Raw genomic sequence first — 57671 nt, 5'->3', positions numbered from 1 at the left:
GCCCGGCGGACCGGCGCGCGGGGCGCCGGGACCGTCAGATGTCGATGACCCGGTAGGCGATGGTGTAGACGCCGCCGGACCCCTCCAACGAGCGGTACTGGGTCTCGGCGCCCGCCTCGCTGCCGGTGACGAGCGTCGAGCCCAGCTTGTCGTCGCTGCTCGTCGTGTCGTCGTCCCACAGCGTCATGGTGCGGGCCTGCTGCTTGCCGAGGACGAGGGCGGCGTTGCCGTTCCCGTCGGTCATCGACCGCACGTAACCCGGGCCCATCGTCTGGTACTTGAGGCTCCCGGGCCACACCTTGACGGCGTTGCCGTTGGCGTCGGTGACCTTCAGGTAGGCCTCGTCGTGATCGCCCTCGCTCTGCTGGTGGCAGGTCAGCTGCAGCAGCTCGATGCGGACGTAGTCGACCGGCTCGGCCTGTGCGGTCCCGGCGAAGCCGGCGACGCCGGCGAGCGAGACGAGGGCGGCCGCGGCCACTCGAACGATTCCACGCATGGTTGGTTCCCCCTCCGGTGTGGTGGCCCCGCGTCGTCCCGCGGGGCCCGTGCCTTCCCCCGGCACGCCTCCACCCTGCCCGCCGCCACCGCCCCGGCTCCACGCGCGTTCCACTCAGCGGAACGCGGCCGGACGCGCCCTCACGGCCGCACCTCGATCCCCGACCGGACCAGCGCGCGGGTGACGGCGGCGGACGCCTCGGCGACCCGGCCCGCCACCACCTCCAGCCGCTGCCCCGCCTCGACCATCGCGGCCACCGCCCCCACCACGGTCCCCGACGGGGACCGCACCGGCAGGGCGGCGCAGCAGACCCCCGCCACCACCTCCTCCCGGTCCAGGACGGCGCCGCCACGCACCGGGCCGCGCAACGCCTTGCCCAGCGCCGTGTCCAGCGCGAACGCCCCGCCGTCACGGACCGGCACCAGCGGCTCCACCCGGCCCGGGACCGAGCACACCGTCAGGGCCCGGTCCTCACGCAGCACCGACAGCAGCACGCTCCCTCCCGTGGCGGCCCGCAACCGGTGCAGCGGCAGGCGCCCCGCCGCCCGCAGCCCCGGGTGCGGCTGCCACGCCTGGCCGAGCCGGTACAGCTGGGCGCCCAGCCGGTAGCGCAGACCGCGGCGCTCGACGGCCTGAAGGGCCACCAACTGCTCCAGCAACCGGTGCGCCGTGCTCTTCGGCAGGCCGCACGCGACCGCCAGCTCGGTCACCCCCGCCTCGTCGCCGTGCTGCCGCAGGGCCTCCAGCAGGGCGAACGCCCCCTCCAGCACCCCGCGTCCCCCGCCCGTCGTCCCCGCGCGTACGGCTGTCTCCATGGCATCCCCCCGGATGGCGTGACCCGGCCGCGTCCCCCGAACAGCCGCGCGGCCCCGGCCCTGGTGTCCGCGGACATGTTCCCCGGACCGGCGCGCCGAGTGAAGCGGTTCCGACGTGTCGCCCCGCACCACCTGCGCGGCGACGGTGCCGCGACACCCCCGTGCGGCGCCTCCCACCGGGCGCCGACCACCACCTGAGGCGTCCGGCGCCCCTCCCGCCCCGCCCGGCAGGAGGGGGCGCCGTGACCGTCACCGTCATACCGGCTCCGGGTCCGTCACGGCCCGCGCACTGTTCCCGGCCGCCGCGGCCGACGGCACCGCCACCTCATGCGCCCCTCGCCTCCGAGGGGTTCGCCGCGGGTCTGACCGCCCGCGGCTACGCGGTGGAGCGGACCCCCGGCGCCTGGCACGTCACCGGCGGCCCGACATGCCCCGCCGCCTCGGCCGACGTCCACCGCCGCGACCGCGCCACCCGGGCCCGGTTCCCGCCCACGCACGCCGCCGCCGGCCACGGGGACTTCGACCGTCCGGCCGACCCGGCTACCGCGCCACCAAGGCGTTCGCCCGGTTCCGCGACGCCGGGGAGGGCCCCCGCGACGCCGGGGAGGGCACCGCCCCCGACGCCACCCGCGACGGGGCGCGGGACGGAGCGGAGGACGGAGCGGAGTGGGACCCTCCGGGGGATGCCGCCGGGGGACCCGGTCAAACGCCGGGGCGGATGCGGCAAGAATGGGGGGCATGAGCGACAGTCCAGCACCCCTCGCCGACCCGCACATCGCCTTCGATCCGGCCGAAGGCCGCCGGGACGTCGTCGTCCTCGGCTCCACGGGGTCCATCGGTACCCAGGCCATCGACCTGGCCCTGCGCAACCCCGACCGGTTCCGCGTGACCGCGCTGTCCGCCGCGGGCGGCAGGGTCGGCCTCCTCGCCGAGCAGGCGCACCGGCTGCGGGTCCGCACGGTGGCCGTGGCCCGCGAGGACGCGGTCCCCGCGCTGCGGGAGGCGCTGCGGGCGCTGTACGGCTCCGAGCCGCTGCCGGAGATCGTCGCGGGGCCGGACGCCGCCACCCAGCTCGCGGCCTCCGACTGCCACACCGTGCTCAACGGCGTCACCGGCTCCATCGGCCTGGCGCCGACGCTCGCCGCGCTCCGGGCGGGCCGCACCCTGGCCCTCGCCAACAAGGAGTCCCTCATCGTCGGCGGCCCGCTGGTGAAGGCCCTCGCGAAGCCGGGCCAGATCATCCCGGTCGACTCCGAGCACGCCGCGCTCTTCCAGGCGCTGGCCGCCGGTACCCGCGCGGACGTCCGCAAGCTCGTCGTCACCGCCTCCGGGGGCCCCTTCCGCGGCCGCACCCGCGCCGAGCTGGCCGGCGTCACCCGCGACGACGCGCTGGCCCACCCCACCTGGGCGATGGGCCCGGTGATCACCGTCAACAGCGCCACGCTCGTCAACAAGGGCCTGGAGGTCATCGAGGCCCACCTGCTCTACGACATCCCCTTCGACCGCATCGAGGTCGTCGTCCACCCCCAGTCGTACGTGCACTCGATGGTGGAGTTCACCGACGGCTCCACCCTCGCCCAGGCCACGCCGCCCGACATGCGCGGCCCCATCGCGATCGGCCTCGGCTGGCCCCAGCGCGTCCCCGACGCGGCCCCCGCCTTCGACTGGTCCACGGCGTCCACCTGGGAGTTCTTCCCGCTCGACACCGAGGCGTTCCCGTCCGTCGGCCTCGCCCGGCACGTCGGGGAGCTCGGCGGCACCGCCCCGGCCGTCTTCAACGCCGCCAACGAGGAGTGCGTCGACGCCTTCCTCGCCGGCCGGCTCCCCTTCACCGGCATCATGGACACGGTCACCGAGGTCGTCGCCGAGCACGGCGCGCCCGCCACGGGAACCCCGCTGACGGTCACGGACGTCCTGGAAGCGGAGACGTGGGCCCGTGCGAGGGCCCGGGAACTGGCGGCGAAGGCCGCCGGGACGACGGTGGAGGTCGGCGCATGACGGTTCTTCTCACGGTCCTCGGCATCGTGCTGTTCGCCGTGGGGCTGCTGTTCTCCATCGCCTGGCACGAGCTCGGCCACCTCTCCACGGCCAAGCTGTTCGGCATCCGCGTGCCCCAGTACATGGTCGGCTTCGGCCCCACCCTGTGGTCGCGGAACAAGGGCGAGACGGAGTACGGCATCAAGGCCATCCCGATGGGCGGCTACATCCGCATGATCGGGATGTTCCCGCCCGGCGCGGACGGCCGTGTCGAGGCCCGCTCGACCTCCCCCTGGCGCGGCATGATCGAGGACGCCCGCTCCGCGGCGTACGAGGAGCTGCGCCCCGGCGACGAGGACCGGCTCTTCTACACGCGCAAGCCGTGGAAGCGCGTCATCGTCATGTTCGCCGGCCCGTTCATGAACCTCGTCCTCGCCGTCGCGATCTTCCTCGGCGTCGCCATGTCCTTCGGCTTCGCGACCCAGACCACCGAGGTCGCCGGCGTGCAGAAGTGCGTCATCGCCCAGAGCGAGGAGCGCGACACCTGCGCCTCCGGCGACCGGCCCTCCCCGGCCCACGCCGCCGGGCTGCGCCAGGGCGACCGCATCGTGGCCTTCGACGGCGAGCCCGTCGCCGACTGGGCCGAGCTGTCCGCCCGCATCCGCGACACCATCGGCCCCGCCACCGTCACCGTGGAGCGCGACGGGCAGCGGCTCGACCTGCACCCCACGCTCGAGAAGAACCTCGTGGTGCGCAAGGACGCCGACGGCGAGGCCGTCCCCGGCCAGTACGTCGCCGCCGGCTACCTCGGCTTCGCCGCCAAGACGGAGATCGTCCCGCTCGGCTTCGGCGAGTCGGTGGACCGCATGGGCGACATGATCGAGGACGGCGTCCACGCCGTGATCGCGCTCCCCGGCAAGATCCCCGACCTGTGGAACGCGACGTTCGGCGACGGCGAGCGCAAGGCCGACTCCCCGGTCGGGATCGTGGGCGCCGCCCGCATCAGCGGTGAGGTGATGAACCTCGACGTGCCGACGCAGAACATCGTCGCGTCCTTCCTGCTGGTGCTGGCGACCTTCAACCTCTCGCTGTTCCTCTTCAACATGCTGCCCCTGCTCCCCCTGGACGGCGGCCACATCGCCGGCGCCCTGTGGGAGTCCGTGCGCCGTCACGTCGCGCGGCTCTTCCGGCGCCCCGACCCGGGCCCGTTCGACGTCGCGAAGCTCATGCCGGTCGCGTACGTCGTCGCCGGCGTCTTCATCTGCTTCACGGTGCTCGTGCTGCTCGCCGACATCGTGAACCCGGTGAAGATCTCCTAGGGAGTGCCTCGTCCGGTCGGACCGGACCGGGGTGCCCGCCGGGCGCCCCGGGTCCGACCGGCTCGGCAGGGCACTGCCTTGGCACCCCGCCGGGTGTCCGGCCGTCGACGGACGGGCGGACGGCGGGTGCACGGCCGGGCGCGGGGGGCGCGCCCGGCCGCCCGCCACCCGGAGGCGCGCCCCGCCGCGATGTGCTGGCGGCAGTACGCCACCTGTAATCTCGAAGCCCTGGAGCCCGCCGATACGGGACCTCGATCCACACCTTGGGGTTGCACAGCAGATGACCGCGATTTCTCTCGGCATGCCGTCCGTTCCGACCAAGCTGGCCGACCGCCGGGTCAGCCGCAAGATCCAGGTCGGCTCGGTGGCCGTCGGCGGCGACGCACCCGTGTCGGTGCAGTCCATGACCACCACCCGGACCTCCGACATCGGCGCCACGCTCCAGCAGATCGCCGAGCTGACCGCCTCCGGCTGCCAGATCGTCCGCGTGGCCTGCCCCACGCAGGACGACGCCGACGCCCTCGCCACCATCGCGAAGAAGTCGCAGATCCCGGTCATCGCGGACATCCACTTCCAGCCCAAGTACGTCTTCGCCGCCATCGACGCCGGCTGCGCGGCCGTCCGGGTCAACCCCGGCAACATCAAGCAGTTCGACGACCAGGTCAAGGAGATCGCCAAGGCGGCCCGCGAGACCGGCACCCCGATCCGCATCGGCGTCAACGCCGGCTCCCTCGACCGCCGGCTCCTCCAGAAGTACGGCAAGGCCACCCCCGAGGCGCTCGTCGAGTCCGCCCTGTGGGAGGCGTCCCTCTTCGAGGAGCACGACTTCCGCGACATCAAGATCTCGGTCAAGCACAACGACCCGGTCGTGATGGTCAACGCCTACCGTCAGCTCGCCGCCCAGTGCGACTACCCGCTGCACCTCGGCGTCACCGAGGCCGGTCCCGCCTTCCAGGGCACCATCAAGTCCGCGGTCGCCTTCGGCGCACTGCTGTCCGAGGGCATCGGCGACACCATCCGCGTCTCCCTCTCCGCGCCCCCGGCGGAGGAGGTCAAGGTCGGCATCCAGATCCTGGAGTCCCTCAACCTCCGCCAGCGCCGCCTGGAGATCGTCTCCTGCCCGTCCTGCGGCCGCGCCCAGGTCGACGTGTACAAGCTCGCCGACGAGGTCACCGCCGGTCTGGAGGGCATGGAGGTGCCGCTGCGCGTCGCCGTCATGGGCTGCGTCGTCAACGGCCCGGGCGAGGCCCGCGAGGCGGACCTCGGCGTCGCCTCCGGCAACGGCAAAGGCCAGATCTTCGTCAAGGGCGAGGTCATCAAGACCGTCCCCGAGTCGAAGATCGTGGAGACGCTCATCGAGGAGGCGATGAAGATCGCCGAGCAGATGGAGAAGGACGGCGTGCCGTCCGGCGAGCCCGAGGTCTCCATCAGCTGACCCCCGCCGCCCCGGGCCCGGGCCGTTGCGGTGCGGGCCGTCATCGGCCCGGCCCGTCCGCGGACCGAGCCGCCGTCCACGGCCCCGGGGCGCCGTCCCGGGACCGTGGACGGCGCCCGGCAACCGGCACACCGGCCCGGCCCGGCGCGGGGCAACGGGCCCAGGGGCCCGCCCGGAACCGCCGGCACGCGCGCCCGCGCGAGGGCAGCCGGGGCGCGGGGTCCGCGCGCGGCGTCACCGGCCCGCCGACGTCCCCCGGAGGGCCGCCGGCATTCCCCCGCCCGCGGGCCCGTTACGGCGCCGGAGCGCCGGGTACAGTGCGGTGACCGACAGACCCACTGGTGAGGCCCCCTCGTGTTGACGCACACCACCACCCGGGTCCTCGAGCCCGGGGACCTCGGCGCCGCGCTCGCCGTCCTGGAGAGCGACCCGGTCGCCAACGCGTTCGTCACCGCCCGCGTCCAGGCCGCCGGCCTCGACCCGTGGCGCCTCGGCGGCGAGATGTGGGGCTGGTACTCCGAGGGGCGGTTGCGCTCCCTGTGCTACGCCGGCGCCAACCTCGTCCCCATCTGCGCCACCCCCGAGGCCGTCCGCGCCTTCGCCGACCGCGCCCGCCGCTCCGGGCGGCGCTGCTCCTCGATCGTCGGGCCCGCGGAGGCCACCGCCGAGCTGTGGCGGCTGCTCGAACCCAGCTGGGGCCCGGCGCGCGACGTGCGCCCGCGCCAGCCGCTCATGGTCACCGAGCGGCCCGCCCCGGACGTCGAACCCGACCCGCTGGTCCGCCGCGTCCGCAGGGACGAGATGGACCTGATCATGCCGGCCTGCGTGGCGATGTTCACCGAGGAGGTCGGCGTCTCGCCCATGGCCGGGGACGGCGGACTGCTCTACCAGGCGCGCGTCGCCGAACTGGTCACCGCCGGCCGCTCCTTCGCCCGCTTCGAGGACGACCGCGTCGTCTTCAAGGCCGAGATCGGCGCGGCCACGCCCCGCGCCTGCCAGATCCAGGGCGTGTGGGTCGACCCCGAGTACCGCGGCCGCGGCCTGTCCGAGATCGGCATGGCGGCCGTCCTGCGCCACGCCCTCGCCGACGTCGCCCCCGTCGTCAGCCTGTACGTCAACGACTACAACGCCCCCGCCCGCGCCGCCTACCGCCGGGTCGGCTTCCGCGAGGTGGGCGCGTTCATGAGCGTGCTCTTCTGACCGGACCGTCCCTCCCCACCGCGCCCTTCCGGTTGCGCTGTCCGGACGGCGGCCCGGCGACGTAGGGTTCGACCATGGATGACGCCGTGGTGGTCGGACCGCTCGACCTCGTCGCACGGGTGGACGACGCGCTGGCCGTGCAGGCCGTCGCCTTCGGCCTGAGCGCGGGCGAGGTCGCCGTGCGCCGCCACATCGTGGTCCGGCACATGGCCTGCCGCGGCGCCCGCGCGTACGGCGCGACCACCCCGTCCGGCCGTCTCGTCGGCTTCGTGTACGGGATGCCCAACGACCGCGTCCACTGGTGGTCGACGGTCGTCCAGCCCTACCTGGTCCGCGAGGGCGGCGAGTTCTGGCTCGACGACGCCTTCGTCATCACCGAACTGCACGTCCACCCCGACTTCCAGGGCCGGGGCATCGGCACGGAGCTGATCACCACCATCACCGGTACGGCCGACGAGCCCCGCTCCATCCTCTCCGCCATCGACGTCGAGAGCCCCGCCCGCCGGCTCTACCGCTCCCTGGGCTACACGGACCTCGCCCGCCAGGTCCACTTCCCCAGCGCGGCACGGCCGTACGCGGTGATGGGCGCCCGGCTGCCGCTGCGCCTGCGCTGAGCGCGGGGCTGGTCGCGCCGGTGCGGCGGGGGAGCGGCCCGGCCCGGCCGGGACCCGTGCGGACACGGCGCACCGGACCAACTGATTTCCGCCCGCCGGGGCCGCCCGGCTAACCTCCTGCCCATCACACTTTTGACCGCAGGAGAGAGTTCCCCATGGCCCAGGTCCAGCGCATGTCCCGGTTGATGGTCAAGACACTGCGCGACGACCCGGCGGACGCCGAGACGCTCAGCCACAAGCTGCTCGTCCGCGCCGGCTACGTCCGCCGCAACGCCGCGGGCATCTGGTCCTGGCTGCCGCTGGGCAAGAAGGTCCTGGAGAACGTCGCCCGCGTCGTGCGCGAGGAGATGGACGCCATCGGCGCCCAGGAGGTCCTGCTGCCCGCGCTGCTGCCGAAGGAGCCGTACGAGGCGACCGGCCGCTGGGACGAGTACGGCGCGGAGCTGTTCCGCCTCCAGGACCGCAAGGGCGCCGACTACCTCCTCGGCCCCACGCACGAGGAGATCTTCACCCAGCTGGTCAAGGACCAGTGCACGTCCTACAAGGACCTGCCGGTGATCCTCTACCAGATCCAGACGAAGTACCGCGACGAGGCCCGTCCGCGCTCGGGCATCCTGCGCGGCCGCGAGTTCCAGATGAAGGACTCGTACTCCTTCGACACCACCGACGAGGGTCTGGCCGAGTCCTACCGCCTCCACCGCGAGGCGTACGTGCGGATCTTCGAGCGCCTCGGCCTGAGGCACAAGATCGTCTCCGCGGTGTCCGGCGCCATGGGCGGCTCGGCGTCGGAGGAGTTCCTGGCCCCCGCCGCGGCGGGCGAGGACACCTTCGTCCACTGCCCGTCCTGTGACTACGCCGCCAACACCGAGGCCGTGACCTTCGCGGGCGGCGAGCCGGCCGACGGCTCGGCGCACGGCCCCGTCGAGGAGCTCGACACCCCGGACACGCCGACCATCGAGACCCTCGCCGAGCACCTGGGCGTGCCGGCGTCGGCGACGCTGAAGAACCTGCTGGTGAAGGTGGACGGCGAGATCGTGGCCGTGGGCGTGCCCGGCGACCGCGAGGTCGACCTCGGCAAGCTGGAGGACCACCTCGCCCCGGCCGTCGTCGAGATGGTCACCGCCGAGGACTTCACGGGCCGCCCCGACCTGGTCCGCGGCTACGTCGGCCCGCAGGGGCTGGACAAGGTCCGGTACCTCGCCGACCCGCGCGTCGCCCCCGGCACGGCCTGGGTCACCGGTGCCAACAAGCCCGACACGCACGCGAGGAACGTCGTCGTCGGGCGGGACTTCGAGGTCGACCAGTACCTGGACGTCGTCGTGGTCGAGGACGGCGACCCCTGCCCGCAGTGCGGCGCCGGCCTGAAGCTGGACCGTGCCATCGAGATCGGCCACATCTTCCAGCTCGGCCGCAAGTACACCGACGCCTTCCAGCTGGACGTCCTCGGCCAGAACGGCAAGCCGGTCCGCGTCACCATGGGCTCGTACGGCGTCGGCGTCTCCCGCGCGGTGGCGGCCCTCGCCGAGCAGACCGCCGACGACAAGGGCCTGTGCTGGCCCCGGGAGATCGCCCCGGCCGACGTCCACGTCGTCGCCGCCGGCAAGGCCCTCCAGACCGAGCTGGCCCTGGAGGTCTCCGAGAAGCTCGGCGAGGCCGGGCTGCGCGTCCTCGTCGACGACCGCGCCGGGGTGTCGCCGGGCGTGAAGTTCACCGACGCCGAGCTGCTGGGCGTGCCGCAGATCCTCGTCGCCGGCCGCCGCTCGGGCGAGGGCGTCGTCGAGCTCAAGGACCGCCGCACCGGTGAGCGCGAGGAGCTGACGGTCGAGGAGGCCCTGGCCCGCCTCACGGCCTGACCTCCCGCCCTCCCGGGCGGGTGATGCGCCCGCCGTCGCGGGAGCGCACGACGACCGCCGCTGCGCCGCCCCCCGGGGGCGGCGCAGCGGCGTCGTGGGGTCCGGGCCCGGCCGGCAGGGGGCAACCCGCCGCGCGGCCTCGCTGTGCCTCCGTCGGGGCGCCCACCGGCGAGGCGGGTCAGGGGTGCCCCGCCGACCCCGCGCTGCCGCCTTCAGAGGCGCCCGCCGACCGACTTCCGCGGTGCGAGCCTCCGGCCTCGCCCCGCCGGTCCCGGGGTGACGCCCTCGGAGAGGCCGGCGGGCCCCACGCTGCCGCCGTCCGAGGCACCCCGCCGGCCCCGCCGTGCCGCCTCCACAGACGCCCGTCGGCCCCGCGCAGCGCCCCCCGGCGTGGTCCCGCCCACCCCCGCGCTGCCCGCCGTCCGAGGCACCCAGCCGGCCCCGTCCTGACGGGTGTCAGAGGCACCCGGCCGTGCCGGCGTCCTCGTCCCGGATCCGCAGGGGCGGCACCGGGTGGGCGGGGTGCGCCACGTGCGTCGCGGGGACCTCGCGGTGGCCGTGGTCCGGCCGCCGCCCCAAGGGGTGCGCGGCGGACTCCCACCCGGCCGGGTCCAGCCCGGACGGTTCGCGCCCCGCCGGTCCCAGGGTCGACGGGCCGCGCTCGCCGCCACCCGCCTCGACGCCGTCCCGCGCCTGCGCGCCCTCGCCCCGCGCGGCACCGACCTGCCCGGGGCCGCCGTCCCCGTCGCCCCGGTCCCGGCCCCCGTGGTCCCGGTCCCGTCCGTGCCCCCCGGTCTCGTACTCCGCCCGCTCGGCGGACCGCTCCAGGAACCGCAGCAGCTCCACCGGGATCGGCAGCACGAGGGTCGAGTTCTTCTCGGCCGCGACCGCCATGACCGTCTGCAGCAGCCTCAGCTGGAGCGCGGACGGCGTGTCGGCCATCTCGCGGGCCGCCTCCGACAGCTTCTTCGACGCCTGGAACTCGGCGTCCGCGTTGATCAACCGGGCCCGGCGCTCACGGTCGGCCTCCGCCTGCCGGGCCATGGAGCGCTTCATCGTCTCCGGCAGGGACACGTCCTTGATCTCCACCCGGTCGATGGTCACGCCCCACTCGACCGCCGGACTGTCGATCATCAGCTCCAGTCCCTCGTTCAGCTTCTCGCGGTTGGAGAGCAGGTCGTCCAGCTCGCTCTTGCCGATGATCGAACGCAGCGACGTCTGCGCGATCTGCGAGACCGCGAACCGGTAGTCCTCGACGCGGATGACGGCGTCGACCGGATCGACGACCTTGAAGTAGATCACCGCGTCGACCCGCACGGTGACGTTGTCCCGGGTGATGCCGTCCTGGGCGGGGACCGGCATCGTCACGATCTGCATGCTCACCTTCCGCATGCGGTCGATGAAGGGGACGATCATCGTCAGCCCCGGGCCCCGCACCCGGCTGCGCAACCGCCCGAGCCGCAGGACGACGCCCTGCTCGTACTGTTTGACGACCCTGGCGGCGGCCGCGAGGTACGCCCCGCCGGCCGCGCCCGCCAGGATGACGGCGGTCAGTGCTTCCTCGACCATGACGACCCCCTGTCGTCGGGTGCGACCCGGATGGGCACGAGCAGATACGCCCATACTGCACCCAAACGGACCATAACGGTCGAGGTCGGGCGGTGTGGGGGCCGGCTCAGAGCCAGCTCGCGAACTCCAGCAGGTTCTCCGCCTCGCGCCCCCGGCCCGCGGCCATCGCCCGGGCCGCGGACTCCACGGCGCGGAACAGGGTCCAGCCGCGCAGGCGGTCGCGATCGACCTCCAGGGCGTCGGCCAGCTTGTTCACGCGCCGGCGTCCCGTCGCCGCGCCGGACGCCTCCGCCACCAGGTCCTCGACGCGGTCCCTGACGAGCCGGGCCAGGTCGTACGCCCGCTCCCCGACGACCGGCTCGGGACCGACCGCCAGCCAGGGCGCCCTCTCACCGGCCAGCACCTTGCCCTGCCGGAAGCAGCCGTGCAGCAGCAGACCCTCCGCTCCCGACGCCACCAGCTCCCCGCGCGCCTCCAGCGCGGCGGACACCAGGGGCCCCGCCGTCGGGTCCGCGTGGTACGCGGTCATGGCCGCCGCCTGGCGCTCCGTCCGGTCCGCCACGGACTCGAAGGCGTGGCCCGGCGGCGGCTCGATCCACAGCCGCCGCACCGTGCCCGCCGCCTCCAGCAGCGCCTTGGCGTCCGGCAGGGACCGCAGCGACACGTCCGGCCGCAGCCGCTCCAACAGCAACCCCGCAGAGCCCTCCGCGCCGCCGCGCCCGCCCGGCCCGCCCGCGTCCCCGGGCCCGCGCCCGTGCGCGCCGTCCCGCACGTCCGCGCCGTCGGCCGGGTCCAGCAGCCGTACGGCGCCCCAGCCGTCCCAGTGGGCGAGCGCCGCCCGCTCCGGCTCCGGCCCGGCCGCGGGCGGTGCCAGCTTCAGCGCGGCCGGCTCGCCGTCGGCCCGGCGCACGAGCAGCACGACGCTGCTGCGGCCGCCCGGCTCCACCACCCGCTCCGCCACCGCGCCGTGCCGCGCCAACTCCCCGTGCGCGGCCGCGGGCAGCCCGGCGAGCCACCCGGCCGTTCCTCCGCCCTCGCCGTACGTCTCGCCGAGCGCCCGCACGAGGCGGCGCGGCGGAGCGAAGGCGGGGGCGTCACCGGCGTGGGCCATGCGTGCGGGGTTCCCTTCCCTGCGCTGCTGAGTCGTCCGAGCGGCTCACGGTCGCTCGGCGAGCCCAGGAAAGGCTACGCCGCCCCCACCGCGCCAGCGCACGGCCCGTACCGCCGCCTCGCGCAGCGCGGCGGCCGCCTCCCGGCGCAGCGGCCCCCGGGCGGCCCGCACGAGGTCGGCGTACACGCCCGCCACCCGGTCCTCCAGCTCGGCGGCGAGCCGCACCGCCGCCGGGCCGTCCGCCACCGCGAACGGCAGCCCGTACGCCGGCGCCGCCGGGGCGGGCACGCCCCCCAGCTCCCGTACCGTCCGGGCCAGCGCGTCCCGCCGGGCCCGGTGCGCGGCGTGGGCCTCCGCGGCCTCCGCGCGGCGTCCGTCACCGACCCGCGCGCCGACCACGCCGTACCCGTACACCGCGGCGTGCTCCGCCGCGAGCGCCGCCTGCGCGGCCGCCAGCGCGCTCACGGGCGCGTCCCCGGGGTCAGGAGGTACGCGTGCGCGGCGCCCGCCGCGGCGACCGAGGCCAGCAGCCGTGCCAGCTCCGGCGGTGCGGCGTCGAGCGCGGCGGTGTGCGCCGCGGCGGTGCGGGACGCCAACGCCGCCAGCGCGGCGAGCGCGGCCCGCGGATCGGCGGGCACGGCGCCACCCGGGGACACACCGGGGCCGGGGGACGAGGCGGGCGCCCCGGGTGCCGGTACGGCCACCCCCGACGGGCCCGCCGGACCGCCCGTCGCCGCGGCACTCGCGCTCGGCGCGCCGGTGCTCGACGGGCCCGCGCCCCTGGCCCCCGGGGCGCCCGAGCCGCGGAGGCCGTCATCCGGGGCCGCCACGCCGGCCGGGGCCAGCGCGGTCACGTGCCGCGCCGCCGCCTCCCGCAGCGGCGCGAGGCGCGCGCCGAGCGACGGGTGCGCGGCCAGGACCGCGTCGTACCCGGCCAGGAGGCCACCGCTCGCCGCGGCGGACCGGCGGCGCAGCGCCGCCTCCGCGCGCCGGGCGCGGTCGGCCGCCGTCGTGCGCGCCGCGCCCCCGCCGCCGTCCGGCCCCGCACCCGTGCAGCCCGCCGGTACCGCCCCGGCCGCGGCCACCGCGAGCGCACGCCTGCGCGTCAGCCCCGTGCGCTCCACGTCACTCCTTCGGGTACATCCGGCAAGATCACCGCTGGCGAGCGTACCCGCGGCCCGGCACGGGGTGGACGGCAACACCTCCGCGACCGGATACCCTTTGTCTGACACGCGACGAACCCACAACAGCACACGCGGCCGAGGAGTCACCCGGATGAGCACCACCCAGAGCGAGAGGCTGCGCGGGCTGCTGGAACCGCTGGTCGCCGCCAGGCAGCTGGACCTCGAGGAGATCGACGTGTCCCGGGCGGGCCGGCGCAGGGTGCTGCGGGTCATCGTCGACTCGGACGACGGCGTGGAGCTCGACGCCTGCGCCGAGCTGAGCCGCGCCCTCTCCGAGAAGCTCGACGAGACGGACGCGATGGGCGAGGGCGAGTACGTCCTCGAAGTGAGTTCCCCGGGAGCCGACCGCCCCCTCACCGAGCACCGCCACTACGTGCGCGCCACCGGCCGTCTGGTGCGGCTGCGGCTGCACGAGGGCGCCGAGCTGGTCGCCCGCGTCCTCGGCGTGGACGATGAGGGCCTGGACCTGGAGGTGCCGGGAGTGAAGGGCCGCAAGCCCACCGCCCGGCGCGTGGAGTTCCCCGAGATCGCCAAGGCGCGCGTGGAGATCGAGTTCAACCGCAAGGACAAGAAGGAAGAGGAGGAGGCGTAGCCGTGGACATCGATGTGAAGCTTCTCAAGGGCTTGGCACATGAGAAGGAGATCCCCTTCGAGCTGCTGGTCGAGGCGATCGAGTCGGCCCTCCTCATCGCCTACCACCGCACCGAGGGAGCCCGCCGCCACGCCCGTGTCGTGCTGGACCGGCAGACCGGCCACGTGACGGTGTGGGCGAAGGAGGACCCGGCCGACCTGGAGGAGGGGCAGGAGCCCAAGGAGTTCGACGACACCCCGTCGGACTTCGGCCGCATCGCGGCGACCACCGCCCGCCAGGTCATCCAGCAGCGGCTGCGCGACGCCGAGAACGACGTGACGTTCGGCGAGTACGCGCGCCGCGAGGGCGACATCGTCGCCGGCATGGTGCAGCAGGGCAAGGACCCGCGGAACGTCCTGGTCCGGCTGGACGACAAGCTGGAGGCCATCCTCCCGGTGCAGGAGCAGGTGCCGGGCGAGGAGTACACGCACGGCCTGCGGCTGCGCACGTACGTGGTCCGCGTCGCCAAGGGCGTGCGCGGCCCCTCCGTCACCCTCTCGCGCACCCACCCCAACCTGGTGAAGAAGCTCTTCGCGCTGGAGGTCCCGGAGATCGCCGACGGTTCCGTCGAGATCGCCGCGATCGCCCGCGAGGCCGGTCACCGCACCAAGATCGCCGTCCGGGCCACCCGGTCCGGGCTGAACGCCAAGGGCGCCTGCATCGGCCCCATGGGCAGTCGTGTGCGCAATGTCATGGCCGAACTGCTCGGCGAGAAGATCGACATCGTCGACTGGTCGGACGACCCGGCCGACATGGTGGCGAACGCCCTCTCCCCGGCCCGGGTCTCCAAGGTCGAGATCGTCGACCTCGCCGCCCGGTCCGCCCGGGTGACCGTGCCCGACTACCAGCTGTCGCTGGCGATCGGCAAGGAGGGCCAGAACGCCCGCCTTGCCGCCCGTCTGACCGGCTGGCGCATCGACATCCGCCCGGACACCGAGCAGCCGGCCCCGGACGCCTCCTGATCCAGGCCCCGCCCCCACCGGCCGCCGGCGGAAATCCGCGCGACCGGAGCGGGGCGGGTGGGGCAGACTGAACGACCCGTCCCGGCCGGTCCGCCGGCCGACGGTACCGCGCGGCCGGCACCGTCCGGCCGCGAGCGGTGCCGGCCGGACGGGAATAGGATCGACCGCGGTCACGTTGGGCAACCACGAGACCACGACGGGATCACGACAACATCCGTTCGATTCTTGCCCCAAAGGGGTGAGGTCGGTGCGGGGAGGTAGACTTAAGCGTGTCTGGCCGGACGCATGCCCGCGCATGCCCTGAGCGAACCTGTGTGGGATGCCGGGAGCGGGCGGCCAAGACCGATCTGCTGCGCATCGTGGCGGTCGGGGACGCATGTGCCCCCGATCCTCGCGGTACGCTGCCCGGTCGGGGTGTCTACGTGCATCCCGTCCGGTCCTGTCTCGATCTGGCGGTCCGCCGCCGGGCGTTCCCCCGGTCCCTCCGGGTCCAGGGTCCGCTCGACACCGCGGACGTCCGCCGATACGTCGAGCAGGCGACACCGTAAGAAAGAAGCACGGCACGGGGTCAACCCGTGCGTCAGGTACCTCGCGAGATGGAAGTAGGTCGAGATTGCGATGAGCACTCGATGAGTACGCGATGAGTACGCCCATGAAGTAGCGACGGTCCGGCGGTTAACCGGACCTCAAAGGAGCGATGTGGCTAAGGTCCGGGTATACGAACTCGCCAAGGAGTTCGGTGTGGAGAGCAAGGTCGTCATGGCCAAGCTCCAGGAACTCGGTGAATTCGTGCGTTCGGCGTCATCGACGATCGAGGCGCCGGTTGTCCGCAAGTTGACCGACGCTTTGCAGGGACCCGGCTCCGCCGGCAAGTCCGCTGCGAAGCCCGGGGCGCCCCGCAAGGCCGCCCCCGCCGCCCCCGCCAAGCGCGAGGGCACCCCCACGCCTGCCAAGCCCGCCGCGCCCTCCCCGGCGCAGGCGGCACGTCCGGCCGCCCCGAAGCCCGGCGCCCCCGCGCCGAAGCCCGCGGCCGCAGAGAAGCCCGCGACGCCGGCCGCCGGCCAGCGTCCCACCCCGGGTCCGAAGCCCGCCCCGGCCCCGGCTGCCAAGCCGGCCCCGGCGGCCCCGGCCCCGGCCAAGCCCGAGTTCACCGCGCCGCCGTCGGCTCCCGCCGCCGGTACCCGGCCCGGTGCCACCCCGGGCCCCCGCCCCGCCGCGCGCCCCCAGGGCTCCGGTCAGGGTCAGGGTCAGGGCGCTGCCCGTCCGGGCGCCCCGCGCCCCGGCCAGCAGGCCCCCCGACCGGGTGGCCGTCCGGCCGGTCCGCGTCCGGGCAACAACCCCTTCACCTCCGGCGGTTCCACCGGCATGGCGCGCCCCCAGGCGCCCCGTCCCGGCGGCGCCCCGCGTCCCGGCGGCGCCGCGGGTGCCCCCGGCGGCCCGCGTCCGCAGACCCCCGGCCAGCCCGGCGGTCCGCGTCCCCAGGCCGGTCCCGGCGGTCCGCGTCCCACCCCCGGCTCCATGCCGCGTCCCCAGGCCCCGCGCCCGGGTGGCGGCCCCGCCGGCAACCGCCCGAACCCGGGCATGATGCCGCAGCGTCCCGCTGCCGGCCCGCGTCCCGGCCCCGGCGGCCGCGGCCCCGCGACCGGCGGTCGTCCCGGCGGTCCCGGTCGTCCCGGCGGCGGCGGCGGCTTCGCCGGCCGTCCCGGCGGCGGCGGTGGCGGCGGCGGCTTCGCCGGCCGTCCCGGTGGTGGCGGTGGCGGCGGTGGCCGTCCCGGTGCCCCGGGTGGCGGCGGCGGCTTCGGCGGCGGTCGTCCCGGCTTCGGCGGTCGCCCCGGCGGCCCCGGCGGCCGTGGTGGCACGCAGGGCGCGTTCGGCCGTCCGGGCGGTCCCGCCCGTCGCGGTCGCAAGTCGAAGCGTCAGAGGCGCCAGGAGTACGAGGCCATGCAGGCCCCGTCCGTGGGCGGCGTGATGCTCCCCCGCGGCAACGGCGAAGCCGTTCGCCTGTCGCGCGGTGCGTCCCTCACCGACTTCGCGGAGAAGATCAACGCCAACCCGGCGTCGCTCGTCGCGGTCATGATGAACCTCGGCGAGATGGTCACGGCCACGCAGTCCGTCTCCGACGAGACGCTGCAGCTCCTCGGCGACGAGATGAACTACACCGTTCAGATCGTCTCCCCGGAGGAGGAGGACCGCGAGCTGCTCGGGTCCTTCGACCTCGAGTGGGGCGAGGACGAGGGCGGCGAGGAGTACCTCGCGCCGCGTCCGCCGGTCGTCACCGTCATGGGTCACGTCGACCACGGAAAGACCCGACTGCTCGACGCGATCCGCAAGACGAACGTCATCGCGGGCGAGGCCGGCGGCATCACCCAGCACATCGGTGCCTACCAGGTCGCGACCCAGGTCAACGACGAAGACCGCAAGATCACCTTCATCGACACCCCGGGTCACGAGGCGTTCACCGCCATGCGTGCCCGCGGTGCCAAGTCCACCGACATCGCGATCCTCGTGGTGGCGGCGAACGACGGTGTGATGCCCCAGACGATCGAGGCGCTGAACCACGCCAAGGCGGCCGACGTGCCGATCGTGGTCGCGGTCAACAAGATCGACGTCGAGGGCGCCGACCCGGTCAAGGTGCGCGGTCAGCTGACCGAGTACGGCCTGGTGGCCGAGGAGTACGGCGGCGACACCATGTTCGTCGACATCTCCGCCAAGCAGGGTCTGAACATCGACTCCCTGCTCGAGGCCGTCATCCTCACGGCGGACGCCTCGCTCGACCTGCGGGCCAACCCGGAGCAGGACGCGCAGGGCATCGCGATCGAGTCGCACCTCGACCGCGGCCGCGGCGCCGTGGCGACCGTCCTCGTCCAGCGAGGCACGCTGCGGGTCGGCGACACGATGGTGGTCGGCGACGCGTACGGCCGCGTCCGGGCGATGCTCGACGACAAGGGCAACAACGTCGAGGAGGCGACCCCGTCGACTCCCGTCCTCGTCCTGGGCCTCACCAACGTCCCGGGTGCCGGCGACAACTTCCTCGTCGTCGACGAGGACCGCACGGCCCGCCAGATCGCCGAGAAGCGCGCCGCGCGTGAGCGCAACGCCGCCTTCGCCAAGCGCGTCCGCCGGGTGTCCCTCGAGGACCTCGACAAGGTGCTCAAGGCCGGTCAGATCCAGGAACTCAACCTCATCATCAAGGGCGACGCGTCCGGTTCGGTGGAGGCCCTCGAGTCCTCGCTGCTCCAGCTCGACGTCGGCGAAGAGGTGGACATCCGGGTCCTGCACCGCGGTGTGGGTGCGGTCACCGAGTCCGACATCGACCTGGCGATGGGCTCCGACGCCATCGTCATCGGCTTCAACGTCCGCGCGGCCGGCCGTGCCGCGCAGATGGCGGAGCGCGAGGGCGTCGACGTCCGCTACTACTCGGTGATCTACCAGGCCATCGAGGAGATCGAGGCGGCCCTCAAGGGTCTGCTCAAGCCGGAGTACGAAGAGGTCGAGCTCGGTACGGCGGAGATCCGCGAGGTCTTCCGCTCGTCCAAGCTGGGCAACATCGCGGGTGTCCTCATCCGTTCCGGCCTGGTCAAGCGCAACACCAAGGCGCGCCTCCTGCGCGACGGCAAGGTCGTCGCGGAGAGCCTCAACATCGAGGGTCTGCGTCGCTTCAAGGACGACGTCACCGAGATCCGCGAAGGGTTCGAGGGCGGTATCAACCTCGGCAACTTCAACGACATCAAGGTCGACGACGTCATCGCGACGTACGAGATGCGCGAGAAGCCGCGCGGCTGACACAGCCGACGCGACTGACGAGCGGAACCCCGGGGCCGGTCGGCGGAAGTATTTCCGTCGATCGGCCCCGGCCGCTGCGTGTACGGTTCAGCTGTCCCCGCCGGTCCACGGCGGCGACAACCGAACCCGAACCGGCGGGACATCCGGGCTCGTATGTATGTGGGGACGCTGTCCTTCGACCTGCTCCTCGGCGACGTACGGTCGCTGAAGGAGAAGCGCTCCGTCGTCCGGCCGATCGTCGCCGAGCTCCAGCGGAAGTTCGCGGTGAGCGTGGCGGAGACCGGCAACCAGAACCTCCACCGCAGGGCCGAGATCGGCATCGCGTTGGTCTCCGGGGACGTCGGGCACCTCACGGGGGTACTGGACCGGTGTGAGCGCCTCGTCGCCGCCCGGCCCGAGGTGGAGCTGCTGTCCGTACGGCGGCGACTGCACACCGATGAAGAGTGAACGCAAGACGGAAGAGGAGACGGACCGGTGGCCGACAACGCGCGGGCCCGCAAGCTGGCCGATCGCATCCAGGTCGTGGTCGCGGAGACCCTGGACCGGCGAATCAAGGATCCGCGGCTGGGATTCGTGACCATCACGGACGCCCGGGTCACCGGCGACCTGCGGGAGGCCACGGTCTTCTACACGGTCTACGGTGACGAGGAGGAGCGTGCCGCGTCCGCGGCCGCGCTGGAGTCCGCCAAGGGCGTCCTGCGCTCCGAGGTGGGCCGCCAGACCGGCGTCCGCTTCACCCCGACGCTGACCTTCGTCCCGGACGCCCTCCCGGACAACGCCCGCACCATCGAGGACCTCCTCGACAAGGCGCGGGCCAAGGACGCCGAGGTGCGCGAGGTCTCCACGGGCAAGACGTACGCCGGCGAAGCCGACCCGTACCGCAAGCCCGAGGACGACGACGCGATCGAGGCCGAGGACGACGAGGACGGCGCCGGCGCCTGATGAGCAGCACAACACGGGTGCCCGACGGCCTCGTCATCGTCGACAAGCCGTCGGGTTTCACCTCGCACGACGTCGTCGCCAAGATGCGCGGCATCGCCCGCACCCGCCGCGTCGGCCACGCCGGCACCCTGGACCCCATGGCCACCGGCGTCCTCGTCCTCGGCGTCGAGCGGGCCACCAAACTCCTCGGCCACCTCGCGCTGACCGAGAAGGAGTACCTCGGCACGATCCGGCTCGGCCAGAACACGGTCACCGACGACGCCGAGGGCGAGACCACCTCGTCGACCGACGCCTCCCGGGTGGACCGCGAGGCCGTCGACGCCGCCGTGGCCAAGCTGACCGGCGACATCATGCAGGTGCCGTCCAAGGTCAGCGCCATCAAGATCGACGGCAAGCGGTCGTACGCCCGCGTCCGCGGCGGCGAGGAGTTCGACATCCCCGCCCGCCCGGTGACCGTCTCCCAGTTCACCGTCTACGACATGCGCGACGCCGTCGCCGACGACGGCACGCCCGTCGTCGACCTCGTCGTCTCCGTCGTCTGCTCGTCCGGTACGTACATCCGGGCGCTCGCCCGCGACGTCGGCGCCGACCTCGGTGTCGGCGGCCACCTCACCGCACTGCGCCGCACCCGCGTCGGTCCGTACGGGCTCGACGCCGCACGCACCCTCGACCAGCTCCAGGAGGAGCTCGCGGTCATGCCGATCGCCGAGGCCGCGGCCGCGGCGTTCCCGCGCTGGGACGTCGACGAGCGGCGCGCGAAGCTGCTGCTGAACGGCGTGCGCATCGACATGCCCGCCCACGGGACGACGGGACCCGTCGCCGTCTTCGGACCGGAGGGCCGCTTCCTGGTCCTCGTGGAGGAGCGCGGCGGCAAGGCGAAGAGCGTGGCCGTCTTCGGCTGAGCCGGGCGGCCCGCGGCGGTCGTGCGGCGGTCCGGGGTCCGGCGGTGCGGCGGTGCGGTGGTCCGGCGTCGCGGGTGGCTTCGGGGCGCGGGGGTCCGGGGTGCTCGCGGTTCCGGGTCGTTCGCGGCTCGGGGCATGCGGTCCGTGGCCCGGTCGGTCGCGGGGGCGCCGGCAGTCCGGGGCTCTGTCCGTGGTCCCGGCGCCCCCGCGGCCGTGCAGGTGTCAGCCGGGCCGTTCGCCGGATGCCGATGAGCGCGGGGCGGGGCCCGGGCGCCGCGGTGACCGCGGGGCGGTCAGCCGTCCTGACGGCTGACCGCCCCACGCCCCCCACACGAACTCTTTCCGCGCCAGTAGGCGTATTCACCCACTCGGGCGGGCGCTCGGAGTGAACGGCGGGGGTGCTCGGGGGCGCGTTCCGGTGACGTCCTTCACCCGTTGATCACCCCGGTCCTACGGTCGACCCATGGGACGCGGTGACCGGGCGACGCTGGTAATCATCTGTGATCAAGCCGGCCGGACGCGGGGCACCGGCTTCGTCGCCGACGCCCGCGGCACGGTCGTCACCGCCCACGAGACCGTCGACGGACTCGAACGGGTCGTGGTGCGCGGGCCGGACGGGCGGGAGTGGACCGCCACGGCCGACGACGTGACCGCCCTCCCCGCGCAGGCCCTCGCCCTCGTCCGCACCGACGGCCTCGGTGTCCGTGCCCTCCCCGTCGCCGACGACCCGGCACCCGGCGCCGGTACGTACGTACGGGTCCACGCCCACGGCCGGCGCGAGGCGCGCGTCCTCGGCACCACGTCTGCCCGGTACACCGGCACCGAGGGGTTCCACACCGTCGACGAGGTCGTCGAACTGGCCATCGGCACCGATGGCAGCGAGGCGCTGCGGCGCGGCGGGGAAGCGGCGGGCGGACCCGTCCTGGACGCCGCGACCGGCGCGGTCGTCGCGGTGCTCGTCACCGCCCTGCACACCGACCACCACGCGGCGGGGCTCGCCGTGCCCCTCGCCGCGACCGCCGCACGGACACCCGGCGGACCCCTCGCCGACCTGCTCCGCCGCAACGCCGCGACGGTCCCGGCGTACGGCTCCGCCCTCAACCTCGCGGGAGCACTGGAACTCACCGCGGGCACCCTGCCCGCCCCGGCCGGGGGGGAACCCGTCGCACGAGCCGCCGTCGCCCGCGGGCTCGACCGCTTCGCCGGCCCCGGCGCCGGCCATGCCGCCGCCGATCCTGGAGAGGCGGGGCACGGGCCCGTCGGCGCGGGAGCGGAGGAGCACGGGTCCGTCGACTCCGGTCGGGCAGCCGCGACCGTCGTCCTCGGCCGCGACACCAGACGGGACGGCGGCACCGGGCGGGAGCGCGACATCGCGGGGTCCGGCCCCGGTCCGCACGGCGGCGGCGGTCTCCACGGCGTTGCCGTTGCGCACGGTGACACCGGGCGGGGGCGTGTCATCGGGCCGTGCGGCGGCACGGGTCCGTACGACAGCACCGGTCAGGAGCGCGGCGCCGGTTCGGAGCGGCCGGTCGTCTGCGGGCTCGTCGGGGCACCCGGCACGGGGCGCACCACCGAGCTGGCCGCCCTGGCCCGTCGGCGGGACGCGGGCGACCCGCCCGAGCCGACGGTGTGGCTGCGCGGCGCCGACCTCCGCCCCGGGGACGCCTCCGTCGGCGACGCGGTGGGGCGGGCACTCGGCAGCGCCGGGCGCGCGGTCGCCGCGGCCCACGGCGACTGGAGCGCCTACCCCGGAGCCGGCGGGGGCGCCCTGGACGACATGGCGCGGCGGGTCGCGGCGCTCGCCCGGGACGCGGGCCGGTCGCTGGTCGTCCTGCTCGACGCCCCCGAGGAGATGCCGCCGCTCCTCGCCCACCGGCTACCCGCCTGGACCGCCGCCACGGTCCGCTGGCTGCGCGCGCACGGGGCGCGGCTCGTCGTCGCCTGCCGCCCCGAGTACTGGGAGGGGACGGCGCCCCTGTACCCGCCGGGCAGCCTCCACCGTCCCGGCGGGCCCGAGGCGCCGGACCGTCCCGACGGGCCCGGCGGCCGCCTCCCCGGCGCCGTGCACCTCGGCGACCTCACCGACCGCGAGGCCGAGGAGGCCCGGGAGCGGTACGGGCTGCCCGCGAACCTCCTCGCGGAGGCCGACGGCCGCCACCCCCTGACCCTGCGCCTCCTCGCCGAGGTACGCACCGCGCTCCCCGGGGCCGTGCCGGGGCGGCCCGCCCGGGCCGACGTCCTCGCCGCCCACCACGACCTGCTGTGCCTGCGCGTCGCGGGGCGCATCGCCGCCGGCTGCCGGCCGCCGCTGTCCGAACCGGACGTCCGACGGCTCGCCGCCCGCGTCGCCGGCCGCGTCCACGAAGCCGCCCGGCGGTGCCTGGTGTCCGGCCACGGCGAGCTGGACCGGGCCTCCTTCGAGGAGCTGTTCCCGTGGGGCACCAGTTGGGCGTCGGCCGCGCTCGCCGAAGGGCTGCTCGTCCCGGCCGGCGCCGGATACCGCTTCGCGCACGAGGAGTTCGCGGACTGGATCCAGGGCGCCCACGTCGACGTGGACACAGCGCTGGACGTGCTCGTGCCGCGGGTCGACGAGCCCCCGGCACGCGCCGACCGGCTGCCGCACCACCCGCCCGGGAACCCCGTACCACCGGCGCCCCCCGCGCCGTCCGGGAACCCCGTACCACCGGCGCCCCCCGCGCCGTCCGGGAACCCCGTGCCGGTCGGGGGCGCCGTGCCGCCGGTGGGGACGGCGCCGTCGGGGATGGCGCTGCCGTCCGGAGACGCCGTACGTCCCGGGGACGCTCCACCGCCCGGGTGCGTCGCCCTCCCCGGGCCCCGGTCGCCCGCCGGGCCGGTGCCGCGCCATCGACTCGGCACCGTGCTCCAAGCCCTGCTGCACCTGGGGCGCGACCGGGGCCCGGCGGCCCTGACGCGCCGGTTGGAGCGGCTCGTCGACTCCGGCGCGTCCACCTCGGAGGCCGTCTGGTGGCGGACCCGGCTGCTGTGCGGGACGCTCCTCGGCGTCCCGGACGCCCGCCCGTACGGCGGCGTGCTGCGGCTGCTCGCCACCCGGCTCGCGGCCCGGCCCGCCGCGGCGGCCCCCGACGACGCATTCGGCCCCTGGTTCTGGGAGCGGCTGCGCCTCGGCGAGGACGAGCTCCTCGACCTCCTGCGCCTCCTCCTGCCCGCCGACGGCCCGCCCGGGGGCCCGCGCCGCCCCCGCTACCTGGAGGCCGTCGCGCGGCGGCTCTCCGCCGACCCGCGCGGTGTCCAGCCGCTGCTGTGCCGCTGGTTCACCGACGAGCGACCGCTGCCCGCCGAGCCCGGCTCCCGCCTCCGGCCGACCGTCGCCGGCGTCGCCCAGGCCCTCCTGCACACCCATCGGGACCTCGCCGTCGACGACCTGTGCGAGGCGCTCGTCACCACCGCCCACCCGCGCGCCGACGAACTCCTCGCCGGCCTCGCCGACGACGAGCCGTCCGCCCTGTGCCGCGCCGTCGACCGCTGGGCGCACGACGACGTCCGCCCGGCCCGGCGCGCCGCGGCCGCCGCGTACGGCCGGGTCCTCGCCGAGCGCGTCACCCGCGACGCCGACCGGGAACTCCTGCGGTACGCGGCCCTCGCCCTGCTCGCCCGGCCCGGAGACCCGCACCTCCACGGCGCCGCCCTCACCGTCCTCCTGCGCGATCCGCACAGCCGCGCCGCCCACCTCCCGCAGGCGCTGGCCGCGTTCCGCGCCGCGGGGACGGGTGGGACCGACGGGAGTGGCAAGGCCGACGGAGCCGGCGGGGCCGGAGTGACCGGGGCGACCGGTGGGGCCGGGGTCGTGACCGCCGGGGCCAGGGCGAGCGGAGCGACTGTAGGGGCTGGAGTGACCGGCATGACCGGCATGACCGGCATGACCGGGGTGACCGGGGTGACCGCCCGCGCCCTCGCCGCGGCGCTCACCACCCACCCCGAGCCGGTCCTCGCGGCCTTCCGCGCCCGGCTGCGCGACGGGGACCCGGCCACGGCCGCCGACGTACTGACGGCGCTCGCCGACGTCCGCGCCCCCGCGCTCGCCCGCCGCGCCGCCGCCCTGGTCCGCGAGTACGCCGACCGCCACCCCGCGGGCGCCGGGCACGCCGCCGCGTACGTCGACCGGCGCCTCGAACGGGGCCCCGCCGCCCGCGCCGTCCTGTTCCCGCTCGTCGCCGACCTGCTGCGCGGCAGCACCGCCGAGGCCCGCGCGGCCCTCGTCCGCGTCCTGGCCGCACCCGGCACGCCCGGCTCGCGGCCCCTGCGCGACGACCTGCTCGACGCGCTCCTGGACCTCTCCCACGACGACCGCCGCGACCCCGCCCTCCCGGACACGGTGCTGCGCGCCGCCGCCATCGGAGCCGCCGGCCGTGCGGAGGCCCGCACCCGCGAGCTGGTCCTGCGCGCCGGCCGGCTGCTCGTGCGCACGGCCGAGGGCGCCGCCCACCTGGACCTGGTCCTGACGGAGCTGGCCCGGGACGTGCCGGGCTTCGCGGCCCTCGTCAGCGGCTGGGTCGCCCGCGACCCGCGGAGCTGGGCGTCCGTCGTCGGCCCCGGTGCCCGCCGCGCGGTCGAGCGGCTCGCCGCCTCCGGCCCGGCCGCACGGGCCGCCACCGTGGCCGCGCGGGTACCGACCGCTATGCCGATGCCGGACGGACCACGCGGGCATGGCACCCTTAGACCTGCGTATCGGTCATGACGTACTGACGTACACGGGTTCGGGCGAGGAGCGGTCACAGTGCAGCGCTGGCGAGGCTTGGAGGAGATTCCCCAGGACTGGGGGCGCAGCGTCGTCACCATCGGTTCCTACGACGGCGTCCACCGCGGACACCAGCTGATCATCGGGCGGGCCGTGGAGCGCGCCCGCGAGCTGGGCGTGCCCGCCGTGGTCGTCACCTTCGATCCGCACCCCTCGGAGGTCGTCCGTCCCGGCAGCCACCCGCCGCTGCTCGCCCCCCACCACCGGCGGGCCGAGCTGATGGCGGAGCTCGGTGTCGACGCGGTGCTGATCCTCCCCTTCACCGCCGAGTTCTCGAAGCTGTCCCCGGCGGACTTCATCGTGAAGGTCCTCGTCGACAAGTTGCACGCCCGCGCCGTGGTCGAGGGGCCCAACTTCCGCTTCGGCCACCGCGCCGCCGGCACCGTCGACTACCTGACCGAGCTGGGCGCGACGTACGACTACGAGGTCGAGGTCGTCGACCTGTACGTCACGGGCGAGGCGGGCGGCGGACAGCCGTTCTCGTCCACGCTGACCCGCCGTCTGGTCGCCGAGGGCGACGTGACGGGCGCCGCCGAGATCCTGGGCCGCCCGCACCGCGTCGAGGGCGTGGTCGTCCGCGGTGCGCAGCGCGGCCGCGAGCTCGGCTACCCGACGGCGAACGTCGAGACCCTGCCGCACACCGCCATCCCCGCCGACGGCGTCTACGCGGGCTGGCTGACCGCCGGCGGCGAGCGGATGCCGGCGGCGATCTCGGTCGGCACCAACCCGCAGTTCGACGGGACGGAGCGGACCGTCGAGGCGTACGCCATCGACCGCGTCGGGCTCGACCTGTACGGGCTGCACGTGGCGGTCGACTTCCTCGCGTACGTGCGCGGCCAGCGGAAGTTCGCGTCGATCGAGGCGCTGCTGGAGGCGATCGGGGACGACGTCAAGCGCTGCCGCGACCTCACCGGCGCGTACGACGCGGCGCCGTAACGGCGCGGCGCGTACGCCCATACGCGCGTACGGCAGGCAGGCCGGCGACGGCCTGCTGCCCGGGGACGACGGACGACCGAGGGCCCGCACCGTGTGGACGGTGCGGGCCCTCTCGTCGTCCGCCGGGCGTGCGCCCCGCCGCTCGGGCGGGACGCGTTCCCTGGCGCCGTTACTGCTGGGGCGGGGCCTGGTGGGGCTGCTGCGGCTGCTGTTGCGGCTGTTCGGGCCACGCGGGCGGGGAGGCCGGGGCGTGGGGGTCCGGCTGCGGCTGCTGCCCGGGGTACGGGTGCGGCTGCTGGGCCTGAGGGGGCTGCTGGTCGGTCGGGGGCTGCTGCGGCCACCCCTGCGGAGGCACGCCGGGGTGCCCGTACGGCGCGAATTGGCCCGGGACGGGCTGCGGTTGGGCGTACGGGCCGCCGGGCAGGGGCTGGCCGGCCGCCTGGGCCGCGCCCGGCTGGCCGGGCGCGTACGCACCAGGGGCCGCGGGCTGGCCGGGTACGGGCGGCTGGCCGCCGTAGGGCTGCGCGGGGGCGGGCTGACCGGGCGTCGGCTGGCCGCCGTACGGCTGGCCGGGCATCGGCTGACCCGGCATCGGCTGGCCCTGGTGGCCCGGCATCGGCGGCGCCATCTGCGGCGGCGGAGCGCCGTGGCCCGCGCCCGTCCACAGCCCCTGGGCCTGCTGCGCGCGCGTGAAGTCCTCGGCGACCATCGCGGCGAGGTGGAAGTACGCCTCCCGCGTCTTCGGCCGCATCATGTCGAGGTCGACCTCGGCGCCCGCCGCGAGGTGCTCGTCGAACGGCACGACGACGACACCGCGGCAGCGCGTCTCGAAGTGCTGGACGATGTCCTCCACCTTGATCATCTTGCCGGTCTCGCGGACGCCCGAGATGACCGTGATGGAGCGCTGCACCAGATCCGCGTACCCGTGCGCCGAGAGCCAGTCGAGCGTGGTGGAGGCGCTGGAGGCACCGTCGACGGACGGCGTGGAGATGATGATGAGCTGGTCGGCGAGGTCCAGGACGCCGCGCATGGCGCTGTAGAGCAGACCCGTGCCGGAGTCCGTGAGGATGACCGGGTACTGGCGGCCGAGGACGTCGATCGCGCGCCGGTAGTCGGCGTCGTTGAACGTCGTCGAGACGGCCGGGTCCACGTCGTTGGCGATGATCTCCAGACCGGACGGCGCCTGCGACGTGAACCGGCGGATGTCCATGTAGGAGTTGAGGTACGGGATCGCCTGCACGAGGTCGCGGATGGTCGCCCCGGTCTCGCGGCGCACGCGGCGGCCGAGCGTGCCGGCGTCCGGGTTCGCGTCGATCGCCAGGATCTTGTCCTGCCGCTCGCTGGCGAGGGTGGCACCGAGCGCCGTCGTCGTCGTGGTCTTGCCGACGCCGCCCTTGAGGGAGATGACGGCGATCCGGTAGCAGGACAGGACGGGCGTGCGGATCAGCTGGAGCTTGCGCTGCCGCTCCGCCTCCTCCTTCTTGCCGCCGAGCTTGAAGCGGGACGCGGCGGCCGGGTTGCGGCTGCTCTTCGGCTTCTGCTTGGTGTTGCGGAGCAGGCGGTCCGAGGAGAGCTCGACGGCTGCGGTGTACCCGAGCGGGGCGCCCGGTACCGAGGCCTGGCGCTGGTCGTGCGTCACGGCGGACGGCCAGGCGGCACCGGTACGCGGGTCGGCGGCACGGGGATCCGCGGGCGGCACGGCGCCGGACGGAGGGGCCTGCGGCGGCTGGTGCTGCGGCTGCTGGTGCTGGGGCTGGGCCGGGGCCGTCCGGGGCTGGACGTGGGCCTGGGCGTCGGGGTGGGGGAAGCCGTACCCGGCGGGCGGCTGGGCCGGCTGCCCGGGGTGGCCGGGCTGCCCGGGGTGGCCCGGGGTCGGGGCGGGGGCGTGGGGGAAGCCGTATCCGGCGGGCGGCTGGGCCGGCTGCCCGTGATGGCCCGGCTGCGGGCCGGTGGGGGCGGCGGCCGGGGCGTGCGGATGCGGGAACCCGTGACCGTCCTGCGGCGCGGGCGCGGTCGGCTCCTGCTGGGTCGGTACGCCGGGCGCGGGCACGGACGGGGGCCACGCGGTGGCCGGCGGTGCCTGGGCGGGCTGGGCCGACGCGTCGGGGCCCGGGGAGTGGGCGGGCCACTGCGGGGCGGCCGCCGGAGCCGCGGGCTGGAACGCGGGCGGCAGCGGCGGCAGCCCCGGCACCTGTGCGCCGGGGGCCTCGGGCTGCGGCGCCCACGGCTGGGCGGGCGGTACGGCGGCAGCGGCGGGCGCGGCCACCGCGTCGGGCTGCGGCTGCGGCTGCGGCTGCGGTGCGGGGGCCGTGCCGTCGCCGGACGGGGAAGGGCCGTCGCCGTGGTCGGCGGGGGCCTCGCCCAGCGGGGCGTCGGCGGTCGCCGGCTCGTCCGCGGGGACGTCGTCCGCGGGAGCGTCGTCCGCGGACGGGCTGTCCTCGGACCTGCCGTCCTGGTCCGGCGTGGGGGCGTCGGCCGCCGGGCCGTCGCTCGGCGCCGCACCGGCCGTGCCGCCGCCGGCGGGTGCGTCGTCGCCGACCTGGTCGTCTCCGGGGGCGTCCGTGGCGGGCGCGTCCTCCGAGGACGCGTACGGGGCGACGGGCGCCACGTCGGTGGTGGCCGCGTCGGGCGTCTCGTCGGGCGTCCGGTCGGCGTCCGCGACGGCGGTGGCCGGGTACGCCGCCACCGAACCGTCCGCGACGGCGTGAGCGGTGGACGTGGCCGCGTCGGAGGGCTCGCCTCCCGTCGTCGCCGCGGGGTCGGCGGGAGCGGCCCCCTCCGGTCGGTCGCCGGCAGGCGCGGAGGCGTCGGGTACGCCGGGGGCCGGGTGGCCGGCCTCCGCCTCGGGCCTCGGGGCGGCGGGGGAGAAGAGCATGGTGGCCCCGCCCCCGGTGTCACCGCCGCCGGAGGGCTCGTACCCTACGGGCCCGGCCGGGGGAGCGACGGGCTCCGGCACCGACGCCGGGGCCGTCGACGGCGGGGCCGGCGGAACGGGGGGAGAAGCCTGATCCGGCAGTGCCGGCGGCGCGGCGTGCGCCGGGTACGGCTGGAAACCGCCCGTCTGCGGCAGCCCGGGAACGGCGATCGGCTGCCCGGTCGGCGGCGGGGGAGGGGGCGGAGGCGTGGCGCCCTGCGACGAGGTGTCCGCGCCGCCGGCGTTCTGCGTGTACCAGGCGGGCGGGGTGTAGTCGATGGTGAACTCACCCGTCATCTCGGCGGCGTCCACATCCGACTGATCGTCGACGGGAGGAGCGTTCCATCCCCGGTGGATCTCGTCCCGATCGCCGTTCACGTTGCCTCCTGGTGTGGTCGAGCACCCTTGTGCCGTCATGGGTGGGGCGACCGTTCCTGTCGTCCGTCAGCCCGGCTCTCCCCCTCTGGGCGCCACACGCCCGAGCGGGGTCATGGCCGGCCCTTCCCACCCTAATCGCCGACGGCGCCCGCGCGTCAGGGCCGTCGGTCCGCGGGGGCACCGCCCGACCGCCCGACCGCACCACCATGTGACGCCGCCACACCGCTCCGTGAACACCGCCCCCGGCAAAACGGGTCGAACAGACATGAACTGATGGCTGCTCACGTCACCGGACACCAGTGCGGCCTATCCAACAATCAGGTCTCGAACGCCGTCCCGTCCACGGTGGCCGTACCGCGCCCCGCCGCACCCACACCACCGCCCACCCCCGCCGCACCCACACCGCCCCGCACGTCACTCCGCGCCCCCGCGCCGAAGGACGCGGGCCCGCCGCCCCCGGGAGTACCGGGGCCGACGGGCCCGCTCACCACCGCGCCGCGGCGGGTCACTTCAGGTCGAACTCCCCGTCCCGCGCGCCCAGCACGAAGGCCCGCCACTCCGCCTCCGTGTAGCGCAGCACCGTGTCGGGGTCCAGCGACGAGCGCATCGCGACCGCGCCGCCCGGCAGGTGGGCGATCTCGACGCGCTCCTCGTCGGGCGACGTGCCGGGGGCGCCCTGCCACTCGACCCCGGAGATGTCGAGGGCGTACAGCTCGTCCTTCTCCTGTGCGCTGCCCATCGCTCGAGTTCCTTTCGGTAACGGCTGGGGCGGACACGGTCCCGTCGGGGCCCCGCCCGGTCGTGTGCGCGTGCGGTCCGCGCCACGTCCTCCGGCATCCTAGGCCGTGGACGACCGCCCACCCCGGTGCGCTTGACAGGCCGCCACCCCGTCCCTTAGGGACCGCCGGGGCAACGCGCCAGGGCCCCGCGTCAAGACCAAGCGCCAGGGCCACCCGTCAAAGGCCACCCGTCACGGTCCCAACCACCCGGATCACCCACAGCGCCCTCAGCGCCGACGGGGGCCGCAGGGCCGTCAGTCCATGCGGCGGGCCACGCCCAGCAAACCCGTCTCGGCGTCGGTCGCGCCCGTCATCACCCAGTGCCGCTCCCGCCCCGCGCACCACAGGGTCACCCCGTCGGCGAGCGTCGGCAGGGCCTCGTACTCGGCACGCGCCAGGCCGAGTATGCGGCCGATCTGCTCCGCCTCCTGCGGGGAGACCCGCTGGACGCCGACGAGCGTCGCGGCCCGCATGAGCCGCGGCGCGACCGGACTCAGGTACGGCAGCAGCGTCAGCACCGACTGCCAGGGCGACGACACCACCCGGCCGCGCGGCGGCCGCATGCCGCAGTCGCGGACCACCACGACCGGGCTGCCGACCGTGGCGCCCATCGGCGGCACGCGGCCCACGTCGTGGAGCGTGACGCACTCCAGGCCGGCGCCCGCCGCGTGCGCCAGCGTCGTCCACGCCTGCGCCCGGCCCGTCTCGACCGCCACCCGCGCGCCCGTGCCGGCCGCGCGCAGCGCCAGCACCTGCGCCGTCCACAGTCCGCCGATGAGCAGCACGTCGTAGGGCGTGGACCGGTGGAAGCCGACGATGCGCGGATTGCCCTCGGCGTCGTCCCCGATCACCACGCCGTCGTCGCCGACGGGCAGGGCCAGCGCCCCCAGGCCGTCCGCGGCCACCCGGTGGCCGGCGTGGCGCGGGCCGATCAACCCGCGCGGGGCACGTCGCGTACGCGATCCGAACATCACTGCGTCCCTCCCAGCGGCAGCGTCGCCAGCACTCCGGGCAGCTGCTCGCGGTCGAGCCGCACCAAGCCGACCTTCGCCGACCGCGCGGCCTGCTCCAACGCGCGCCGCACCCCGATGAGTTCGGTGTCCGAGCCGCCGGTGATCCGGACGTACCCGGCCACGTCCACGGCGCCCTGCCGCACGCCGCGGTGCAGGGCGAGACTGAAGGTCGTCGCGTGGGCGGGCGTCGCGGTGAGCAGCGACACCAGGCCGGCCAGCGGGGTGCCCCCGCTCCCGCCCAGGTCGGGCCAGCGACCCACCGCGTACGTGGTGTGCCAGCGGTCGTCGCACCGCCAGACGCGGGCCGTCTCGACCGTGCGGCGCTGCGGCGTGGCGTCCGGGCGGTGGGCGCGGGCCGCCAGCCGGGGGCTCGCGCAGGCCGCCGTCGCCATGGTGGAGTTCAGCTCCTCCTGGTCCAGGACGACGGCCTCGAAACCGGCACCCGTGAGCCTGCTCGCGACGTGGTCGGCCGCGCGGACCAGGCACCGCTGGGCGCCCTCGATCCCGCCGCCGCGCGCCTCGATGGCCTCCCGGCAGCGCTCCGGGTCCAGCTTCAGCGCCACCCACGTCATCCGCAGGGCGGGCGCCCCGGTGCGCTCCTGGAGCGGGACGTACGAGAGCCGGGCCACGGCCTGCTGCGGCAGGTGCGGCGCGGGCGCGGACCGCACCTGCTGCACCAACTGCACCGACTCCAGCACGATGTCGTCGACCTCCAGCGCCCCGCCCAGCAGGGACAGCGGCAGCGACCGCGCGCCGAACGCCGGCCGCGGCGCGGCGCCGCTCGCCTCGACGCGCACGACCGCCGTGAGGAAGGAGCCGTCACCGAGCATGCCGACGGTGCGCCGCTTCCGGTCGACGTACGGGAAGGGCCGGAAGCCCGGCAGGCCCTCGACGATCGGTGCCAGCGACGGGTCCACGTCCACGGCGGCCGCCTCCGAGGCCCGGCGGCGGGCGCGCAGCGCCAGCGCCGTCGACGACCAGTCCTGGACGGCCTGGCCGCGCCGGCGGACCACCGCGAGGAGCAGCAGCACGACGGCGACGCTGATCGTGGGGACCATCCACAGGCCGCCCAGCGCGACACCGACCGCGGCGAGCGCCAGGGCCAGCTCCACCAGCACCAGCTGCCGCAGCTGGAACGGTCCGACACGACCCACCCGCGACAGCGGGCGCGGGGCCGGCACCGGGCCGCCGCCCGCGGCGCCGCCACCGGGCGTGGCCGGGGCGGACGGGGCCGGGCGGGTACCGCCGGCCTGGTGGGCATTGCTGCGTTGCCGCCGGGAACGGGCCGGGCGTCCCTCGCCGGACCGCCTCGTGCGCGCACGCGTCCCCGTACCCATCGCCGCGTTGCCCCCTCGTGTCCGTAAAAGCCGAATTTCCCACGGCTGTTGACCGGGCGATCACCCTACCTGAGCAAAGGCGGCCCACTGCCAGCAGGCATAGTAGGGGGGCGGTAACGACGGAGGCCGCCCCTTGTCGACCAGGGGAACGCGGCAGCCCAGCGGGGAGAGGGACAGCGGACACATGGCATCGCGCCGGGACGAACTCAACGCCTACACCTTCGCGAAGCGGAGACTCGTCGCCCAATTCCTCCAGCCCAACGCCACCGGTTCCGAGGAGGGCGCGCCCCGCCCCCTGCGCGCGGTCCTGCCCGGGGTCATCGTCGGTGTCGTCGTCCTCGCCGTGTTCGGCGCGTGGGGCATGTTCCGCCCGGTCGCGCCCAAGAGCTGGGACAAGCCCGGCGAGAACGTCATCATCGCCAGCAAGTCCACGACCCGCTACGTGGTCCTGAAGACCGGCAGGACGACCCAGCTCCACCCCGTCCTCAACATGGCGTCCGCCAAGCTCCTGCTCCTCCCCGACAAGGGCACGGTCATCAAGGTCGACGAGTCGGTGCTCGACAGCGGCAAGATCCCGCACGGCGCCACCCTCGGCATCCCGTACGCGCCCGACCGGCTCCCCGAGCCGAAGGAGGCCGGTGCGGCGAAGCGGTGGGCCGTGTGCGAGCGCCCCGTGGAGGGCGGACGCGCCATCCAGAAGGCCGCGTTCGTCTTCGCCGAGCGCGAGAAGAACCGCACCGAGGGAAGCGACCGCCTCAGCGGCGGCGACCTCCTCTACGTCGAGGGCCCGGCCCCCGAGCGCACCCGCTACATCGTCGACGCCGGCGGCACCGCCTACCCGGTCGGCAAGAACGAGCTGCTCCTGCGTCAGCTCGTCGGCCAGGGCCGCGTCCCGCAGCGCGTCTCCGCGGCGTGGCTGGAGACCCTCCACAAGGGCGACGAGATCACCTTCCCCACCGTCGACGGGCGCCCCGGCGCCCCCGCCGACGCGCCCGGCGGCCTGGACGACGAGATCAACAGGGTCGGCATGGTCCTCACCGCGACCGACGGCACCAAGAAGCAGAGTTACGTCGTCCTGCCGGGCCGGGTGGCGCCCGTCTCCGACTTCACGGCGAAGCTGCTGCTGGCCAGCCGCGACCTCGTCGAGCTCGGCCAGAACGGCCAGGCGGCGTCGGTCAGCCCCGGCGCCTTCGTGCCGGGCGAGGCGTTCAACCAGGACAAGAAGTGGCCGCGGGCCGCACCCCGCGCCGTCAACTCCGCCGGCACGGGCGAGGGCAGCCGCAACACCGTCTGCAACGTCCTGCACGAGGTGGACGAGGACGACGGCTCCACCAAGCTCGCCACCTGGGCCGGCGAGGACTTCCCGGCGCCGCTGCCCACGGGCTCCAGCAGCGCCTACGTGACGCCCGGCGCGGGACAACTCTTCCGCCAGTTCACCGGCTCCCGCACCGACACCGGCTTCCTCTTCCTCGTCACCGACACCGGTCTGCGGTACGCGATGCAGTCCAACGGCGACAGCTCCGCCGGCGACTCCGGCATCGGCTCCTCCGGCTCCGACGAGGAGAAGCGGGCGCGCCTGCTGGAGGCGCAGCAGGCGCAGAACCGGCTCGGTTACAAGGACGTCGCCCCGGTGCCCGTACCGGCGGCCTGGTCCGCGTTCCTGCCGACCGGTCCCCGCCTGTCGACGTCCGCGGCGCGCCAGCCGCAGGGCTCGTGAGGCCGGAGGTCACCGCGATGAACCGAAACCGCACCCGCACCCGGATCCTCACCCCCGCCCGCGGCGCTTTCACCGGCGCCCGCGCCCACACCGAGGCCCGCGCCCTCACCGGCGCCCGCCCCGGCCCCGGCACCCGACGCCTGGTGACCGCGACGGCCGCCGCCGCGCTCACCGTCCTGTGCCTGCCCGCCGCCCCGGCCGCGGCGGACACGCCCGGCCAGTGCACCTTCCCGGCCGAACCGTACGAGGGCCGCCCGTGGGCCCTGCAGCGCGTCCTGCTCGACGAGGTGTGGAAGCAGTCCACGGGCAAGGGCGTGCGCGTCGCCGTCATCGACACGGGCGTCGACGTCCGCCACCCCCAGCTGAAGGCGGCCGTCGACACCAAGAGCGGCGTCAACCTCATCCCGAAGGACGCGAAGGACGAACACGGCAACAAGGTCGACCGGGGCAAGGAGGACGGGACGACCGACACCGTCGGCCACGGCACGAAGGTCGCCGGCATCATCGCCGCCCGCCCCGCGCCGGGCACCGGCTTCGTCGGACTGGCGCCCGACGCGACGATCATCCCCATCCAGCAGAACGACGCTACCGGCAACGGCACGGCCAAGACCCTGGCGACGGCGATCCAGCACGCGATCGACGAGAAGGCCGACGTCATCAACATCTCGCAGGACACGGCGAACGCCATCGAGCCGACGCCCCTGCTGAAGCAGGCCGTGCAGAAGGCCCTGGACGCGGAGATCGTCGTCGTCGCGTCGGCGGGCAACGACGGCATCGACGGCACCGACAAGAAGACGTACCCGGCCTCCTACGAGGGTGTCCTCGCCGTCGCCGCCTCCGACCGCAACAACGAGCGGGCCGCCTTCTCCCAGTCCGGCGACTTCGTCGGGATCGCCGCGCCGGGTGTGGACATGATCACAACGGTGCCGGGCGGCGGCCACTGCGCCGACAACGGCACGAGCTTCTCCGCCCCGTACGTCGCGGCCGTCGCCGCCCTCGTCAAGGCCAAGCACGACGACTGGACGCAGGAACAGATCGTCGCGCAGCTCCAGCAGACCGCGGAACGGTCGGTGGCCGGCCACGACCGGCTTGTAGGGTGGGGCGTCGTGGATCCGGTCCGGGCCCTGACGGAGGACGACAAGCCCCTGGAGGCCCCGGTCGCCCACGAGGGCGTCACCAAGGCGGAGCCGCCGACACCGGCCGCACTCCACCTGGGCGAGACGCCCGAACAGCGCGACGCCCGCCTCGCGACCTACGTCGTCGTGGGCGGCGGCGTCCTCGTCGCCGCCATCGCCGGTATCGCGGTCGCCATCCGCGACGCCCGCCGCCGCGGCTCCGTTCGCACGGCGAACGGTTGACGGTCGACGGCTGCCGGACGACCGGGGGCGACGGACGACCGGGGGGACCGCGATGACGGTGTACATGCAACCGGAGCCCCGCCTTCCGTCGTCCTCCGACGGAAGGCGCGTGACACACACGGCACTTGGGGCTGTCAGAGGCACTGGATAGAGTGACACGCGTGCGATCGGCACCTTGCTACACGAGTGCGAACGCAATGCGTGACAGCGGTGACAACGGGGAGGAAGACGGGTCATGGGCGACCTTGAGCGCGGCGCAGGCGCGCTGCAGAAATTCCAGTCGAGCATCAACGGCCTGCTGAGCGATCTCGAGACCGGTCCGGGCAGCAGCTCCAAGGTGGCCCAGCACACCGTGGAGCGCGGCGCCTTCAGCGGTGGCAACCTCCCCTTCGCGGAGGCCGACGGCTTCTACAAGCAGTACGCCCGCGTCCACAAGGAGCTGGTGTCCCTCTCCAAGCTCCTCGCCGACCAGATGGAACTGCTCCGCCTGGGCGTCCGCGCGACCGACGTCGGCCTGGACAACGTCGACGAGGACACCCGCCGCCGCTTCCACAGCATCGCCAGCCGGGTGGACGTGGCCGTCGACGCCCAGCAGGAGCGCGACAAGCAGCACAAGCCGGACGAGCAGTCCAACACCGTCGCGAAGGACATGGGGTAAGGCCGATGACGAGCGACGAGAAGAAGAACCAGAACCTCACGCCCGAGCAGCAGCAGGTCCAGGACGCTTCGACCATCAAGGCCCGCTTCACCGCCACCGACACCGCCGAGCGCCTCTCGGCCGCGTTCGAGCGCATGGGCATGGGCCCCGGCAGCGGTCCCGGCGGCCTCCTCGGCAAGTCGAACTTCGAGAACGCCCAGCTGAACGCCATCCTGGACGTCCTCGAAGCGGCCAACCCCAGCGACCTCGAAGCCGCGGGCGACGCCCTCCAGCAGGCGTGCAAGGAGCTCAACAAGGCCGCGAACGCGCTCAAGAAGGACGCCGCGGTCGTCGACCTCAAGGGCGAGGCGGGCAGCGAGTTCCAGCGGTACGCGGGCGAGCTCGCCACCTACACCTTCAACCTCGCGAGCTTCGCCAACGTCGTCGGCGCCCAGATGAAGGTCGCGAGCGAGGGCCTCACCTCCGTCCGCAACGCCAGGCCGCCCCGCGACGGCCGCCCTGACCCGAAGAAGCCCACGGAGTTCCCCCCGGACAAGCGCACGGCGGACAACGAGGACTACCAGAAGGCCGTCAAGGCGGAGCGCGACCGCCAGGAGGCGATCAACCAGATCAACCGCCTGGCGTCGTTCTACGCGGTCTCGGAGATGACCCTGGCCGGCCAGGAGCCCCCGAAGCTGCCGGACCGGTTGAAGGTGGACGTGCCGGCGCCCACCAGCCGTGGAGAGGTCTCGGGTAGCGGAGGCGCACGGGCGGCTGCTCTGCCAGGCGACCCCCAGGGGGGCGAGAGCGCGCCCCAGGTGGACAGGTCGCCCACGGGCTACACGGGCGGCGTGCTTCCTCGCAGGGACGTCCTGGGCCCGACACCACCTCCAGCGAGTCTCGACCCGTCGATGCGGATCGACACCGTCGCCACTCCACCCACGCCGACGCTGCCGACCTCAACGCCGCCTCCGAGCCCTGCCGGGCCCCCCAGTGGGGGCACCGGCCCGCTCATGCCGCCCGTGGCACCCGGACTGCCGAGCCAGGGTCGCAGGGGAGGCGGCGGCCGGTTCGCCAACCCGCCGTCCGTCCCCAAGACCGGTGGTCCCCCGCAGGCCGTGGGGCGTGCGGGTGGCGGCCAGAGCGGTCCTGTGGCACCCCGTCCGACCGGGCCGGGGCAGACGAACGTCGTCGGTCGGCCCACCGGCGCTCCGACGGCAGGCCCGCCCGGGCGCCCGAACGTGGTCGGCGGACCGGGACAGCAGCCCGTCACGGGACGCGCCACCTCCGGCCCTTCCGGTCCCATGACCGGCCGTGCGGGCGGCGGTCCGGCGCCGGCCGTCGGCAGGCCGACCGGCATCGTGGGCGGTACGCCACAGCAGCGCACGGCGTCGGGTCCCTCCGGTTCCGGCTCCCGCATCCCGCGTGGAACGGTGATCGGTGGCGAGGGCTCCGCCCAGGCGCGCGGTTCCGCCGTCCGTCCCGGTCAGAGCGGCGTGGTCGGCGCAGCGGGTGCGGCTGGTCCGCGTCCGGCTGGTCGCGGCACCCCGAGTGTCAACGGAGTGGTGGGTACGCCTCGAGGCGGTGTCGCACCCCGGGCCCAGCGGCCCGCGGGCAACGATGAGGAGAACACCGGCTCCGAGCGTCCGGACTACCTGATCGAAGACGAAGAGACATGGGCGGTGCGACGGCGTGGTGCCGTTCCGCCAGTGATCAACTGATCGTGCGAAAGGTGCAGGGAGCCAGGATGGCAGCAGGAAAGACGACGCGGTCGCGCAAGCGCCTGACGTGCAGCCTCGCGCTTGTGGGTGCGTGGGCCGTCGGGTTCGCCGGCCTGGCTCCCTCCGCCGCGGCCGCCGACATGCGTGCCGAGCAGTGGTACCTGGACGCGATGCACGTCGAGGACATCTGGAAGAAGAGCACGGGCAAGGGCATCAAGGTCGCCGTCATCGATTCGGGGGTCAACGCCTCCACCTCTGCTCTGAAGGGGCAGGTACTCGCAGGCCTTGATGCCACGAAGACCGATGGCAAGACGGACGACATCAGTGGCCACGGAACCACGATGGCCGAGTTGATCGCCGGTACAGGGCGTGGCGGCAGCGTGCAAGGGCTCGCGCCCGGGGCGAAGATCATTCCCTTCCGTACCAACATCGCGGGTTCGAAGAAGTTCGCCAAGAACCGGTGGGCCGTCGAGGACGCCATCCGGGCTGCGGCAGACAGCGACGCCAAGATCATCAACATGTCTTTCGCCTATCCCAGCAAGACACAGCGTCTGGCGGAAGCGGTCAAGTACGCGCACGCGAAGGGCAAGCTCCTGTTCGCTGGCGTGGGGAACAACGGAGCGGACGACAACGTGCGTCAGTTTCCCGCTGCCTTCCCGGAGGTCGTCGGGGTAGCCGCGACCACCAGCGAAGGGGTCGTCGCGGACTTCTCCCAGCATGGCGCCTATGTGGACATCGCGGCGCCTGGCAAGGACATCCCCGGTTGGTGTGACGCGAAGTTCACCGACTACTGCGTGGGCCAGTACGGCACCAGCCACGCCACCGCCATCGCCTCCGCCTCCGCCGCTCTCATCTGGTCCGCGCACCCCGACTGGACGGCCAACCAGGTGCTGCGCGTCATGTTCGAGAGCGCCGGCAAGGGCGAGGACTGGAAGGGCAAGGTCAGCAGCCACGCCGGCCACGGCGTGGTCCGCCCCAACGCCCACCTCACCCGCGGGCTGGGCAAGCCCGGCGATCCGGGTGTGAGTCCGCTCGCGGGCGAGAACACCGCGGCGGCCGACGGCGGTTCGTCCGCCTCGCCCGCCGCATCCGCCTCACCCGGCACGTCTGCACCAGGTTCGTCACAGAGCCCGCAGGACGCGCCCGCTCCCGGCTCGACCGTGGCAGGCTCCAGCGAGAACGCCGCGAAGGCCGACGACGGCATGCCGCTCGGCCTCGTGCTCGGCGGCGCCGCGGCCGTGGTCGTCGTGGCGGGAGGCGCCTTCGTCCTCGCCCGCAGGCGCCGCACCCCCTAGCCGGACCCACGAGCGGCGGGTCCGAGCCCGCCCGCATTCGACGGTGGTGAACCGGACCACCGAGACCCTCCAGAGAGGAAGACACCGCATGGCAGTCCAGAAGGTCAATGGCGTTGCGCTGAAGGGGCTCCAGGACGAGCTCTCCAGCAACTTCGACGACGTCAAGAGCCAGCTGTCCGTCCTGCAGGCCACGATCGACAGCCTGGAAGGCGCCTGGGCCGGTATCGGTGCCGGTGCGTTCAACCAGAAGCAGGACGCGATCAACCGGAACATGGTGGACATCGGCAAGCTCCTCCTGAACTACCAGGAGGCCATTCAGGCCGCGCGCACCATCGCGGGCAACACCGACACCGAGGTCGAGGCCGCCCTCCGCGGTGTCGACGTCGTCGACGGCTACTCCGGTGACGCCAAGGCCGAGGCCCGCACCTCGAACCTCAACAACTACTGATCCACCCCCGGCCGTGCACGTCTCGGCCGGTACACCAAGCTTGACGCGGTTGGAGGACCGATGGCGAACAACAACGACGGCACGATGATCGTCACTTACGCGCGGCTCGAGGACGCCGCGCGTGACATCAAGAAGCAGGCGGACCGCCTCGACCAGAGCCTGAAGGCCATCAAGGCCAAGATCAACTCGATCTCCGAGCTCTGGCAGGGTGACGCCCGCGAGGCGTACAACACCGCGCAGGCCGAGTGGGACCGCAAGGCGATGGCCATCCACACCTCGCTGATCCAGATCTCGAACGCGGTCCGCGAGGCGGCCCCGGCGTACCAGCAGGGCGACAAGAAGGCCGCGTCGAACTTCCAGTGAGCGCGCCAGGCCGCGAGCGGCCTGAGTGACAGGGGCGGACACGCGCGGGAGGTGTCCGCCCCTTCTCCATGCCCACGACCGACCCGGACCCCAGGGACAAGGACCCGAGGCAACGGGCCCCAGCCCCCAGCCGCGAGCCCCGAAGGCCCCAGGCCCGGAGCCACGCGACACCGGCACACGCCGAGGGGGCGCCCGCCACAGCGAGCGCCCCCAGCGCCGTACCAGGACCCGATCCAGGACCCGACCCCTACCCCGAGCCGTACTCCGGGCCCGAGACCGAGCCCAGGTCCGCGCCCGGACCCGGTACCCGTCCCGGCTACCGCCCCTACCGCACGTCCGACGGCATGAGGCCGGTCTGCACCAGCGGGTTGCCGCGCTGGCGGGAGACGAACACGCCGCGGCCCGGGGGCATCGGGCGGGGGCGGACCCCACCGAGCACCTCGCCCTCGTGCGGGTCGCCCGACAGGAGCACGCCCTGCGCGCCGAGCTCCATCATGCGCTGCATGAACGGCTCGTACGACGAGCGGCTCGCGCCCGCCGAGTTGCGGGCGATGATGAAGCGGACGCCGACGTCCCGGGCGAACGGGAGCAGTTCGGTGAGCGCCGCCAGCGGGTTGCCGCTGGACGTCGACACCAGGTCGTAGTCGTCCACGACGACGTACACCGACGGCCCCTGCCACCAGCTGCGGTCCCGCAGCTGCTGCGCGGTGACGTCCTCCGACGGGGTGCGGCGCCGCATCAGCCCCGACAGGGCCTCCACGTGGTGGTCCATGTTGTTGGACATCGGCACGTACTCGGCCAGGTGCGTCGCCGGGGTCGCGTCCAGCAGCGCGCGGCGGTTGTCGATGACGAACAGCTTGCAGCTGTCGCCGTCGTACCGCTCGCTCAGCTGCTTGATGAGCAGCCGCAGCAGGTTCGTCTTGCCGGACTCGCTCTCGCCGAAGACGAGGAAGAACGGGTCCTTCTCGAAGTTGACGAAGACCGGGGCCAGGTTGTTCTCGTCGATCGCGAAGGCGACGCCGCGCTCCGGCTGGGCGAAGCCCGCGGGGAGGTTCTGCGCCGGCAGTTCGCGCGGCAGGAGGCGTACGGCCGGGGCGCCCGGCAGCGTCCAGTGGCGGGACACCTCCTGCGCCATCGCCGCGGTCGCCTCCGACAGGTCGCTGTCGGAGTTGATGCTGTCGATGCGCGGCACCGCCGCCATGAAGTGCAGCTTCTCCGGCGTGAGTCCGCGACCCGGCACCCCGGCCGGGACGTTCTGCGCGACCCGGCGGTCCAGCTCGGAGTCCATCGGGTCACCGAGCCGCAGCTCCAGCCGGTTCATCAGGTGGTCCTTGAGATTGGCGCGCACCTCCATGGACCGGGACGCGGTGAGGACCAGGTGGATGCCGTAGCCGAGGCCGCGCGCCGCGATGTCCATCACGAGGTGCTCCAGCCCCTCGTAGTCGGTGCGGAAGCTGCCCCAGCCGTCGATGACGAGGAACACGTCGCCGAACGGCTGGTCCGTCACGGAGATGTCGCCGCGCGCCCGCAGCCGCCGGTACGTGCCGATCGAGTCGATGCCGGAGGCGCGGAAGTACTCCTCGCGGCGCGACAGGATGCCGTACACCTCGGCGACCGTGCGCCGCACCCGCTCGGGGTCGAGGCGGGAGGCCACGCCGCCCACGTGCGGCAGGCCGGCGACCGACGACAGGCCGCCACCACCGAAGTCGAGGCCGTAGAACTGCACCTCCTGCGGCGTGTGCGTGAGCGCGAACGCCGAGACGAGCGTCCGCAGCAGCGTCGACTTGCCGGACTGCGGGCCGCCCACGATCTGCATGTGGCCGGCCGCGCCGGAGAAGTCCCGGTACAGGGTGTCGCGGCGCTGCTCGAAGGGCTTGTCGACGACGCCCAGCGGCACGACCAGCCGGCCCGCGCCCTCGAAGCCCGGCTGGGTCAGCCCGCGGCCCGGCACCTCGGAGAGGCCCGGCAGCAGCTCGTCCAGCGGCGGCGGGTTGTCCAGCGGCGGCAGCCACACCTGGTGGGCCTCCACGCCGCGCCCCTCCAGCCGGCGCACGATGACGTCGAGGACCGAGTCGGCCAGCGCCTCGTCCTCCACCCGGCCGCCCTCCGGGCGGACCGCCCGCGCCGACGGCTGCACGTACCGGATCGGCACCGGCGCCGCCGTGAACGGCACCGGCCGCCGGTCCACCGGCAGGGGGCCGCCGGAGTCGGCCAGCGCCTGCGTGCCGGAGCGGTACACGCCGGAGACGTACGCGGCCTTGAACCGCACCATCTCGTCCGTGCCGTACTTCAGGTAGCCGGAACCCGGCACGTTCGGCAGGTGGTACGCGTCGGGCACCCCGATCGCCGCCCGCGACTCGGCCGTGGAGAAGGTCCGCAGACCGACCCGGTACGACAGGTACGTCTCCAGGCCGCGCAGCCGGCCCTCCTCCAGACGCTGCGACGCGAGCAGCAGGTGCACGCCGAGGGACCGGCCGATGCGGCCGATCTGCACGAACATCTCGATGAAGTCCGGCTTCGCGGTGAGCAGTTCGCTGAACTCGTCGATGACGAGGACGAGCGACGGGATCGGCTGCAGCGCGGCGCCCGCCGCGCGCGCCTTCTCGTAGTCGTGGATGTTCGCGTAGTTGCCCGCGTCGCGCAGCATCTCCTGACGGCGGTTGAGCTCGCCGCGGATGGAGTCGCCCATGCGGTCGACGAGCGTCAGGTCGTCCGCCAGGTTGGTGATGACGGCGGCGACGTGCGGCATCTGCGACATGCCGGCGAAGGTCGCGCCGCCCTTGAAGTCCGCGAGGACGAAGTTCAGCGTCTCCGACGAGTGCGTGACCGCGAGGCCCAGCACCAGCGTGCGCAGCAGCTCGGACTTGCCGGAACCGGTCGCGCCGACACACAGTCCGTGCGGGCCCATGCCCTCCTGCGCGGCCTCCTTCAGGTCGAGCATGACCGGCGAACCGTCCTCGCCGACGCCGATCGGCACGCGCAGCCGCTCCGACTGCGAACGCGGCCGCCAGGTGCGGCTGACGTCGACCGACGCGGCGTCGCCCAGGTTCAGCAGGTCGGTGAACTCCAGGTTCGCCAGCAGCGGCTCGTCGTCGTCCCCGCCCGACGCCACCCGCAGCGGCGCCATCTGCCGGGCGAGCGCCTCCGCCGCCTCCAGGCTCAGCCCGTCCGGCGTGCCCTCGTACACGTGACCGTGGCCCGACTCCAGGCGCAGCTCACCGGGGTGCACGACCACCGACAGCTGCCCGCGCGCCCCGGCGCCCTCACCGCGGACGACCTCGATGATCGTGACGCCCTGGAGGCCCTCCGGCGCGGCGAGCGGCGACATCGGCGGGACCGTCTGCCCGTCGAGGACCACCACCAGGTGCGGCTGGTCCAGCAGCGGGTTGTCCCCGCCGTGGAACCGCGGCCGCCCCTCCAGCAGCCCGGCGAGGAGGTCCTGCAGGTCCGTCGGGTCCGTCGTGATGAGACGGCGCGTGCCCGCCCCGTCGACCGCGCCGCGCGCCTGCACGTGCGGCAGCCACTTGGCCCACTCCCACTGGGCGGCCGCGTCCTGACCCGTCGCGACGGCGACGACCAGGTCCTCCGGCGAGTGCAGCGACGCCAGCGAGCCGACCATCGCGCGCGCGGCGGCCCGTACCGACTCCTGCTCACCACTCACCGTGACGTGGTAGAACGCCCGCAGCGACACCGCCATGGGCAGCCCGTCGAGCGTGCCGTGCGTGGTCAGGAAGCGGCGCATCGCCCCGGCGGTCAGCGGCTCCAGGTCGTCCACCGGCGCCGTCTCCGGGGGGACGAGGGGCGTGGCCAGCTGCTGGCTGCCCAGGCCGACGCGGACCTGACCGAAGTCGTCGTCGCCCACGCGCCGCTCCCACACCCGGCTGCCCTCGGCGACGAGCGCCCACAGCTGCTCGGGGGAGGGGTGCAGGTAGAACTGGGCGTCCCGCTGGATCCGCGCCGTCCGCAGCACCGCGCGCCGCGTCTGGTTCAGGTACGTCAGGTAGTCGCGCCGCAGGTCCGCCAGCTGCCCCTGCGTGCCGCGCCGGTAGCGCACCAGCATGGCGATGCCCATGCCCAGGGTCGACGCGATCATGACCATGCCCATGATCCGCATGATCGGGTTCGGCGTCATGAAGAAGAACACGACGGACCCGCCCATGCCGAGCATCGGCAGGATCTGCATCAGAGCGCCCTCCTGCTGCCCGCGGGGCAGTTCGGGAGGTGGTTGCACCTGCACCTGGGTACTGGGCACTTCGGACGGCAGGACCCGTGGTGGGCGCTTGACGACGATCTGACTCACAGCTCACCAATTCCCTTGCCGGACGGAAACGTTCCTATCGGCGCCCCCGTGGCGACGGGTTCCATCCGCGGATGGGGATCCTACTTGCGTGGGGGTCGGGGGCCGGGCGGTAGGGTGACGCGACGGATTTGCGCAGCCGTGAACTACCGCAAAACAAAGGACATTCGGAGCGCATCCCGGGCAACGCGTCCGTGGCGGCGCCGGGACCCGGCCGTACGGGCCCCGAACGCCACCGGGCCGGACCCCGCACGACGGGGCGCCGGTCCCGGTTCCGCGACGTCCCGGACCACCGCGCCACGGAGAACCACCGCGCCACGGAGAACCACCGGGCCACGGAACCACCGGGCCACGGGAACCACCGGGCCACAGAACCACGAGGGGAAGCAGAAGGTGAGCATGACGGCCCCAGCGGCGGCCACCACGACCGGTCACCCGGGTCCCGCGACGCCGTCCGGCGGCGGAACCGGCTTCTGCCGCGTCACCGTCGTCGCGCCGGACGGGCGCGTCGACGTGGCGCTGCCCGAGGACATCCCGGTCGCCGACCTGTACCCGGAGATCCTCAGGCTCTCCGGCCAGAGCCCGGTCGAGGGCGGCCCGGTCGGGTACCACCTGGTGCGCCGCGACGGGACGGTGCTCGACGCCGCCCGCTCGCTGGCCGCGCAGCGCATCCTCGACGGGGAACTGCTCTCCCTGCGGCCCTTCGCCGAGTCGCTGCCCCCGGCGGTCTTCGACGACGTCTCGGACGCCGTCGCCTCCGCCGTCGCCCGCGACCGCAGGTTCTGGACCGACGGCCTGATGCGCGGCTCCGGCCTCTTCGGCGGCTCGGTGCTGCTCGTCCTGCTCGCGTTCGTCCTGTGGCAGGCCGACCCGCGCCACGACATGCACGGCCTGCCCGGCGTCCTCGCCGGCGTCGCCGCGCTCCTCCTCCTCTCCCTCGCCTGCGTCCGCGCCCGCGTGTACGAGGACCGCGGCTCGGCCGTCGCCCTCGGCGTCGGCGCGATGGCGAGCGCCGCCGTCGGCGGCTCCGGGCTGCTGTCGCTCGCCGCCGGGCACGGGCCGGGCCGGCTGCAGTTCCTCCTCGCCTGCGCCGCCGTGCTCGTCACGTCGCTGATCCTCATGCTGGTCGCCCCGGCCGGTGACAGCCCGTTCGTCGCGTTCGTCTTCGCCTCGACCGTGGGACTGATCGTCTCCTTCGTCGCGATCCTCACCGGCATGACGCCCGTCGAGACCGCCGCCGTGTGCCCGCCCGTCGCCGCCGGCGCCCTGGCGTTCCTGCCGAGCCTGTCGACCCGCTTCGCCCGTCTGCCCATCGGCTTCGACCCGCCCCGCACCGCCGTCGGCGGGTACGACGCCGGCGACACCGCGCCGCAGGGCCCCGTCGACGCCGCCCGCATCGCCGCCCAGGCCCGCCGCGGCCACGAGCTCCTCGTCGGCCTCGTCGGCGGCTGCGCCCTGGTCACGGTGACCGCGGCCGGCGTGCTCGGCTTCTCCGACAACGTCTGGGGCCAGCTGCTCGCCCTGGCCGCGGGCATCGCGATGATGACGCGCGCGCACCTGTTCCGTTACTCGGCGCAGGTCGGCTGCGCCCTCGCGGCCGGGCTCGGCTCCCTCGTCCTCCTCGGCCTCGGCCTGGCCGTCAACCCGCCGGGCGACATCGTCCGCGCCGCGCTGCGCGGGGACGGCGGGGCGCTCGACCTGCGCACGGTCTGGCTCGCCGCCGCCATCGCCGCCATCGCCGCCCTGATCGTCGCCATCGGGCTGATCGTGCCGAACAAGGGCGTCACCCCCTTCTGGGGTCGCTTCCTGGAGATCGCCGAGGGCTTCTTCCTGCTCACGCTGGTCCCGCTCTGCCTCGCGGTCTTCGACGTGTACCACTCCATCCGCGCCCTCACCTCCTGAGGGCCCCCGAACACCCCGCCCGGCCCCGGCCCCCGGCCCGCACGCCCGCCCGGCCCGTCCACCCGGCCTCAGGGGGCGGGCCGGGTGGACGGGCCCCGGCCAGGGGCCACGTCCGGCGGACCCGCGCCGGCTGGTACGCTGTGTGACGGCCGTTTGTGTACGCGCCCCCGGAGCATCTGGGAGCAGCGCTCATCGTGCCTTCGCCCCCGAGTCACGGAAGTCCCCCTGAGATCAAGACCAGGGGCACTCGCGGGCGCATCGAACACCCTGAGGAGTACCGAGTGTCTCTCGACGCCGCCACGAAGAAGCAGATCATGGCCGAGTTCGGCACCAAGGAGGGCGACACCGGCTCCCCCGAGGTCCAGGTCGCGATGCTCTCCCGCCGCATCTCGGACCTGACCGAGCACCTCAAGACGCACAAGCACGACCACCACTCCCGTCGTGGTCTGCTGATCCTCGTCGGCCAGCGCCGCCGCCTGCTGCAGTACCTGGCCAAGAAGGACATCCAGCGCTTCCGCGCCCTGGTGGACCGCCTCGGCATCCGCCGCGGTGCGGCCGGCGGCGCCAAGTAAGACGCCGTGAAGGGAGCGGTTCCCGACCGACCGGGAGCCGCTCCTTTTGCTGTACGCGTGTAATCCACGCGGCGACCGGACATGCGATCCTGGGTGGAAGCTCAGTAATCTGGTCGCACGACGACACAACGGAACACCGCACGACCCACACACCGCATGTCGTGGCGCCGCACGGCGACACGACATGACGCCACCGTGACGCGCACCCCGCGCGGTCGCGGTGCAAGCGGAGGGACGCCCCCCGCCGTCGCCGGTCCTCGGTAGTGGCCCCCGGGCCCCACGGGACGCAGTCCCAGGGGTACACCCGGGTGCTTCGATCGAAGACCGGCCCGCACAGAAGGCGCATCTCTCCGCCCCCGTCCCGCGCCACACGGGCGCCGGGGCGAAAAGACGACGAGTAGACGGAGACATCGTTGGTGGAGAACGAGACCCACTACGCCGAAGCCGTGATCGACAACGGTTCCTTCGGCACCCGCACCATCCGCTTCGAGACGGGCCGCCTGGCCAAGCAGGCCGCCGGCTCCGCCGTCGCGTACCTGGACGACGACACCATGGTGCTGTCGGCCACGACCGCGTCGAAGAAGCCCAAGGACCAGCTCGACTTCTTCCCCCTGACGGTGGACGTCGAGGAGCGGATGTACGCCGCCGGCAAGATCCCCGGCAGCTTCTTCCGCCGTGAGGGCCGGCCCTCCGAGGACGCGATCCTCACCTGCCGCCTGATCGACCGCCCGCTGCGCCCCTCCTTCAAGAAGGGCCTGCGCAACGAGATCCAGATCGTCGAGACGATCATGGCGCTCAACCCCGACCACCTGTACGACGTGGTCGCCATCAACGCCGCCTCCTGCTCCACGCAGCTGGCCGGTCTGCCCTTCTCCGGCCCGATCGGCGGCACCCGCGTCGCCCTGATCAACGGCCAGTGGGTCGCGTTCCCGACGCACACCGAGCTCGAGGACGCCGTCTTCGACATGGTCGTCGCCGGTCGCGTCCTGGAGGACGGCGACGTCGCGATCATGATGGTCGAGGCCGAGGCCACCGAGAAGACCGTCGAGCTCGTCAAGGGCGGCGCCGAGGCGCCGACCGAGGAGGTCGTCGCCGCCGGTCTCGAGGCCGCGAAGCCCTTCATCAAGGTCCTGTGCAAGGCCCAGTCGGACCTCGCCGCCAAGGCCGCCAAGCCGGTCGGCGAGTTCCCGGTCTTCCTCGACTACCAGGACGACGTCCTGGAGGCGCTGACCGCCGCGGTGAAGAGCGAGCTGTCGCAGGCGCTCACCATCGCCGGCAAGCAGGAGCGCGAGGCCGAGCTCGACCGCATCAAGGAGATCGCCGCCGAGAAGCTGCTCCCGCAGTTCGAGGGTCGCGAGAAGGAGATCTCCGGCGCGTACCGCGCGCTGACCAAGAAGCTGGTCCGCGAGCGTGTCATCAAGGACAAGGTCCGCATCGACGGCCGTGGCCTGACGGACATCCGCACGCTGGCCGCCGAGGTCGAGGCCATCCCGCGCGTGCACGGCTCGGCGCTGTTCGAGCGTGGCGAGACCCAGATCCTGGGCGTCACCACCCTCAACATGCTCCGCATGGAGCAGATGCTGGACACCCTCTCCCCGGTGACCCGCAAGCGCTACATGCACAACTACAACTTCCCGCCGTACTCCGTCGGTGAGACCGGCCGCGTCGGTTCGCCGAAGCGCCGCGAGATCGGCCACGGCGCGCTCGCCGAGCGCGCGATCGTGCCGGTCCTCCCGACGCGCGAGGAGTTCCCGTACGCGATCCGCCAGGTGTCCGAGGCCCTCGGCTCCAACGGCTCGACGTCCATGGGTTCGGTCTGCGCCTCCACCATGTCCCTGCTGAACGCCGGTGTGCCGCTGAAGGCCCCCGTCGCCGGCATCGCCATGGGCCTCATCTCCGAGGAGATCGAGGGCAAGACGCACTACGTCGCGCTCACCGACATCCTCGGTGCCGAGGACGCCTTCGGCGACATGGACTTCAAGGTCGCCGGCACCAAGGAGTTCGTCACCGCCCTCCAGCTCGACACCAAGCTGGACGGCATCCCGGCGTCCGTCCTGGCCGCGGCCCTCAAGCAGGCCCGCGACGCCCGCCTCCACATCCTCGACGTGATGATGGAAGCGATCGACACGCCGGACGAGATGTCCCCCAACGCCCCGCGGATCATCACCGTGAAGATCCCCGTGGACAAGATCGGTGAGGTCATCGGCCCCAAGGGCAAGATGATCAACCAGATCCAGGAGGACACCGGCGCCGAGATCACGATCGAGGACGACGGCACGATCTACATCGGTGCCCAGGTCGGCTCGCAGGCCGAGGCCGCCCGCGCCACGATCAACGGCATCGCCAACCCGACCATGCCGGAGGTCGGCGAGCGCTACCTGGGTACGGTCGTCAAGACCACCACCTTCGGTGCGTTCGTCTCCCTGATGCCCGGCAAGGACGGCCTGCTGCACATCTCGCAGATCCGCAAGCTCGCCGGTGGCAAGCGCGTGGAGAACGTCGAGGACGTGCTCGCGGTCGGCTCCAAGGTCCAGGTCGAGATCGCCGAGATCGACCAGCGCGGCAAGCTCTCCCTCATCCCCGTGATGGCGGACGAGGACGGCGCCGAGGGCGACAAGGACGACACCGACCAGTGACGTCCCGTAGTTCGAAGGCGACGGCCCGCACCTCCTCGGAGGCGCGGGCCGTCGCCCGTACCCAAACGCTCCTCCCGGGCCGCGACGGCATCGGCACCGTCCGCCGCACCACCCTCCCGGGCGGTCTGCGCGTCGTGACCGAGACGCTGCCGTCCGTGCGCTCCGCCACCTTCGGCATCTGGGCGCACGTCGGGTCCCGCGACGAGACGCCGACCCTCAACGGCGCCACGCACTACCTGGAACACCTCCTCTTCAAGGGCACCCGCGGACGCAGCGCCCTCGACATCTCCTCCGCCGTCGACGCGGTGGGCGGCGAGATGAACGCCTTCACGGCGAAGGAGTACACCTGCTACTACGCGCGGGTGCTCGACACGGACCTGCCGCTCGCCATCGACGTGGTGTGCGACATGCTCACCGGCTCGCTGATCCGCGAGGAGGACGTCGACGCCGAGCGCGGCGTCATCCTCGAGGAGATCGCGATGACCGAGGACGACCCGGGTGACGTCGTCCACGACCTCTTCGCCCGGACGATGTTCGGCGACACGCCCCTCGGGCGGCCCGTCCTCGGCACGGTCGACACGATCAACGCCCTCACCCGGGACCAGATCGCCCGCTTCTACAAGAAGCACTACGACCCCACGCACCTCGTCGTCGCCGCCGCGGGCAACGTCGACCACGCCACCGTCGTCCGCCTGGTCCGCCGTGCCTTCGAGAAGGCCGGCGCCCTCGGCCGCACGGACGCCACCCCGGTCGCCCCGCGCGACGGGAGCCGCGCGATCCGCACGGCCGGCCGCGTCGAGCTGGTGGGCCGCAGGACCGAGCAGGCGCACGTCGTCCTCGGCATGCCCGGCCTCGCCCGCACCGACGACCGCCGCTGGGCCCTCGGCGTGCTGAACACCGCCCTGGGCGGCGGCATGTCGTCCCGCCTCTTCCAGGAGGTCCGCGAGAAGCGCGGCCTGGCCTACAGCGTGTACTCGTACACCTCGGGCTTCGCCGACTGCGGCCTGTTCGGCGTGTACGCGGGCTGCCGCCCGAGCCAGGTCCACGACGTGTTGCGGATCTGCCGCGACGAGCTCGACCTGGTCGCCCGCGAGGGCCTCACCGACGACGAGGTCCACCGCGCCGTCGGCCAGCTCTCCGGGTCGACCGTCCTCGGCCTGGAGGACACCGGGGCCCTGATGAACCGCATCGGCAAGAGCGAGCTGTGCTGGGGCGACCAGATGTCGGTCGACGACATGCTCGCCCGCATCGCGGCGGTCACCCCGGACGACGTCCGCGCGGTGGCGTCCGACCTCCTGGGACAGCGGCCCTCGCTCGCGGTGATCGGCCCGCTCAAGGACAAGCAGGCGGACCGCCTCCACACGGCCGTCTCCTGAACCGACCCCCCGCCGCAACCCGTAAGGAAGCAAGCATGAGCAAGCTGCGCGTGGCCGTCCTCGGCGCCAAGGGCCGCATCGGCTCCGAGGCGGTACGAGCCGTGGAGGCCGCGGACGACATGGAGCTCGTCGCGGCCCTCGGCCGGGGCGACTCGCTGGACGCGCTCACCGAGTCAGGCGCCCAGGTCGCCGTCGAACTGACCACGCCGGACTCGGTGATGGACAACCTCGACCACTGCCTCCGCCACGGCATCCACGCCGTCGTCGGCACGACGGGCTGGACCGACGAACGCCTCGCGCACCTGCGCGCCGGGCTGGACGCCAGCCCCGGCACGGGTGTCCTCATCGCCCCGAACTTCTCCATCGGCGCCGTGCTGACGATGAAGTTCGCGCAGCTCGCCGCCCCCTACTTCGAGTCCGTCGAGGTCGTCGAGCTGCACCACCCGCGGAAGGTCGACGCCCCCTCGGGCACCGCCACGCGCACCGCGCAGCTCATCGCCGCCGCCCGCGCCGAGGCGGGCTGCGCCCCGCAGCCCGACGCGACCACCACGGCCCTGGAGGGAGCGCGCGGCGCCGACGTCGACGGCGTCCCCGTCCACTCCGTACGCCTGCGCGGCCTGCTCGCGCACCAGGAGGTCCTCCTCGGCGGGGAGGGCGAGACGCTCACCGTCCGCCACGACTCGCTGCACCACAGCAGCTTCATGCCGGGCATCCTGCTGGGCTGCCGCCGCGTCGTCACCACTCCGGGCCTCACCTTCGGCCTGGAGCACTTCCTCGACCTCGGCTGACCCCCATGGGCGCGAAGATCACGTATTTCGTCATGGCCGCCTTCCTGGCGGTCTGGTTCGTCCTGGTCGGCGGCCGGGGCCTGGCGCTGATCCGGCAGGGCACCGCGGTCACCGTCGTCCTCGGGGTCGCGGCGCTCGTGCTGCCGGCGATCGGCGTGTGGTTCCTGTGGATGAACACCCGGTTCGTCACCCGGGCCAACCGCCTGGCGGCCGAGCTGGAGGCGGAGGGCGGCCTGCCCGTCGACGAACTGCGCCGCACCCCCGACGGCCGGATCGACCGCGACTCCGCCGACGAGGTGTTCGCCCGGCGCCGCGCGGAGACCGAGGACACCCCGGGCGACTGGCGGTGCTGGTTCCGGCTCGCCGTCGCCTACCGCGACGCACGCGACACCCCGCGGGCCCGCAAGGCGATGCAGCACGCCATCGCGCTCCACGACGGCCGCCCCACCCCGCACTGAGCCGGTCCCGTCCGCCTCGGCGACCGACGCGGACGGACCCGTCCCGGCACGCCACCGGCGCCGCACCCGGAAGGGGTACAGCGCCGGCGGCACGGGAGGCACCCCCTACGAGGCCGGGGTGTACTCCGCGTTCCACGCCTCGACGGTGTCGGCCGCCCGGTCGAAGGCCTCCACGCGCGACAGGAAGTCGGCGTTGTGGTCGGTCAGCAGCGTCAGCGGCTCCCCGTCCCCCTGCCGGTGGAGCACCAGGGCCTGGCCCTGCACGGTGCGCGGCAGGCCGAGCCACCGCACGGGCTGCTGGACGGTACGGACCGACGCGGCACGCGACCACGGCACCGTGGTCGTGCGGAAGAACCGCACGCGCCGCACGCCGTGCCGGCTGACCCACGTGCCGACGCGCAGCAGCCGCAGGGCGACCAGCACGACCAGCACCGCGGCGCCCAGGCACACGCCCGCCGCGGGCAGCGCCCCGGCCACGGCGATGATCAGCGTCGCCAGCAGCATGAACGAGGCGATCAGCAGGGCCAGGGCGGCGGCCACGACCCGCCAGGGGCCCGGCCGGTAGGGGCGACGCCACTGGTCGTGGTCGTCGTCGAACGGCAGCGCCGTGTCGTCGCTCGCGGCGTCGAAAGCACGGTCGGCCGTCAGGAAGGGCAGGGGCACGGCTGTTCCTTAACTCTTTGCACGCTCGTTCGGGCTGTGCCCGGTGAGGCTACCCAGCGCCCCCGGGCCCGGCCACAGCAGGGGCGCATACGGGTCAACGGCCCTCGGCGGCCTCGGACTGCTGGGTGTGCCCGGCCGACGGGCCCGCCTGCATCGCCGGCATCCCGAAGAGCAGCGACCCCACGAGCCCGGCCACCACGGTCAGCCCGATCAGGGTACGACCGGCGACCTCCGGGAGACTGGGACGCTGCCGGGCCGGAGGGGTGACGTTACTGCGGAAGCGGTCGGACTCGGCGACGAACGCGAACGGGACTGCCTCACGCCGGCGGAACATCGGGGTTCTCCTTCGGTGGCTTGTGGGTGCTTCGGGGCTGCTACCCCTTCAGACGCGTGTACGCACCGTTTGGTGCCCGTGAATCGATCTCGGTCCGGCAACGTAGAGTGGGCGCGCCCCGTGCGACGCGACTTCGGAAGGACCCCGCCGGTGACCGACACCCCCGCCGCGACCCCCCAGCAGCCCGAGGAGCCCCCGGCGCTCCGGCCGAGCTTCCGCAGCGACGTGACCGTCGAACTGGTCAAGCACAGTGCGGCCGACTCCGACGTGCTGTGGGCGGCGCGGGTCTCGACGGCGGGCGAGCAGTCCCTCGACGAGCTGAGCAAGGACCCGGAGCGCTCCAAGGGCCTGATCAACTACCTGATGCGGGACCGGCACGGCAGCCCCTTCGAGCACAACTCGATGACCTTCTTCATCAGCGCCCCCATCTTCGTGTTCCGCGAGTTCATGCGGCACCGCGTGGGCTGGTCGTACAACGAGGAGTCGGGCCGCTACCGGGAGCTGGAGCCGGTCTTCTACGTCCCGGACACCGGCCGGAAGCTGGTCCAGGAGGGCCGCCCGGGCAAGTACGTCTTCGTCGAGGGCACGGAGCAGCAGCACAAGCTGGTCTCCCACACGATGGAGGAGTCGTACGTCCGGGCGTACACCGCGTACCAGGAGATGCTGGCCGCCGGCGTCGCCCGCGAGGTGGCCCGCGCGGTCCTGCCGGTCGGCTTGTTCTCGTCCATGTACGCCACGTGCAACGCCCGCTCGCTGATGCACTTCCTCGGGCTGCGCACCCAGCACGAGCTGGCCAAGGTGCCGTCGTTCCCGCAGCGCGAGATCGAGATGGTCGGGGAGCGGATGGAGGCCGAGTGGGCGAAGCTCATGCCGCTCACCCACGCCGCCTTCAACAAGAACGGCCGCGTGGCGCCGTAGCACCGCCCGTCCCGGACCCGCCGGAATTCCGTTCCGGGTCCTGTACGGATGTACGGATCAGCCGTCTGAAGTGTCCGTATTGCGGCATTCTGCGAAGTTCATCTAGGCTGATCAAACGGACCCGGCACTGCTTGAACCCCCGAGCAGGCAGTGCCGGGCTCCTCTTCCGCACGTCCCCGAGGGGACCCCTGGCGCTGAGCAGCGAGTAGCGTGTTACCCATGGCTCCGATCTCCACTCCGCAGACCCCCTTCGGGAGGGTCCTCACCGCCATGGTCACGCCGTTCACGGCGGACGGCGGACTCGACATCGACGGCGCTCAGCGGCTCGCCGCCCACCTCGTCGACGCAGGCAACGACGGCCTGATCGTCAACGGCACCACCGGCGAGTCCCCGACCACCAGCGACGCGGAGAAAGACCAGCTCGTACGGGCGGTCCTGGAGGCCGTGGGCGACCGGGCCCACGTCGTCGCCGGCATCGGCACCAACGACACCCGGCACACCCTGGAGCTCGCCCGCGCCGCCGAACGCGCCGGCGCGCACGGCCTGCTCGCCGTCACGCCGTACTACAACAAGCCCCCGCAGGAGGGCCTGTACCGGCACTTCTCGGCCATCGCCGACGCCACCGAGCTGCCCGTGATGCTCTACGACATCCCCGGCCGCAGCGGCGTCCCGATCGACACCCAGACGATCGTCCGCCTCGCCGAGCACCCGCGCATCGTCGCCAACAAGGACGCCAAGGGCGACCTGGGCCGCGCCAGCTGGGCCATCGCCCGCTCCGGCCTCGCCTGGTACTCCGGCGACGACATGCTCAACCTGCCGCTGCTCTCCGTGGGCGCCGTCGGCTTCGTCTCCGTCGTCGGCCACGTCGTCACCCCCGAGCTGCGCGCCCTCCTGGACGCCCACCTCACCGGCGACGTCCAGAAGGCGACCGAGATCCACCAGCAGCTGCTCCCCGTCTACACCGGCATGTTCCGCACCCAGGGCGTGATCACCACCAAGGCCGCCCTGGCCCTCCAGGGACTCCCGGCCGGCCCGCTGCGCCTGCCCCTGGTGGAGCTCTCCCCGGCCGAGACCGCCCAGCTCAGGAGCGACCTCGCCGCCGGCGGGGTAGAGGTGTGACAACGGACTTCACAACTCCACAGACAACAGAACAGTCCTACGCACACGCATGAAAAGTCACCCGCGCCACGTGTCTGAGCGGCACGTGGCGCGCGTGGTGAGGAGAGTCTTTTGAGTCATCCGCATCCTGAACTCGGTGCCCCGCCCAAGCTCCCCCAGGGCGGCCTGCGCGTCACCCCGCTGGGCGGTCTCGGTGAGATCGGCCGCAACATGACGGTCTTCGAGTACGGCGGCCGCCTGCTGATCGTCGACTGCGGCGTCCTCTTCCCGGAGGAGGAGCAGCCGGGCGTCGACCTGATCCTGCCGGACTTCACGACGCTGAAGGACCGCCTCGACGACATCGAGGCGGTGGTCCTCACCCACGGGCACGAGGACCACATCGGCGGCGTGCCGTACCTGCTCCGCCTGAAGCCCGACATCCCGCTGATCGGCTCCAAGCTGACCCTCGCCCTCATCGAGGCGAAGCTCCAGGAGCACCGCATCCGCCCCTACACCCTGGAGGTGGCCGAGGGGCACCGGGAGGTCCTGGGCGCGTTCGACTGCGAGTTCATCGCGGTCAACCACTCCATCCCGGACGCCCTCGCCGTCGCCATCCGCACGCCCGCGGGCATGGTGGTGCACACGGGCGACTTCAAGATGGACCAGCTCCCGCTGGACAACCGCCTCACCGACCTGCACGCGTTCGCCCGCCTCAGCGAGGAGGGCATCGACCTCCTGTTGTCGGACTCGACCAACGCCGAGGTGCCGGGCTTCGTCCCGCCGGAGCGCGACATCTCGAACGTGCTGCGGAACGTCTTCGCGAACGCCCAGAAGCGCATCATCGTGGCGAGCTTCGCCAGCCACGTGCACCGCATCCAGCAGATCCTGGACGCCGCCCACGAGTACGGGCGCCGCGTGGCGTTCGTCGGCCGCTCGATGGTCCGCAACATGGGCATCGCCCGCGACCTGGGCTACCTGCGGGTGCCGCCGGGCCTGGTCGTCGACGTCAAGACGCTGGACGACCTGCCCGACCACGAGGTCGTGCTCGTCTGTACCGGCTCGCAGGGCGAACCGATGGCGGCCCTGTCCCGCATGGCCAACCGGGACCACCAGATCCGCATCGTCCAGGGCGACACGGTCATCCTGGCGTCGTCCCTGATCCCGGGGAACGAGAACGCGGTCTACCGCGTGATCAACGGCCTGACCCGCTGGGGCGCCAACGTCGTCCACAAGGGCAACGCCAAGGTCCACGTCTCGGGCCACGCCTCCGCCGGCGAGCTGCTGTACTTCTACAACATCTGCCGGCCGAAGAACCTGATGCCGGTCCACGGCGAGTGGCGCCACCTGCGGGCCAACGCGGAGCTCGGCGCGCTGACCGGCGTACCGAAGGACCGCATCGTCATCGCCGAGGACGGCGTCGTCGTCGACCTGGTCGGCGGCAAGGCGAAGATCGTCGGCAAGGTCCAGGCCGGCTACGTGTACGTGGACGGCCTCTCGGTCGGCGACGTCACGGAGGGCGCGCTGAAGGACCGCCGCATCCTGGGCGAGGAGGGCATCGTCTCGGTCTTCCTCGTCGTGGACTCCACGTCCGGCAAGATCGTCGGCGGCCCGTTCGTCCACGCCCGCGGCTCGGGTATCGACGACGCGGCGTTCGACGCGGTCCTCCCGAAGGTGGGCGAGGCGCTGAACAAGTCGGCGCAGGACGGCGTGGTGGAGCCGCACCAGCTCCAGCAGCTGATCCGCCGCGTCATCGGCAAGTGGGTGTCGGACACCTACCGCCGCCGGCCGATGATCCTGCCCGTGGTGGTCGAGGTCTGACCCCTTACCAGGGCAAACGGAGCGGGGCGACCTCGATTTGCATCGGGGCGCCCCGCTCCAGTAGGTTTACGGCTCCGCCCGAGGGGAACCCGACATGGCTACGTGCCGGAGGGGCCGCCCGGAACCGGGCGGGAATTCCGACTCAGAACCTCTGATAAAGTCGGGACGCGCCGAAAGGCAAAGGCCCCCAACGGCCACCGGAAATGAAATCCGAACCGGAAACGGAACGGAAAACGGATCTGGTAGGGTTGGAACCGCCGGAAAGGGAAACGCGAAAGCGGAGAACGGCCCGGCAGCCCGCTCCAGCGGGTGGCAGGAACGAGAAATCGGATCTGCTAGGCTGGA

The 57671-nt window shown here is 73.8% G+C and carries 44 protein-coding genes; 31 read left to right on the top strand and 13 right to left on the bottom strand.

The window, feature by feature from the left end; genetic code table 11:
* Positions 1 to 34: 34 nt before the first annotated feature.
* Together ACF053_RS28500 and ACF053_RS28495 are read right to left on the bottom strand one after the other, a co-directional pair.
* Positions 35 to 496 (bottom strand): hypothetical protein, encoded by a 462-nt coding sequence (locus ACF053_RS28500; RefSeq protein ID WP_391956632.1) that lies wholly within the window; start codon positions 494 to 496, stop codon positions 35 to 37.
* Positions 497 to 636: 140 nt separating this feature from the next.
* Positions 637 to 1311, bottom strand: coding sequence for an IclR family transcriptional regulator (locus ACF053_RS28495; protein WP_391956631.1), 675 nt, complete (start codon positions 1309 to 1311; stop codon positions 637 to 639).
* A gap of 738 nt (positions 1312 to 2049) precedes the next feature.
* On the opposite strand from ACF053_RS28495, the gene dxr reads away from it, so the two are divergent.
* The 6 genes from dxr to ACF053_RS28465 all read left to right on the top strand — a co-directional run bounded on the left by dxr (position 2050) and on the right by ACF053_RS28465 (position 9709).
* Positions 2050 to 3309: a 1-deoxy-D-xylulose-5-phosphate reductoisomerase gene (gene dxr, locus ACF053_RS28490; RefSeq protein WP_391956630.1), complete on the top strand. Its 1260-nt coding sequence runs from the start codon at positions 2050 to 2052 to the stop codon at positions 3307 to 3309.
* Positions 3306 to 4607 carry a M50 family metallopeptidase gene (locus tag ACF053_RS28485; protein WP_391956629.1) on the top strand — a complete coding sequence of 434 codons (1302 nt, stop codon included), beginning with the start codon at positions 3306 to 3308 and terminating at the stop codon, positions 4605 to 4607. The genes dxr and ACF053_RS28485 overlap by 4 nt, the downstream gene beginning before the upstream one ends.
* Positions 4608 to 4887: 280 nt before the next feature.
* On the top strand, positions 4888 to 6042 hold the full coding sequence (gene ispG / locus ACF053_RS28480; protein WP_391956628.1) for a flavodoxin-dependent (E)-4-hydroxy-3-methylbut-2-enyl-diphosphate synthase: 1155 nt from the start codon (positions 4888 to 4890) through the stop codon (positions 6040 to 6042).
* A 354-nt stretch (positions 6043 to 6396) separates the two neighbouring features.
* Positions 6397 to 7242 carry a GNAT family N-acetyltransferase gene (locus tag ACF053_RS28475; RefSeq protein ID WP_391956627.1) on the top strand — a complete coding sequence of 282 codons (846 nt, stop codon included), beginning with the start codon at positions 6397 to 6399 and terminating at the stop codon, positions 7240 to 7242.
* Positions 7243 to 7316: 74 nt separating this feature from the next.
* Positions 7317 to 7856 (top strand): GNAT family N-acetyltransferase, encoded by a 540-nt coding sequence (locus ACF053_RS28470; protein WP_391956626.1) that lies wholly within the window; start codon positions 7317 to 7319, stop codon positions 7854 to 7856.
* 155 nt (positions 7857 to 8011) lie between these two features.
* A complete protein-coding gene (locus ACF053_RS28465; protein WP_391956625.1) occupies positions 8012 to 9709 on the top strand; it encodes a proline--tRNA ligase in 1698 nt (565 codons plus the stop codon).
* Between the two features lie 456 nt (positions 9710 to 10165).
* Here ACF053_RS28465 and ACF053_RS28460 read toward each other — a convergent pair whose 3' ends face one another.
* From ACF053_RS28460 to ACF053_RS28445, 4 genes are all read right to left on the bottom strand, one after another.
* The gene (locus ACF053_RS28460) at positions 10166 to 11278 is read right to left on the bottom strand and encodes a slipin family protein (protein ID WP_391956624.1); all 1113 of its coding nucleotides are present in this window, start codon (positions 11276 to 11278) and stop codon (positions 10166 to 10168) included.
* 106 nt (positions 11279 to 11384) lie between these two features.
* Positions 11385 to 12389, bottom strand: coding sequence for an aminoglycoside phosphotransferase family protein (locus ACF053_RS28455; RefSeq protein ID WP_391956623.1), 1005 nt, complete (start codon positions 12387 to 12389; stop codon positions 11385 to 11387).
* A 45-nt stretch (positions 12390 to 12434) separates the two neighbouring features.
* Positions 12435 to 12854, bottom strand: coding sequence for a DUF4439 domain-containing protein (locus ACF053_RS28450; protein ID WP_391956622.1), 420 nt, complete (start codon positions 12852 to 12854; stop codon positions 12435 to 12437).
* Positions 12851 to 13513 carry a hypothetical protein gene (locus tag ACF053_RS28445; RefSeq protein WP_391956621.1) on the bottom strand — a complete coding sequence of 221 codons (663 nt, stop codon included), beginning with the start codon at positions 13511 to 13513 and terminating at the stop codon, positions 12851 to 12853. Before ACF053_RS28445 ends, ACF053_RS28450 begins: the two co-directional genes overlap by 4 nt.
* 151 nt (positions 13514 to 13664) lie before the next feature.
* Between ACF053_RS28445 and rimP the strand changes: the two genes are divergently transcribed.
* The 9 genes from rimP to ACF053_RS28400 all read left to right on the top strand — a co-directional run bounded on the left by rimP (position 13665) and on the right by ACF053_RS28400 (position 26506).
* Positions 13665 to 14165, top strand: a complete 501-nt coding sequence (rimP, locus tag ACF053_RS28440) for a ribosome maturation factor RimP (RefSeq protein WP_391956620.1) — start codon at positions 13665 to 13667, stop codon at positions 14163 to 14165.
* Positions 14166 to 14167: 2 nt separating this feature from the next.
* Positions 14168 to 15166, top strand: coding sequence for a transcription termination factor NusA (gene nusA / locus ACF053_RS28435; protein WP_058944485.1), 999 nt, complete (start codon positions 14168 to 14170; stop codon positions 15164 to 15166).
* A 269-nt stretch (positions 15167 to 15435) separates the two neighbouring features.
* Positions 15436 to 15714: a YlxR family protein gene (locus ACF053_RS28430; RefSeq protein ID WP_391956619.1), complete on the top strand. Its 279-nt coding sequence runs from the start codon at positions 15436 to 15438 to the stop codon at positions 15712 to 15714.
* A 151-nt stretch (positions 15715 to 15865) separates the two neighbouring features.
* Positions 15866 to 18949 (top strand): translation initiation factor IF-2, encoded by a 3084-nt coding sequence (gene infB, locus ACF053_RS28425; protein WP_391956618.1) that lies wholly within the window; start codon positions 15866 to 15868, stop codon positions 18947 to 18949.
* Positions 18950 to 19102: 153 nt separating this feature from the next.
* Positions 19103 to 19396, top strand: coding sequence for a DUF503 domain-containing protein (locus ACF053_RS28420; RefSeq protein ID WP_058943802.1), 294 nt, complete (start codon positions 19103 to 19105; stop codon positions 19394 to 19396).
* Positions 19397 to 19423: 27 nt separating this feature from the next.
* Positions 19424 to 19891 carry a 30S ribosome-binding factor RbfA gene (gene rbfA, locus ACF053_RS28415; protein WP_391956617.1) on the top strand — a complete coding sequence of 156 codons (468 nt, stop codon included), beginning with the start codon at positions 19424 to 19426 and terminating at the stop codon, positions 19889 to 19891.
* Positions 19891 to 20793 (top strand): tRNA pseudouridine(55) synthase TruB, encoded by a 903-nt coding sequence (truB, locus tag ACF053_RS28410; RefSeq protein WP_391956616.1) that lies wholly within the window; start codon positions 19891 to 19893, stop codon positions 20791 to 20793. The genes rbfA and truB overlap by 1 nt, the downstream gene beginning before the upstream one ends.
* A gap of 463 nt (positions 20794 to 21256) precedes the next feature.
* Positions 21257 to 25510, top strand: coding sequence for a serine protease (locus ACF053_RS28405; RefSeq protein ID WP_391956615.1), 4254 nt, complete (start codon positions 21257 to 21259; stop codon positions 25508 to 25510).
* A gap of 39 nt (positions 25511 to 25549) precedes the next feature.
* Positions 25550 to 26506 (top strand): bifunctional riboflavin kinase/FAD synthetase, encoded by a 957-nt coding sequence (locus tag ACF053_RS28400; RefSeq protein WP_391956614.1) that lies wholly within the window; start codon positions 25550 to 25552, stop codon positions 26504 to 26506.
* 169 nt (positions 26507 to 26675) lie between these two features.
* Here the strand turns inward: ACF053_RS28400 and ACF053_RS28395 are convergent, their stop codons facing one another.
* From ACF053_RS28395 to eccE, 4 genes are all read right to left on the bottom strand, one after another.
* Positions 26676 to 29798 (bottom strand): SCO5717 family growth-regulating ATPase, encoded by a 3123-nt coding sequence (locus ACF053_RS28395; RefSeq protein WP_391956613.1) that lies wholly within the window; start codon positions 29796 to 29798, stop codon positions 26676 to 26678.
* A 505-nt stretch (positions 29799 to 30303) separates the two neighbouring features.
* Positions 30304 to 30537 (bottom strand): DUF397 domain-containing protein, encoded by a 234-nt coding sequence (locus tag ACF053_RS28390; RefSeq protein WP_058943796.1) that lies wholly within the window; start codon positions 30535 to 30537, stop codon positions 30304 to 30306.
* 294 nt (positions 30538 to 30831) lie between these two features.
* On the bottom strand, positions 30832 to 31548 hold the full coding sequence (locus ACF053_RS28385; protein WP_391956612.1) for a hypothetical protein: 717 nt from the start codon (positions 31546 to 31548) through the stop codon (positions 30832 to 30834).
* The gene (gene eccE / locus ACF053_RS28380) at positions 31548 to 32927 is read right to left on the bottom strand and encodes a type VII secretion protein EccE (RefSeq protein WP_391956611.1); all 1380 of its coding nucleotides are present in this window, start codon (positions 32925 to 32927) and stop codon (positions 31548 to 31550) included. Before eccE ends, ACF053_RS28385 begins: the two co-directional genes overlap by 1 nt.
* Positions 32928 to 33111: 184 nt before the next feature.
* On the opposite strand from eccE, the gene eccB reads away from it, so the two are divergent.
* The 7 genes from eccB (at position 33112) to ACF053_RS28345 (ending at position 40466) form a co-directional block, all read left to right on the top strand.
* The gene (gene eccB, locus ACF053_RS28375; protein ID WP_391956610.1) at positions 33112 to 34644 is read left to right on the top strand and encodes a type VII secretion protein EccB; all 1533 of its coding nucleotides are present in this window, start codon (positions 33112 to 33114) and stop codon (positions 34642 to 34644) included.
* 17 nt (positions 34645 to 34661) lie between these two features.
* Positions 34662 to 36002 carry a type VII secretion-associated serine protease mycosin gene (gene mycP, locus ACF053_RS28370; RefSeq protein ID WP_391956609.1) on the top strand — a complete coding sequence of 447 codons (1341 nt, stop codon included), beginning with the start codon at positions 34662 to 34664 and terminating at the stop codon, positions 36000 to 36002.
* Positions 36003 to 36237: 235 nt separating this feature from the next.
* Positions 36238 to 36660 (top strand): hypothetical protein, encoded by a 423-nt coding sequence (locus ACF053_RS28365; RefSeq protein ID WP_058943793.1) that lies wholly within the window; start codon positions 36238 to 36240, stop codon positions 36658 to 36660.
* A 5-nt stretch (positions 36661 to 36665) separates the two neighbouring features.
* The gene (locus tag ACF053_RS28360; protein WP_391956608.1) at positions 36666 to 38360 is read left to right on the top strand and encodes a hypothetical protein; all 1695 of its coding nucleotides are present in this window, start codon (positions 36666 to 36668) and stop codon (positions 38358 to 38360) included.
* Positions 38361 to 38386: 26 nt separating this feature from the next.
* On the top strand, positions 38387 to 39655 hold the full coding sequence (locus ACF053_RS28355; RefSeq protein WP_391956607.1) for a S8 family serine peptidase: 1269 nt from the start codon (positions 38387 to 38389) through the stop codon (positions 39653 to 39655).
* Between the two features lie 88 nt (positions 39656 to 39743).
* The gene (locus ACF053_RS28350; protein WP_058943790.1) at positions 39744 to 40103 is read left to right on the top strand and encodes a WXG100 family type VII secretion target; all 360 of its coding nucleotides are present in this window, start codon (positions 39744 to 39746) and stop codon (positions 40101 to 40103) included.
* A gap of 60 nt (positions 40104 to 40163) precedes the next feature.
* Positions 40164 to 40466 (top strand): WXG100 family type VII secretion target, encoded by a 303-nt coding sequence (locus tag ACF053_RS28345; RefSeq protein WP_391956606.1) that lies wholly within the window; start codon positions 40164 to 40166, stop codon positions 40464 to 40466.
* A 325-nt stretch (positions 40467 to 40791) separates the two neighbouring features.
* Here ACF053_RS28345 and eccCa read toward each other — a convergent pair whose 3' ends face one another.
* Positions 40792 to 44766, bottom strand: coding sequence for a type VII secretion protein EccCa (gene eccCa, locus ACF053_RS28340; protein ID WP_391956605.1), 3975 nt, complete (start codon positions 44764 to 44766; stop codon positions 40792 to 40794).
* A 396-nt stretch (positions 44767 to 45162) separates the two neighbouring features.
* Between eccCa and eccD the strand changes: the two genes are divergently transcribed.
* From eccD to ACF053_RS28310, 6 genes are all read left to right on the top strand, one after another.
* Positions 45163 to 46665, top strand: coding sequence for a type VII secretion integral membrane protein EccD (gene eccD, locus ACF053_RS28335; protein ID WP_391956604.1), 1503 nt, complete (start codon positions 45163 to 45165; stop codon positions 46663 to 46665).
* A gap of 281 nt (positions 46666 to 46946) precedes the next feature.
* Positions 46947 to 47237, top strand: coding sequence for a 30S ribosomal protein S15 (gene rpsO, locus ACF053_RS28330; RefSeq protein WP_003958228.1), 291 nt, complete (start codon positions 46947 to 46949; stop codon positions 47235 to 47237).
* Positions 47238 to 47653: 416 nt separating this feature from the next.
* Positions 47654 to 49873 (top strand): polyribonucleotide nucleotidyltransferase, encoded by a 2220-nt coding sequence (locus ACF053_RS28325; protein WP_058943788.1) that lies wholly within the window; start codon positions 47654 to 47656, stop codon positions 49871 to 49873.
* Entirely contained in the window at positions 49870 to 51249 is a 1380-nt protein-coding gene (locus tag ACF053_RS28320; protein ID WP_391956603.1) for a M16 family metallopeptidase, read from the top strand. The genes ACF053_RS28325 and ACF053_RS28320 overlap by 4 nt, the downstream gene beginning before the upstream one ends.
* 35 nt (positions 51250 to 51284) lie before the next feature.
* Positions 51285 to 52037, top strand: a complete 753-nt coding sequence (gene dapB, locus ACF053_RS28315) for a 4-hydroxy-tetrahydrodipicolinate reductase (RefSeq protein ID WP_391956602.1) — start codon at positions 51285 to 51287, stop codon at positions 52035 to 52037.
* A gap of 5 nt (positions 52038 to 52042) precedes the next feature.
* On the top strand, positions 52043 to 52495 hold the full coding sequence (locus ACF053_RS28310; RefSeq protein ID WP_058943785.1) for a hypothetical protein: 453 nt from the start codon (positions 52043 to 52045) through the stop codon (positions 52493 to 52495).
* A 105-nt stretch (positions 52496 to 52600) separates the two neighbouring features.
* On the opposite strand, the gene ACF053_RS28305 is transcribed toward ACF053_RS28310, so the two are convergent.
* Entirely contained in the window at positions 52601 to 53158 is a 558-nt protein-coding gene (locus tag ACF053_RS28305) for a hypothetical protein (RefSeq protein ID WP_391956601.1), read from the bottom strand.
* Between the two features lie 94 nt (positions 53159 to 53252).
* Entirely contained in the window at positions 53253 to 53492 is a 240-nt protein-coding gene (locus tag ACF053_RS28300; protein ID WP_391956600.1) for a hypothetical protein, read from the bottom strand.
* 150 nt (positions 53493 to 53642) lie between these two features.
* On the opposite strand from ACF053_RS28300, the gene thyX reads away from it, so the two are divergent.
* The 3 genes from thyX (at position 53643) to ACF053_RS28285 (ending at position 57326) form a co-directional block, all read left to right on the top strand.
* The gene (gene thyX, locus ACF053_RS28295; RefSeq protein ID WP_391956599.1) at positions 53643 to 54410 is read left to right on the top strand and encodes an FAD-dependent thymidylate synthase; all 768 of its coding nucleotides are present in this window, start codon (positions 53643 to 53645) and stop codon (positions 54408 to 54410) included.
* A gap of 219 nt (positions 54411 to 54629) precedes the next feature.
* Positions 54630 to 55529 (top strand): 4-hydroxy-tetrahydrodipicolinate synthase, encoded by a 900-nt coding sequence (gene dapA / locus ACF053_RS28290; protein ID WP_058943782.1) that lies wholly within the window; start codon positions 54630 to 54632, stop codon positions 55527 to 55529.
* Between the two features lie 111 nt (positions 55530 to 55640).
* Positions 55641 to 57326: a ribonuclease J gene (locus ACF053_RS28285; protein ID WP_391956598.1), complete on the top strand. Its 1686-nt coding sequence runs from the start codon at positions 55641 to 55643 to the stop codon at positions 57324 to 57326.
* The last annotated feature ends 345 nt before the right edge of the window (positions 57327 to 57671 follow it).

Origin of the sequence: Streptomyces kanasensis (genome assembly GCF_043077165.1) — a bacterium.
GTDB classification, from domain to species: domain Bacteria; phylum Actinomycetota; class Actinomycetes; order Streptomycetales; family Streptomycetaceae; genus Streptomyces; species Streptomyces changanensis.
This window is presented reverse-complemented; position numbering and strand designations above follow the sequence as displayed.

Bases quoted from the DNA above. Each gene is read 5' to 3' on its own strand.
- ACF053_RS28465 (WP_391956625.1), top strand. From the start codon at position 8,012: ATGGCCCAGGTCCAGCGCATGTCCCGGTTGATGGTCAAGACACTGCGC.
- ACF053_RS28485 (WP_391956629.1), top strand. From the start codon at position 3,306: ATGACGGTTCTTCTCACGGTCCTCGGCATCGTGCTGTTCGCCGTGGGG.
- ACF053_RS28355 (WP_391956607.1), top strand. From the start codon at position 38,387: ATGGCAGCAGGAAAGACGACGCGGTCGCGCAAGCGCCTGACGTGCAGC.
- ACF053_RS28460 (WP_391956624.1), bottom strand. From the start codon at position 11,278: ATGGTCGAGGAAGCACTGACCGCCGTCATCCTGGCGGGCGCGGCCGGC.
- ACF053_RS28420 (WP_058943802.1), top strand. From the start codon at position 19,103: ATGTATGTGGGGACGCTGTCCTTCGACCTGCTCCTCGGCGACGTACGG.
- ACF053_RS28385 (WP_391956612.1), bottom strand. From the start codon at position 31,548: ATGTTCGGATCGCGTACGCGACGTGCCCCGCGCGGGTTGATCGGCCCG.
- ACF053_RS28495 (WP_391956631.1), bottom strand. From the start codon at position 1,311: ATGGAGACAGCCGTACGCGCGGGGACGACGGGCGGGGGACGCGGGGTG.
- dapA (WP_058943782.1), top strand. From the start codon at position 54,630: ATGGCTCCGATCTCCACTCCGCAGACCCCCTTCGGGAGGGTCCTCACC.
- ACF053_RS28405 (WP_391956615.1), top strand. From the start codon at position 21,257: ATGGGACGCGGTGACCGGGCGACGCTGGTAATCATCTGTGATCAAGCC.
- ispG (WP_391956628.1), top strand. From the start codon at position 4,888: ATGACCGCGATTTCTCTCGGCATGCCGTCCGTTCCGACCAAGCTGGCC.
- mycP (WP_391956609.1), top strand. From the start codon at position 34,662: ATGAACCGAAACCGCACCCGCACCCGGATCCTCACCCCCGCCCGCGGC.
- eccB (WP_391956610.1), top strand. From the start codon at position 33,112: ATGGCATCGCGCCGGGACGAACTCAACGCCTACACCTTCGCGAAGCGG.
- eccE (WP_391956611.1), bottom strand. From the start codon at position 32,927: ATGGGTACGGGGACGCGTGCGCGCACGAGGCGGTCCGGCGAGGGACGC.
- ACF053_RS28300 (WP_391956600.1), bottom strand. From the start codon at position 53,492: ATGTTCCGCCGGCGTGAGGCAGTCCCGTTCGCGTTCGTCGCCGAGTCC.
- ACF053_RS28470 (WP_391956626.1), top strand. From the start codon at position 7,317: ATGGATGACGCCGTGGTGGTCGGACCGCTCGACCTCGTCGCACGGGTG.
- truB (WP_391956616.1), top strand. From the start codon at position 19,891: ATGAGCAGCACAACACGGGTGCCCGACGGCCTCGTCATCGTCGACAAG.
- dxr (WP_391956630.1), top strand. From the start codon at position 2,050: ATGAGCGACAGTCCAGCACCCCTCGCCGACCCGCACATCGCCTTCGAT.
- eccD (WP_391956604.1), top strand. From the start codon at position 45,163: ATGACGGCCCCAGCGGCGGCCACCACGACCGGTCACCCGGGTCCCGCG.
- ACF053_RS28365 (WP_058943793.1), top strand. From the start codon at position 36,238: ATGGGCGACCTTGAGCGCGGCGCAGGCGCGCTGCAGAAATTCCAGTCG.
- ACF053_RS28390 (WP_058943796.1), bottom strand. From the start codon at position 30,537: ATGGGCAGCGCACAGGAGAAGGACGAGCTGTACGCCCTCGACATCTCC.
- ACF053_RS28310 (WP_058943785.1), top strand. From the start codon at position 52,043: ATGGGCGCGAAGATCACGTATTTCGTCATGGCCGCCTTCCTGGCGGTC.
- ACF053_RS28350 (WP_058943790.1), top strand. From the start codon at position 39,744: ATGGCAGTCCAGAAGGTCAATGGCGTTGCGCTGAAGGGGCTCCAGGAC.
- ACF053_RS28345 (WP_391956606.1), top strand. From the start codon at position 40,164: ATGGCGAACAACAACGACGGCACGATGATCGTCACTTACGCGCGGCTC.
- dapB (WP_391956602.1), top strand. From the start codon at position 51,285: ATGAGCAAGCTGCGCGTGGCCGTCCTCGGCGCCAAGGGCCGCATCGGC.
- ACF053_RS28360 (WP_391956608.1), top strand. From the start codon at position 36,666: ATGACGAGCGACGAGAAGAAGAACCAGAACCTCACGCCCGAGCAGCAG.
- ACF053_RS28500 (WP_391956632.1), bottom strand. From the start codon at position 496: ATGCGTGGAATCGTTCGAGTGGCCGCGGCCGCCCTCGTCTCGCTCGCC.
- rimP (WP_391956620.1), top strand. From the start codon at position 13,665: ATGAGCACCACCCAGAGCGAGAGGCTGCGCGGGCTGCTGGAACCGCTG.
- ACF053_RS28455 (WP_391956623.1), bottom strand. From the start codon at position 12,389: ATGGCCCACGCCGGTGACGCCCCCGCCTTCGCTCCGCCGCGCCGCCTC.